Origin of the sequence: Achromobacter insolitus (genome assembly GCF_002209555.1) — a bacterium.
Lineage (GTDB): Bacteria > Pseudomonadota > Gammaproteobacteria > Burkholderiales > Burkholderiaceae_B > Achromobacter > Achromobacter insolitus.
Genome location: NZ_NJIF01000004.1, coordinates 450066 through 505217, shown reverse-complemented (window position 1 = coordinate 505217; position 55152 = coordinate 450066). Strand labels below are relative to the sequence as shown.

Genomic DNA, 55152 nt, shown 5'->3' with positions numbered 1-55152 from the left:
CTGTTCTCGCTGGCGACGCCGAAGTAGGCCTTGACCCTGGGGGCGAAGGTGAGCGTGCTGCCACCGTCGAAACGGTAATGGAAGCGCGGCTCGATGTAGCCGTCATTGAGCGAGCGCGAATCCGCGCCGTCCTTGCCGTTGGAGTTGTGTTCCACGCCGGTGTTCATGCCGAAGCGCCAGTTCTGGTTGGCGGACGTCCAGATATTGTCGGACAGCCAGAAGGCGCTGGGATTGAACGTGGTGTCGATGAAGGGCATGGAATCGCCCTGCAGGTCCCATAGCGAGGTCTGCGTATACGCCAGGTAGAAGTTCTCGTCCCAGGTCGCCGGGCGGTCGCCTGCGGGGCTGAAAAGGCGGTACTTGGCGCTGATCTGGAAACGGGCGGTCGTCTGCCCGCGGGTGCCGATGTCGAAGTACACCGGCTTGTATTCAGAGATCGAGCTGCGGAAGCGGTCGAACGCGGTCTGCTGCTGTACGGTTGGCACGGCGGAGGCCTCGGGCGAGGGGCCGCCTTCGGGCGAAGCGCCGACGGCGGCCACGGCGGCGGCTGGCACGGGCTGGCCGCTGGCGGCATCCACAACCGGGCCCTGCGCGGGCGTGCTGGCCAGCGTGCCGCTGTCGCGTCCGGTGGCGTCCAGCGCCATCATGGCAGGCTGCCCTTCGATGGACACAGCCTGGAGGCCCTTGGCCGTGGCGGGTACGACGGCGGTCCAGGCCATGCGCGCGAAGTTGTTGACCGGCACGCTGAAGCTGGCGGGGCCGCCACGCAACTTGGCCAGGCTGCGCACGATCTGGCCGTCCTGGCCGCGCCATTGCAGCACCAGTTCCGGCGGCGCTTCCCAATTGGAGCGGGCGGTGCCTTCATTGAAGTACACCGCTTCGATCGTGACGGTTTCGCCGGGGGCGGCCGAGGGGCGATCGAGCCGGTATGACACGCCCGCGGTGGCTGCGCCAGCCAGGCCCATGGCCAGGGCGGCGGCAAGGGTGCGCAAGAGGAGGGCGGAACGTGCAGGACGGCTTGTGGTCATCGGGTCTTAACAGGGTTTTGTGACCAGGAAATGTAGCATCGACCCCCGCAACAGTTTGTAAGGCTGGCTAATCGTATGTAGAAAGCGTAAGCCCCCGCGCGTGGCGGCGCACGCGCGGGGGCTTATCGAAGCCACGCGGCCGGAGCTTATTCGCCGAACTTGATGCCCTGGGCCAGGGGCAGTTGGCGCGAATAGTTGATCGTGTTGGTCGCGCGGCGCATGTAGTTGCGCCACGCATCGGAACCCGATTCGCGGCCGCCGCCGGTTTCCTTTTCGCCGCCGAAGGCTCCGCCGATCTCGGCGCCCGATGTGCCGATGTTGACGTTGGCAATGCCGCAGTCAGAACCCGCCGCGGACAGGAAGGTCTCGGCCTCGCGCAGGTCATTGGTGAAGATGGCCGACGACAGGCCCTGGGGCACGCCGTTCTGCAAGGCCAGTGCCTGGCTGAAATCGGTGTAGCGCATCACGTACAGAATGGGGGCGAAGGTTTCGTGGCAGACCACGTCGGTCTGGCCCGGCATCTCGGCGATGGCAGGGCGCACGTACCAGGCATCCGGATACTGCTCGGCCAGCACGCGTTCACCGCCGGTGACTTTGCCGCCCTGTTCGCGCGCGGCCGTAAGCGCGGCCTGCATGGCGTCAAAAGACACGCGGTCGATCAGCGGACCAACCAGCGTGGCGCTGTCCAGCGGATTGCCGATGGTGGCGCTGGCATAGGCCTTGTGCAGGCGTTGCACCAGGTCGTTTGCCACGCTCTCGTGCACGATGAGGCGGCGCGTGGTCGTGCAGCGCTGGCCGGCCGTGCCGATGGCGCCGAACACGATGCCGCGCGCGGCCATGTCCAGGTCGGCCGTGGGGCCGACGATGATGGCGTTGTTGCCGCCCAGCTCCAGCAGCACGCGGCCGAAGCGCTGCGCCACGCGCGGCCCCACCTGGCGGCCCATGCGGGTCGAACCCGTGGCCGACACCAGGGCCACGGCGTGCGAATCCACCAGGGCTTCGCCAATGTCGCGGCCGCCGATCAGCACTTCGGACAGCCCGGCGGGCGCGTCGCCGAAGCGTTGCGCGGCCTGGGTGAAGAGCGCCTGGCAGGCCAGCGCGGTCAAGGGGGTTTTTTCCGACGGCTTCCAGACCACGGCATTGCCGCAAACCAGCGCCAGCGCGGCATTCCAGGACCACACGGCCACGGGGAAGTTGAACGCGCTGATCACGCCGACCACGCCCAGGGGGTGCCAGGTTTCCATCATGCGGTGGCCGGGGCGCTCGGAGGCGATGGTCAGGCCGTACAGCTGGCGCGACAGGCCCACGGCGAAATCGCAGATGTCGATCATTTCCTGAACTTCGCCTTCGCCTTCGGCGACGATCTTGCCGGCTTCCAGGCTGACCAGGCGGCCCAGTTCGCGCTTGTGCTGGCGCAGCGTTTCGCCAAACAGGCGCAGCAGCTCGCCGCGGCGCGGAGCCGGCACATCGCGCCACGCCAAGCTGGCCTGACGCGCGCGGGTGATGGCGGAATGGGCCTGGGCGACCGTGTGCTCGTGGACCTGGGCCAGTTCGGCGCCATCGATCGGGCTGCGCGCGCGCAGCGTGCCGCCGGTGAGCGATTCCGGGTTCAGCCCGAGCGCGCGCAGGATGTCTTGGGGAGTGTCCATGCCGGTTCCTTGGGTTGCCTGCGAAGAGCCTGTCTTCGCTTAAGGGTTATGCCTAAGTGGCGATTCTGGAAAAAAATTTACTATACGAAACTCCAGCGTGAATTGCGAAACCTTTTTAACCAAGGCAGCACTCATCCGAAGGTGGATCCGTGGCGGAACCTCTGCTGGTCGTCCAGGCAGTCAGCAAGACCTATCAGCGCGACGGGCAGGCCCCGCATCTGGCGTTGGATGGCATCGACTGCCAGCTTGGGCGCGGCGAGGTCATGGTGGTGGTCGGACCGTCCGGTTCCGGCAAGAGCACCCTGTTGCGCACGCTGAACGGCCTGGAGAGCATCGACAGCGGCACCATCCGGGTGGATGGGGTGTCGCTCTCGGACCCGGCCACCGACGTCAACCTCTGGCGCACCGAAGTCGGCATGGTGTTCCAGCACTTCAACCTGTTCCAACACCGTACTGCGCTGGACAACGTCGCGCTACCCCAGCGCGTGGTGCGCGGCCGTACCCGCGCCGATGCCGAACGCTACGCCCGCGAACTGCTGGGGCGCGTTGGCATGGGCGACTACGGCGCGCGCTATCCCAGCCAGCTCTCCGGCGGCCAGCAGCAGCGCGTGGCGATTGCACGCGCGCTGGCCATGGACCCCAAGCTGATGTTGTTCGACGAGGCCACTTCGGCGCTCGACCCCGAAACCGTGGGAGGCATTCTTGAACTGATGCGCGCGCTGGCGCGCGACGGCATGACCATGGCCGTGGTGACCCACGAAATGGGTTTCGCCCGCGACGTGGGCGACCGCGCGCTCTTCATGGACGCCGGCCGCATCGTGGAAATGGGTACGCCCGAGCAGGTGTTCAGCCACCCGAGGGAAGCGCGCACCCGCGCCTTTCTCGAGAAGATTCTGTAGCAGCAAGGAAGCAACGGGCGGCCCGCGCGTGCGCGGCGTCCGGCGGTAACCAGGGCCGGTCCGGCTGATCCGGGCGCTGCCGGCGCGCTGTGCTTTGCCCGGAATGACATGAGTCCATTCATCACAAGGGGTAGTAAATGCTGAAAATCAAACAATGGCTGGGCGTGGCCGGCATCGCCCTGGCAGCCGCTTCCGTGGCCCTGCCCGCGCAGGCCGACGAACTGGGCGACATCCTCAAGCGCGGAGAGTTGCGGGTCGCGGTGCAGACCTCGGGGCCGCTGATGAGTTTCATGGACAAGAGCGGCAAGCGCACCGGCCTGGCCGTGGAAGTGGCCAAGCGCATGGCCGACGACCTGGGCGTGAAGCTGGTGCTTCAGGACTATGAATGGAAGGGATTGATCCCGGCGCTCCTGTCCGGCAAGGCCGACATGGTGGCCGCCGACATGACGCCCACCCCGCAGCGCGCGGCCCAGGTGCTGTTCTCCACGCCGATGTTCTATGCCGACACCGTGGCCGTGGTGCCCAAGGATTCGCCCTATAAGTCATATGAGGAACTCAATAAGGATGGCGTGACCGTGGGCGTGCTGGGTGCCAGCACCTATGCGGAAGTGGGCAAGAAGATGCTGCCCAAGGCGACCATGAAGGAGTTTTCGGGCGGCAGCGCGCCGGTGGGACAGGCCCTGTCCAGCGGCCGCCTGGATGCCGGGATCATGTCTCTGTCGACCGCCAACCAGTTCCTGGTGGACTTCGGCAATCTGCGCGTGCTGGACGGCATCATGGTGCGGGAGCCCCTGGCGTTCGCCGTCGGCCCCAACGCGTTCCGCCTGAAGTTCTGGCTCGACAACTGGCAGACGTTGAAGACGGCCGACAACACCTTGCCCGAGCAAGTGAAGTACTGGTATTCGACCGACTGGAAGAAAGACCACTGAGCCCATGGACTGGCTGATCGACTTCTATAACTGGCGCATCGTCAGCCAGTACACGGGCCAGTTCGCCACCGGCCTGGCCAACACCCTCATCGCGGCGGGCGCGAGCCTGGTGCTGTCGGTGCTGGCCGGCATCCCGCTGGCGCTTGCCCATATGTCGCCCCGCGCCGCCGTCTGGCGGCCGGTGGCGGCCTATGTGCAATTCATTCGTTCCACTCCCTTGCTGGTGCAGATCTACCTGGTCTATTACGCGGTGCCCATGCTGGTGCCCGGCGCCAAGGGATGGAGCGAGATGCTGTTGGGCATTATCGCCATGACGCTGCACCACGCGGCCTACATGAGCGAGATCATCCGGGTGGGCATAGAGTCCGTGCCGCGCGGCCAGATCGAAGGCGCCAAGGCCTGCGGCATGAACTACCGCCAGCGCTTGCGCTACGTCGTGCTGCCGCAGGCCTTTGCCAATACGCTGCCGCCGCTGCTGGGCCAGACCGCCGTGCTGATCAAGGACACCTCGTTGCTGTCATTGATCACGGTGTTCGAACTGGTCGCGGCCGGCGTGCAGATGAACAGCGACCGCATCGTGCCCAACGAGAGCTTCCTGACCATTGCGGCCGGCTATCTGCTGATCTATGCCTGCATGTTGCTGCTGTCGCGCGGCGTGAGCATCTGGCTGGCGGGTCCCGCCTGGAACGCGAGGTAAGCATGCTGGATTCCTATCTTTCCACCGCCGGCGTCGTGCTGCCCTTTCTGTTGAAGGGCTTCTGGGAAACCTTGAAAATCTCGTTCGTGGCGATCATCGCGGGGTCCTTGCTGGGCTTTGTGATCGGCGTCATCCGCAGCTACCGCATTCGCGGCCTGCATCAGCTGCTGGGGCTCTACATTCATATCCTGCGCGGTACGCCGTTCCTGGTGCAGCTCTATATCTTCTATTTCGTGCTGCCCAGTTCCGGCATCGAGCTGCTGCACTGGGATTCCGGCACGGCCGCCTTCGTGTCGCTGTCCGTCTATACGTCCTGCTATGTGGCCGAGATCGTCATGGGCGCCATCCAGGCCGTGCCCCGCGGACAGACCGAAGGCGCGATGACACTGGGCTTGAGGCCGTTCCAGATACTGCGACTGGTCATCCTGCCGCAAGCCATGCGCCTGATCGTGCAGCCCATGAGCGGCGTGTACGTCATGCTGATCAAAAGCACTGCGATCCTGTCGGTGGTGGGCATCACCGAACTGACGCGCCAGGGCGAGGTCTTCATCATCACCTTTCCGGCGAAGTCGCTGTTCATCTACGGCATGATCGCCGCCATCTATTTCATCTACTGCTACCCGCTGCTGCGTTTGGCCAACTGGCTGGAAAAGCGGCTGACGGGCGGCTTGCAGGGCGCGGGCCTGAACTGACGCCGACCACCATGGCTTCCGAGTACATCGATACCTACTACAAGCGCACGCTGGCCGACAGCGATACCCGCTATGCGCCCCTGTCGGGGGCGTCCAGCACCGATGTCTGCGTGGTCGGGGCCGGGCTGGCCGGACTGTCCGCCGCGTTGGAACTGGCCCGCCGTGGCCGCGACGTAACCTTGCTGGAGGGGCGGCGCGTGGCCTGGGGGGCCTCGGGCCGCAACGGCGGATCCGTATCGCCGGCATTCTCCGCGGGCGCCGACGCCATCAGGAAGCACGTCGACGAAGACCACTATCGCAAGCTCTACCGGCTATCCATGGAAGGCGTGGAGATCATCCGCGGCAACATCCGGGACCTGGACATCGCCGACGCCCGCAAGGTCGATGGCCGGCTTCGCGTGGTGCGTTACGAAGCGGCCGACGCCCTGCGGCAATGGTGCGACAGCCAGCAGCGCGACTTCGGCCGCGATGTGCGTCTGCTGAGCCGTGGCCAGGTCCGCGAGCGTCTGGTATCCGACGTGTACTTCCAGGGCGTGGAAGACCCGACTTCCTTTCATTTTCATCCGCTGAACTATGCCCGTGCATTGGCCCGCGAATGCGCGCGCCTGGGCGTGCGCATCCACGAGGACTCGCCCGTCACGCAGGCCGCGCTGGACGGCGCGGTCAAGCGGCTGAAGACCGGCCATGGCCAGGTCGACGCCCGCAGCGTCGTGCTGGCCACTGGCGGCTATACCGAGGGCGTCGTTCCGGCGCTGCGCCGCGCCATGCTGCCCATCGCGACCTACATCATGTTGACCGAACCCCTGGGCGACCGGGTCCGGGAGGCCATCCGGACCCCCGCCGCCATTGGCGACGACCGGCGGGCCGGCAACTATTACCGCGTGCTCGATGGCGGCCGCATCGGCTGGGGCAGTAGAATCACCACCCGTGTCGATGACCCGCCCGATCTGGCGGAGTCGCTGCGACGCGAATTGCTCTCCGTCTACCCCCAATTGCATGGGCTGCGCGTGGAGACGGCATGGTCCGGACGCATGGCCTACGCGCGGCATCTGATGCCGCAGATCGGCCAGCTGTCGCCAGACGTCTGGTATTGCACGGCGTTCGGCGGACACGGCATGAATACGGCGTCGATCGGCGGCCGGGTTGTCGCGGAAGGGATCGCGGGCGATACCCAGCGCTACAAGCTGTTCGCGCCGTTCGGGCTGGCATGGAACGGCGGCAGCCTCGGCACGGCGGCGGTGCAACTTACTTATTGGTCTTACCAGGCGCGCGACTGGTGGCGGGAGCGGCGGTCGCGGGCATGACAGGGTACATAGATGGAAGGCAACAAACAAAGCGTGTTGGCACAACGGCTGCGAGCCTTGCGCCAGGCGCGGGCGTGGACTTTGAAGCAGGCGGCCGCGGCCACCGGCGTGTCCGCGTCCACGTTGTCCAAGATCGAAAACAGCCTGCTGTCGCCCACCTATGACAACCTGATCAAGATCGCGGCGGGGCTGGAGCTGGACGTGGCCGAACTCTTCACCGCGTCCGACGCCCATATGGGCACTGGGCGCCGCAGCCTCAGCCGCCAGGGCGAAGGGCGCCAGTACGAAACCCCGTATTACGACCACCGCCTGCTTTGCACCGCGTTGTCGCATAAGCGCATGATGCCTTTCCACACCCGCGTCAAGGCGCGTTCGTTCGACGAGTTTCACGACTGGAGCCGCCATCGCGGCGAGGAATTCGTGTACGTCCTGGAAGGCGAGGTGGAGCTCTACACCGAATTCTACGAACCCGCCCGCCTGAAAGCCGGCGAAAGCTTCTATATAGACAGCCGCATGGGGCACCGGGTGATCAGCCTGAGCCCGGACGACGCCCTGGTGCTGTGGGTGTCCACCCATGCGGACATCGGCGAGGAATAGGGCTCGCGGAGCCCGCCATTCCGGCCAACCGCCCAAGGCGGCCGCAACAAGGTAAAATGCGGCGCCCGGATCCATTCCGGGCCATCACCACACCGCGCGGCAGTAGCTCAGCTGGATAGAGCACGGGCCTTCTAAGCCTGAGGTCGGGGGTTCGAGCCCCTCCTGCCGCGCCAATCTTCCCACTTTGTATGAGGCATACTGCGACGCAGTCTGGCGGACCCTGAAAGGGCGCTGCCATGGCAGCCACATAACATGGCCGCGCAGCGGTCAACCAAAGAGGAGAAGAGTATGACCATGCTATCCGGCGCCAAGCTGGGCAGGGCGGTATTGGGGGCAGCGCTTGCGGTGGCGGCGTTTGCCGGATCGGGTTCCAACGCGCACGCCGATGACTATCCTTCGCAGCCGATCAAGCTGATCGTGCCCTTTGCCGCCGGGGGCGGCAATGATGGGATCGCGCGTCTCCTGGGGCAGCTGTTGTCCGATGGCCTGAAGCAGCCCGTGGTGGTCGAAAATCGGCCAGGCGCGGGGGGCAAGCTGGGGGTGGAGCAGGGCCTGAAGTCGGCGCCCGATGGCTATACCCTGACCTTGATTTCCAATAGCTATTCAGTCAACCCCAGCTTGTACAAGCTGCCATTCGATCCGGTCGAGGACATGACGCCGATCGGCATGATCGCGCGCGCGCCGTTCTTTGTGTCGGTCAATCCCGGCGTGCCGGTGGACAGCCTGGGCGAGCTGGTGGCCTTGGCCAAGAAGAAGCCGGGTGGGCTGACCTATGCCTCATCCGGCACTGGCGGGATTTCGCATCTGGCGATGGAGGCCTTTTTGAAGACGGCCGGCATTTCCATGATCCACGTGCCCTACAAGGGGTCCGCGCCGGCCTTGACGGACACGGTCGCGGGCCAGGTCAACGCGATGCTGACCACGGCGGGCTCGACCTTGCCTTACCGCGAGGATAAGCGGCTGAAGGTGTTGGCGGTGACCTTGCCCCAACGTGTGTCTTCGGCGCCCGATATCCCGACGGTGCGCGAGGCCGGCGTGCCGTACGACGTGACGGTGTGGTACGGCATCATTGCGCCCAAGGGTGTGCCGCCGCAGGTGCAAGCGAAGCTCAATGCCGCGATCAATGCGGCCGTCGTGATGCCCGAGATGGCCGACCGCCTCAAGGCAACCGGGGAAGAGGCCGCGCCGGGCAGTCCGCAAGCCTTTCGCGATCAGATCGTCCAGGAGATCTCTCTGTGGGGCGAGGTGGTGCGCGAGGCCGGCGTGACCGTCAATTGATCATCGCTGCCGCCTCGGCCCGGGCGGCAGTCGTTGGGCTCTGAAGGGCTGCCGCGCCGGTCGTTGCGCGTAGCCCTGCGCGCTTCCGGGGTAATGGTCCGTAAATCCGTCCGGGCCAGTAAATTGTGCTGTTCAGGCGAGCGCCGCGCATTCAGCGAAGGCCTTGCCGGCACCGCCTTTTTGCTACGTTCCCTGGCTTTATCCGGCTATGTCCATCCGCTCAGCCCTACCCGCACTGACCTCAGCATTGCTGTTTGGCGCCAGCACGCCTTTCGCGAAGATGCTCGTTGACGACATCACGCCTTTGTTGCTGGCCGGCCTGCTCTATTTGGGCAGCGGCCTCGGTCTCTGTCTGCTATTGCTGCTGCGCCAGGCGAAGCGGGGCGGAGCCGGCGGGGGCGTCCAGGATCTGAAGATCCCCAAAAGCGACGTGCCCTGGCTGCTGGGGGCCATCATCTTCGGGGGCGTGCTGGGACCGGCGCTGCTCATGCTGGGCCTGACGCAGACGAGCGGGGCTTCCGCGTCGCTGCTGTTGAACGTAGAGGGCGTGCTTACGGCCGTGATCGCCTGGTGGGTCTTCAAAGAAAATGCGGATCGCCAGATCGTGTTGGGCATGCTGGTCATCGTCGCCGGAGGGCTTCTATTGTCCTGGGCGCCGGGCGCGGCGGCTTTTTCTCCCGGGGCCTTGCTGATTGTCGGGGCCTGTCTGTGTTGGGCAGTAGATAACAACCTGACTCGCAAGGTCTCCACGAACGACGCGATGCTGATTGCCGGATTGAAGGGGCTCCTGGCCGGGCTCACGAACACCATGCTTGCTTTGCTCGGAGGCGCGACCTTGCCGTCGATCACGGCCGTGAGCGTTACTTTGGCCGTGGGATTCCTGGGGTATGGGGTGAGCTTGACGCTGTTCGTGATGGCGTTGCGGACGCTGGGCACGGCCCGGACGGGCGCCTATTTTTCGGTCGCGCCGTTGTTCGGCGTGGTCATTTCGTTGATGTTGTGGCCCGAAATGCCCGGCCCGCTGTTCTGGGCGGCTGCGGCGCTGATGGCGATCGGCGTCTGGTTGCACCTGCGCGAACGCCATGAGCACGAGCACACGCATGAGCCGCTGCACCATAGCCACCGGCATGTGCACGACGCTCACCACCAGCATACCCATGACTTCCCATGGGACGGCAAGGAGCCGCACACGCATCCGCATCGCCATGCGGTACTCACTCATTCGCATCCCCACTATCCGGATATTCACCATCGGCATGGACATGGGTGAACGGGAGGCAAGGGGCATGCTACGGCCCTGCGTGCATGCCGTCTGTTGCGCCTGCCGGTTACCGCGGCGACGCCAGCTTGCGCGGCTTGGGGGGCGAGTCCATCAGCTGCGCGGTCGCCTGATCGCGTTCGCACACGCAGGGTTCCATCGCCAGATTCGCCAGCAGCTCGTCGTAGATATCGCCCATCAGGCCCGCTGGCCGCTTGAGGTCGCTGGACACCTGGTGCCAGCGTAGCAGGGCCGAGCGCAAGCGCTTGACCTCCCAGAGCAGGGAGACCACATCGGAGTTCCAGGGCTGGCGCTCCCGGATAGCGCGAAGCTCGGCGTGGGTAAGGGGGGCTTTGAACGGCATAGCGGAAAACACTGGTTATGCATCCAGTATAATTCGTACGAAATTGGGGCCGGTTAGCGGGTTTTCCCGTGGAGGCCGGTTTGTCTGCAGAAAGGGGGCCGCCATGGCTATCGAACTTGAACGCGGTGTGCGAGACGCCGCTATCGTTTCCATTCAACGCTACTTCGCCCAGAACATGGATGAACGCATCGGCAATGTGGCGGCCGGTGCGCTGCTGGGCTTCATCCTGGAAGAAATCGGGCCCACCATCTACAACAAGGCCGTGGCGGACGTGCAGGAACGGCTGCAAGCGCGCGTGTCCGAAGTGGACCTGGAGGTCCACGAAGAAGAGTTCGCATACTGGCGCAAGCAGGACAAGGATGCGCGGGGCCGCAAGAAGTAGCCGGGAACCAATGGCCGCAATCGCGTTCATACCTTTCCGGTCAGCCAGGCATGAAGCCGTTGGACTGATCGAGTCCTGATCCGGTTTTGGTTCTCCGCCTGAAGGTTGAATGCATGCGTGTTTTGGTCATTGGGGCAGGTATGGCCGGTTTGGCCTTGGCACAGAAGCTTCATTCTTCCGGAGTCGATGTCGCCGTGTTCGAGCGAGGCACTGCCGTCGCCGACGGCATGGCAGGGTATGGCATCCTGATCGACGGCAATGGACAGCGGGCCTTGAAACACTGCCTGCCTGCAAACATCTTCGAGGAGTTCGACCGCGCCGCGGGGCATGCGGGCGTGAGCGTGCACTTTCTGGACGAAAAGGCTCGCACGCTAACTGCCTTTGAGGGGTCGGCAAGTCCTGGCGGCCAGGCGCAGCGCCGTTCCATCGAGCGCCTCCAGTTGAGAAGCATTCTTCTCGGCGGCCTGGAGGGGCCTGGCAACCCGATACAGTGGGGGAAGGAATTCACCTCCTACGAGATTCTTGGCGAAGATGGACGCGTGCGGGCCCATTTTTCGGACGGTAGTCACGCTGACGGAGATGTGCTCGTCGGGGCCGATGCCAGTAACTCGCGCGTGAGAGCCCAATACCTGAACGGCCTGAAACGGCTTGATCTGGGAATCACCAACCTTGTCGGACGCACGCCATTGACGGCGGACCTGCTCAAGGGACTGCCGCGGAACTTCATCGATGGTTCGGTCAACAACGTGGTGCCGCCGGGTCCGGGCTGGATGTTCCTGTCCGCCTGGAGGGCCGCGGCGCGCAATGGCGCTGCGGACGAGACAGGGAATTATCTTGTCTGGGCTTACGCCGCCGCGCGCAAGGACTTTCCCGATAGCATCGAGAAATTGCAGGGCCACGTGGTCACGGATATCGTGCTGCGGCGCATGGAAAAGTGGTCTCCGACCTTACGGAATCTGGTATTGCACTCGGACATGGAGACGGTGAAAGCCGTGCCGATACGCAGCATGCCCGAGCTGCCGTATTGGAAGCCCAGCCAAATCACCCTCGTGGGCGACGCCATACACAACATGACGCCCATGGCGGGAATCGGGGCGAACACCGCTCTCAGGGATGCCGCGATCCTGGCGGACAGACTCATTGCCGCCGGGAAAGACAAGCGGGCAATGCTGGACGGCATCGGCGCGTATGAAAAGGCGATGCGGACATATGCCAATTCGGCGGTGGGTCTTTCGCGGCTCAACGCGGAGCGGGCCGCGCATGGCGGGGTGATATCACGCCGCTTTTTCCGGTCGTTCCTGCGAGTGGTCGATGCGGTGCCGCCGTTAAAGAGGAAGGTGTTCGAGGATCTGTCGAAGAAGTACGACAACTGAGGCCGCGCAGGAGGGCCCAGGCTGTCACACGCCATACCAGTATTCCCGCTGGCCTTCCTTGATTGTCGCGGCCGGCCTAGGCTGTCTGGATCTTTCATCCAACTACGGGAGATCCACATGGTGACGGCGAAGCGGTCAGGGGAGTCTTATTGCGTCGAGGTAAGCAATGGGCATAGCGTCCTGCTCTCGGACACGCAGAAGCACGGCAAGGGGGGAACGGCAGGAATGCGGCCGCACGAACTTCTCGAAAGCGCGCTTGCTGCCTGTGTTTGCATGTCCATGGACATGGCTGCGGAGCGGGCCGGCGTCACATTGCCCGAAGGATCGGTGGACGTCACGATCGAACGCCTGGACCAAGAAACCGGATTCGAGGTGAGCTTGCGCTTTGCCGCGGCGCTTACCGAGGCGCAGCAGGAGCTGGTTCGCAATGCGGTGCAGTCATCGCCCGTCGCGCGTACCCTGGGCAAGCCGGTGAGGGTCCGGCCTGGGGTGATTCTGGTTTCATAAGGGCTGCCCGGATGGGGCGCGGACGTCGCCAGCTGCGGGCAGAAACAGCTTCTGCCCGCGCATCACTTACTGACTGAATTCATACACATAGCTGTTCGCCGACCCCGCCTTGCGGGTGTACAGCGGGCACCAGCCGTTCTGCGGCGCGACCTCGCAATACCGGTTGCGGCCATATACCTGCGCGATTTTCCAGTTCTGCGTCTTGTCGGCGCGTTCCAGCAGGTACTGCATGCGCACGCCTCTTTCCTTGCGGTCGCGTTCGTCGTTGTCTACCGGGAAACCGGGTGTCGAGGGTGTCGTGTTGCGGATCTGCGCGACAACGAAGGCGCGCGTGTCGGACTGGACGTCGACATTGACGACGCTGCGCTCATAGGTTTGGACGCTGCATTTTTCATCGCCATTCTGCCGGGCCTGGAGTTCGGCCGTGGCGAGCGAGTCTTCGGCGGAGGTGAAAGGCTGGTACAGCTCGGCCAGTTCTTTGCAGGCGGTGGCCGTGTAGCGGTCGTGCGCGTCGCGAACTTGCCACCAGGATTTCACCGCCGCTTCCGGCGTGTTGGCGGTCAGCTGCAGCTGAGGCGTGGCGGCTTGGAGACGGGCCCAGGGAGTTTCTTCCTGCTTGGAGCAGCCCGTCAGGGCGATCGCCAGGACGAGCAATAGGGCGGGCTTTGTCACGGTACTGAATCGGGTAAGTCAATCGGGGGCACCATGATACCGCTTCCACCCTGTCGTTCACCCGCCGGCTAGTGTCCGTTTGTACGCTTCCAAAGTGCTGAACATCTTTCCCGCCAGCCTGAAGTTCGCTTCCGCGTACGCCCGGGCGTTCGCGATCATGGTTGCGGCATGCTTGGGCTGGCTGCGAATCCGCATGATGCCATCCGCATAGCCGGCCACATCCCCCGGCCGGGCCAGCCAGCCGGTCTGGCCCGGTGTGACAATTTCCGGCAGTCCGCCGACCTCGCTGGCAACGACGGGCCGGCGCGCCGCGTAAGCCTCGGGCACGATGCGCGACCAGGCTTCGGTGGCGGAAGGCACCAGGACCACGTCGGCGGCGCCGATCATGCTTGCCACATTGTTGCGGTGTCCGGCAAACACCACATGCCGGGCGATGCCCAGTTCCTGGGCCAGCCGGTGCAGCGTCTGCGCATAAGCCTGCGTGCTGGCGGTGGGCATGCCGACCACCAGCGCGGTGGCGGGCACCCCTTGGCCACGCAGCCGCTGCACTACGCGCAGGAGGTCGGCCTGGCCTTTTTCGGGACGCAGCATGCCTATGGTGGCGATGACGTAGGCGTCTTCTGGTGCGGCTATGTCCAGCGCGTGCCGGGTGGACAGGCGCCTTTGCGGGTCCTCGTCCTGCAGGAAGAACTCGTCCCCCGCCCATTCTCCAACGACGCTGATCCGTTCTTCGGCAATCAGCCCTGCGGCCAGCAGCTCCTGCTTGCCTTTGTCGCTGGTGGCGATGACGTGGTCGCAGCCAATTTTCCATTCGAGCCGGCGCCGTGGGGAGCTGCGCATGGCCTTGGCGAAATGGCGCGTCCTGACGACTGCGCACAGGTCGCGGCAGAGCGCGGCGGTCTTGCCGTCTGCCCTGCTGTGGCTGTCGATGAGGTCGATGCGCAGCGCCTTGACGGTGCGTCGCAGCTTCAGGACCGTGGACGGCGAATAGGCCGGGTTGAAGTCGAGATCCACTGCGCGCAATCCGCGCGCTCGGGCGGCGCGGTTGATTGCGCTGTCGGCGGGTGCCGCGATGGAGACTTCGTATCCATGATTGTGCAGCCAGCTGGATTGTTCGAGGACGCGGAACTCCAGGCCGCCCAGGCTGCGCTCAGCCAGCGTATGCAGGATGCGCATGGTGATCCAGGACTTTGCGGCAGGCGCCCAGCACTTCGTCGGGCGTGATGGAGTTGATTCCATCCCGGGGGTGTCGCGGAACGACCGCGGCGGAATAGGGGCGGTCCCAGAACCATTCGGGATTGGACTCATTGAAGACGCCGACATAGGGCACGCAGGCGCCTTGCGCAATATGCGAGGGACCGCAATCGTTGGCGACCACCAGGCGCGCGCGCAGCATGATGGCGCTGAGCTCGGCAATGGGGCGGCAGTAGGCAACCGAGAATTCCGGACGTCGCATGGCCTGGAGCTTGGCGCGTTCGGCCGCCTCCTGTTCCCCCAGCACGAACAGGAAGCGCGTGTCGGGGCCGAGCAGCAGTTTCAGTCTCTCGGCCAACCGCAAGTAGTTCAGCAGGCTCCAGCGCTTGAAGGCGCCAGACCCTCCGCCCGGAATCAGCACTACGTCCGCACTGTCCGCGCCGCGCAGGTGGGGGCGCGCCAGCGCCTGGAAGCAGCGGCGCGCCGCCAGTTCGGCGTCGAAACCGCGGTACGACGCCAGCAGGCGCAGATTGGCCAGGCCTATGTATTCGGCGATGTCCTTGCGATGGGCATGGGTCCATACCAGGTCGCTTACCCGTGCGTTACGAAAGCCGAATCGCATGGCTGGCCGGCGCAGCAGGTTGAGCAGGCCGAAGCGTTCACTGCTGTGGTGCAGGCTGACGCAGACCTCGGTGTCTTTCTTCAAGGCGCGCAGGTAGTCGCCGAATGTGGCGGCGCGGATGAACTCGTCAACCCAAGGCACCGAGCGGTAGAAGTCCCCCAGACGGTCGCGCGCGACCACGCGGATGCGCCGGGACGCCCACCAGGTCTTCAGTTGATAGAGCGCGGGCAGGGCGACGATCTGGTCGCCCAGCCGCGGCTGGCTTCTGACATAGACAACGACTTCCGACATGGGCAACCTCAGCTCGGTGGCGGGGATCTGTTTACGGTCCGGGGACCGCTGCCGCGCAATGTATCGGCCGAGACGCGCATATCTTTTCGGGGTTCTTGAAAGAATGTGAAAAACCGGCCGGGTGAGCTGCACAGAAGTACACAACTTCCCCCGTGGGTCGAGGGAGGCCCGGCCGGCAGCCGCCGTTTACTTCGAACCGCCGGTGTTCGGATAGCCGGGAGGCGGGGTTGCGCCGCTGCCTCGGGTGCTGGGTACGTTGTCGTTGGCTTCGCGGTTGTGTCCCGGCTTTTGGTCCTTGTGCCGGTCCGATTTCATCTGGTCCTGCTTGTTCAGGTTGGGCGGATTGGTCGGCGTATTGGGCGTTGCATTCGGCGCCGGCGGCACCTGTCCCGGAGGAACGGGCTGGTTGGGGGGCACGGCGGTGCTGTCATTCGGAGTGTTGGAAGGCGACGTGGGCATGGCGGATTGCGCGAAGGCAGCCGCCGAAGCCAATCCGGCCGACAGGGCCAGCGCGTAGGTAAGGGCTCGAATCTTCATGAGTACGCTCCTATATGGGATTGCGGGATACGATCCGCAAGCGCCATGCCCACCCTCATGTGTGACGGCGACATGGCGCGCACAGGGGAAAAAAGTACCGACAAGTGGAATATCTGCGCCCAGCGCCGAATCCGGCGCCGGGCAGGTAAGTCAATCGGACGCGGCGTCGTCTTCCAGCGTGGATGTGCCGTCAGCCGCCATGGGCGACGAAACCGGGTGCGTTGCGCGTATCACGCTGAACTCCCCGGTTGCCTCGAGGTACGCCCGCTCGACTTCCGCCAGGTTGGCGATCCCCTTGAGCCGCAGTTGTTCCATCAGTTCGCTGCGGGTGATGTGCTCCCGTTTGAGGCCGTGCACCAGCACTTTTCCGGATCTGACCAGACATACGCGCTGCGGCTCCAGCACGCGGCGCAATGGCGGGACGTAATAGCCAAGGCGGTCCAGCACATAACTCCAGCCGACGATGGTGGCCACGACGATGATGCCGTCGCCCATGGAATACGAATCGCCCGACATGGCGTTTCCCGCGGCATCCGCAACCAGGACCAGCACCAGCATGTCCGCCATGCCCAGGGAACCCAGATCGCGCCTGCCGGAAATTCGCAACAAGGCGTACAGCACCCAATACATGGTCGTGCCGCGAATGGTCATTTCGGCAAAGCCCGCTTGCAGTTCGAAGATCTGGGCGAATTTGTCCATGACGCTGCGGGAGCAAGCGGCGTGCCACGCGCAAGCGGGTGTCCCGACGCTTCGGGGAACGAAGCTTGCTGAGCTTGCGGCATGTTTCCCGAGGACTTCGCCATGAAACCCAAAGACAGCAAACCCAACCCCTCCAACGACGATACCGACCGCGAACTCCAGGCCAGCCATCGCGACGAGCAACACCGGACCAAGAAGGAAGGTCACGTGAGCCAGATCGGCACTGGCCAGGACCAGCAAAGCCGGCGCAACCGGGGCGCTGGCGCGCGCAGCAAGGGCTGAAGCGCGCGACCCAGGTCGCCCCGCAGAGCCCGCGGGAAAGGCGCGGCGCGTCAGTCGACCGGAGGCAATGTGTACAGGAAGGCTGCGATGTCCCGGGCTTCCTGTGCGCCCAGACCGAGGTCCGGCATGGCGGTGCCGGGTTTGAACGCGGCAGGGTCGCGCAACCAGCGTTCCATGCTGGCAGGCGTATTGGGTACGCCGCCAGCGATGTAAGGCCGTTGCGCGATGCCGGCCAGCGACGGGCCTACGTGATGGCGCGCGCCCGCAATTCCCGGGATGACGTGGCAGGTGGCGCAAAGGTGCTGCTGCAGCGCGGCGTGCCCCGCGATGGGATCGCCCGCGCGTGTTGCCGGCACGGGTGTCGCGGCCGCCAGGTCGGGTTGCGGTTCGTTCCCCTTGTCCCAATTGCGGTAGTCGGCGGGCGACAGGGTCGGCAGGACGCGCATGAACGCGACAATGTTCCAGATGTCGGCATCCGTCAGCCGGTACTGCCATGCCGGCATGCCGGTCATCTTTATTCCTTGCTGGATGATCCAGTAGATATCGGCCGCCGTGCGGTCCCGCGCCGTCGCCACCAAGGCGGCGGGCGCCGGGTTCAACCCCAGTGCGTAAGGTTCGGGCGCGATGCCGGGGGCGCCATGGCATTGCACGCAATGCTTTTGGAACAACCCATATCCCTCGCGCGCCTTGCGCGGTTCGTCCAGGTCAGGAACCTGGATGCCTGCCGCGCGGCGCTTTACTGAGCGGGTCTGCGCAACGTCCAGCACTTCATGCACCACGACGGTGTGCGAGCCGGTAGCGCTGACGTCATACCAACCGAAGACCACCATCGCCCCACCCAGCGCCGCGCCGGTTGCGGCGCAAGCCAGGATGGTTAGACCGGCTACTTTCCAGCTTTTCATGGCGGTGTCCGGAAGATCATGGGCGCCCGAGCAGAAATGCGGCGATGTCCCTGGCTTCTTCCGGTGTCAGACCCGTATCGGGCATGGCGGTAAGCGGGTTGATCGCCGACGGGTCGAGCAGCCAGCGCACCAGATTGTCCGGCGTGTTGGGCAGCCCCCCTCCCAGATAGGCTCGCCGGGGCACTTGGTCAAGCGCGGGGCCTACGTGCGATGCCGGGCCGCTCAGGCCGGGCACGGTGTGGCAGGCCAGGCATCCGCGTTCGGCGAGCAGTAACCGCCCGCGCGCGGAATCTGCTCCTGCCAATTGCTCAGGCAGGCCGAGAGGCGTCAGCGGCGGCCGGTCGTCTCCGCATGCGCCCAGCAGCATGAGGGCGACGGCGCCCAGAAGCGCCGGGGCAGGGCGAGTGATGTCGTGCAAAGCAGCGGCCTGTAGGAACCGAAAGAGAACCGAAAGAAGATCCAGGCTCAGCAACTGCCGTGCCGCGGCTCGGCCAGTGGGCATGGCGCATGCTGATGCAGGCCCGTCGCGGCCGTCTGGAGCCGTGCCAGTTCCCGAAAGCCGCACCCCTGGATATGCCCCCTGTTTCTCCGTTCGTCCTGGCCACGGCCTCGCCTGGCGCGTCATGGGCGGGTATGCACTCCGTGCTGCACCCGCGAGGGGAGGACGCGGCCCGCATCGCCGAGATCGGCTGGGTGCTATACGTGGGCGCGGGGCTGATTTTCCTGGCGGCTTCGATCATGTTGGGGCTGGCCATGTACGGCCCCGAAAAAGCCCGCGGCATGCTGCGCCGGCCCGCCCTGATCGTGCTGGCCGGCGTAGCGTTTCCGGTCGCTGTGCTGACGGCGCTGCTGGCTTACGCCCTGCAGTCGGCGGCAGCCAAGACGCGCGGCGCCGAGGCGGCCCTGCGCATCGAAGTGGCGGGCGAACTCTGGTGGTGGCGGGTCCGGTATCGCGATGAGGCGGGCGATCTGCTGTTTGAAACCGCGAATGATATACGCATCCCGGTGGGCGTCCCGGTAGAGATCCTGCTGACGTCCAGCAACGTCATCCACAGCTTCTGGGTCCCTTCGCTTGCCGGCAAGCTGGACATGGTGCACGGCCGGACGAACCGCTTGCGCATGCTCGCGCGCGAGCCGGGGGTGTTCAGCGGCCTGTGCGCGGAGTATTGCGGCGCCCAGCATGCCAAGATGCAATTCGATGTGCAGGCGCTGGATCCCGAGCAGTTCCGCGCGTGGCTGGCGGCTCAGCGTCTGCCCGCGAATGAAGCGGGAGCGGAATTGCGCGCGGGGGCCGGCGTCTTCCTGCGCGACTGTGCCCAATGCCACACCGTGCGGGGCACGGCGGCGGCAGGCACGCTGGGGCCGGATCTGACCCATGTCGCCAGCCGGCCCAGGCTGGCTGCCGGCGCGTTGCCCAACAACGCCGGGGCGCTGGCGGGCTGGGTCGCGGGCAGCCAGCACATCAAGCCGGGAAACCTCATGCCTGCCTTCGGGCATCTTTCGGGCGATGAACTGCGCGCCGTCACCGGCTATCTGGGGTCTTTGAAGTGACGGTGGATTCTCAGCCTGCCTCCGCGTCCGGCCCGCTGCCAAATTCGCTCCCGCGCCCGGACGGGGAACTCGAAGCGCTGCAGCGTGCATGGCGGCGTCCCCGGGGATGGCGCGCACTGACGGTCGTCAACAACACGTCCATAGGTCTGCTCTACATCGGCACGGCCTTGCTGTTTTTCCTGCTGGCGGGCCTGCTGGCGCTGATAATGCGCACCCAGCTGGCCGTGCCGGACAACCCGCTGATCGGGCACGCGCTGTACAACCAGCTATTCACCATGCACGGCACGGTGATGATGTTTCTGTTCGCGGTGCCGGCGGTCGAAGCGGTGGCCGTATTGCTGCTGCCGAATATGCTGGGCGCGCGCGACCTGCCATTTCCTCGTCTTTCGGCCTATGCATATTGGGCTTACGCCATTGGCGGCCTGGTATTTTTTTGCAGTATTTTCGTCGGCCTGGCCCCAGACGGGGGATGGTTCATGTATCCGCCGCTGACCAGTTCGGCATACTCGCCGGCGCTGAATGCGGATCTGTGGCTGCTGGGCATCGGCTTCATCGAAATCTCGGCGATCGCCGGTGCCATAGAACTGGCCGTGGGCATATTGCGCACGCGCGCGCCCGGCATGACCCTGGACAAAATGCCCGTCTACGCCTGGGTGATGCTGGTGTTTTGCGGCATGGTGATCGTGGCATTTCCGGCGGTCATCGTCGCCACCATGCTGCTGGAACTGGAACGCGCCTTCGACATGCCATTTTTCATCGTCGAGCGGGGCGGTGCGCCGCTATTGTGGCAGCACCTGTTCTGGTTCTTCGGCCACCCCGAGGTCTACATCATTTTCCTGCCGGCAGCGGGCATGGTGTCGATGATCATTCCGGCCATGACCGGAGCGCGCCTGGTGGGTTATCCCTTGGTGGTAGCGGCGGTCGTGGGCACGGGATTCCTCAGTTTCGGCCTTTGGGTGCACCACATGTACGCCACGGGCATACCAGAACTGTCCCTGAGTTTCGCCTCGGCCGCGAGCATGGCGGTATCGGTCCCGACGGCCATGCAGGTGTTCGCCTGGATCGCCACGATCGCCGCCGCGGTCCGCCTGCGGCCGCTGAAGACGCCCATGCTCTTCATTCTGGGCTTTTTCTTCACCTTTGTGCTTGGCGGCCTGACCGGCGTGATGGTGGCGGTCATTCCGTTCGATCTGCAGGTGCACGATACGTACTTCGTCGTCGCCCATCTCCACTATGTGCTGTTCGGGGGAATGGTGTTTCCGCTATTCGCCGCGTTCTACTACTGGATGCCCTTCATCAGTACGCGGCCTTTGTCCGAGCGCCTGGGGCGGTGGGCGTTCTGGATGATCCTCACGGGCTTTAACCTTGCCTTTTTCCCGATGCATTTCACCGGTCTGGCCGGCATGCCCCGGCGCGTGTACACCTATGCCGAGAGCCAGGGCTGGGCTGCGATGAATCTCCTTTCCACGGCGGGCGCCTATCTCATTGCCGCAGGTATCCTGGTGTTCCTGTTCGATCTATGCCGCCGCTTTCGCCCGACGTTGGGAGCGGGGGCAGGCAACGTGTGGGGCGCGGGCACCCTGGAATGGTTGCCCACCGATGCCTACGGTGTGCGCAGCGTTCCTTTCGTCACCAGCCGCGAGCCGCTATGGGACCAGCCGACGCTTGCCGCAGAGGTGGAGGCGGGCCGCCATTTCCTCCCGCATGCGCCGGGCGGGTTGCGTTCCACCCTGGTCACCAGCGCCGTGGACGCCCAACCGGATTATGTGTTGCCGCTGCCTGGCCCGGCCTGGTCGCCGTTGCTGGCCGCGCTTGGCACCGCGGGCTTTTTTCTGTTGCTGACGTTCAAGTTGCCCATGCTTGCCGGGGCTTTCGGATTGCTGGCGATGGTGTCGATCTGGCGTTGGCTCTGGGACGCGGATACGGGGCCCGACCGGATGGAAGTGGATATCGGGGCGGGCTTGCGCCTGCCCACGGCCTGCCCCGGCAGCGGTTCGCATTCCTGGTGGGCAATGGTCATGCTCGTGATGGTATGCGCGAGCATTTTCGGATCGCTGGTGTTTTCCTATCTGTTCCTGTGGACGTCCTCGCCACAAGGGTGGGTGCCCGCGGGCAAGGGGCAGGCGTCCGGGTGGCCCTGGCTGTCGGCGGCGCTGCTGGTTGGATCCGCGGCTCTCGTGGCCTGGGCCGGCCGCGGGCTGCGGCAGGACCGGCAGAGCCGCCTCAGATGGGGCGTGCCGCTGGCAATCATCCTGCTTGCGGCGTCCGTCGGCCTGGACGCACAGGCGCATTGGCGCGCGGGCCTGCGGCCGCAGGCATCCGCGTACGAAGCCTCGGTGTATGCGCTGGTGGGCGCCCAGGCCGCGTTCACGCTGTTTTCAACGTTGATGGGCGTTTTCTTGGTGGCGCGGTCCCTGGCCGGCAGGCTCACGTCCGCGCGGCGGGCCTGTTTCGACAGTACCGCCATGCTTTGGCATTACACGGTGTTGCAGGGGCTGCTGAGCTTGGGCCTGGTCCATGGCTTTCCGCGGTTGACGGGCTGATGCCATGAAGCGCCCGTCCTGGATCGAACTGCTGTACCTGGTGGCGGGGCCGGTTATTTGGCTGGCGCACTATCTGTTCATTTATCCCATCAATGCCATCGCATGCGCCCGCCACGTACTCACGGACCCCTGGTGGGGCTTGCCTGCTTCCTCATGGATCATCCTGGCCGCCAGCGTGTCGGCCCTTGCCGGCATGGCGGTGATCGCCCTGCATCAGCACAGGCGAGTGCGACGCCATGGACTGCCCCCATTCCATGGCGGGCTCACCGGCATGCTCTGTCTGTTGTCCGCGGCTGCGGTTGCATGGGAAACGTCGGCCGTCTTTATCGCGCCGCCGTGTGGCTGAAGCAGGGGGATTGGGCGACGGGAACGGCGCTTGCTGAAAGAGTCTTCTCGAACGGATCGCGAGGAGGACGAGATGCCAGGAGATGACAAGGAAATCGAGGCGTGCACGAGCCGTTGCCTGGACTGCTATCGGAGCTGTCTGCAGACAGCTTCTCAGCATTGCCTGGAAGCAGGCGGCGCTCATGTCGAGCCGGGGCATTTTCGCCTGATGCTCGCGTGCGCCGAGATTTGCCGCACGGCTGCCCACACGATGCTGGTCGGCATCGAGCAGCACGGCAGGATCTGCGCGGCCTGCGCGGAAATATGCCGGGCATGCGCGGAAAGCTGCGCGGGCCTGGACGGCATGAACGAGTGCGAGGAAGCCTGCAAGCGCTGCGCGCAGGCGTGCGAAAGAATGGCGTAGCGATATCGCCATACCCGTGGTTCAACGTGGGCATAGGCCCTGCAAAGGAGAAACGCATGGAGCATCAAACCAATATCGTCGGCGGCCCCAAGGATTCCGCGACCGGGCCCGGACCCGAGATCATGGCGGCGGACACCCTGGACGGCAATGACGTCGTCAACGCCGCGGGGGAAAGCCTCGGTTCCATCAAGGACATCATGATCGATGTGCCGAGAGGACGCGTGGCTTACGCCGTGCTTTCGCGCGGCGGCATTCTGGGCATGGGGGACAAGCTCTTCGCCATCCCATGGTCGGCGCTGACGCTGGACACGGACCGCAAGTGCTTCATCCTGAATGTCGACAAAGAGGCGCTGAAAAACGCCCCGGGCTTCGACAAGGACAACTGGCCCCGGATGGCCGATGAAACCTGGGCGCTGAGCGTGCACAAGTACTACAACCAGGATCCGTACTGGTAGAGAGCGGACCACGGAGGGCGGCCGCAAGCCGCCCTCTTGCTGTTTTCCCTTTCTCTTCCCATGCCGGTCGGCCGGCCTTTCCTATGCACACTCCCCTTACGTATGGCGCCGGCTTTCCCGGGCGTCCGGCCAAACTCGTGGAAAAGCGCCTGGCCAGGCGTACGCCCGTTCGTCTCGGCCGCCACGCGGCGCCGCTCAACGGCTTCACCTTCCATGCGCCCGCCAGCCTGGCGGCGCGGGTGCAGCGCCGGATCGATCAGGCCGAAAGCGAGGCCTGGATGGCGCGCCTGTGGAGACGCGATGCGACGCTGTGGACGGGCAACGACGAAGGCCGTTGGCTCGGCTGGCTGCATCCGGGCGCGGCACCCCGAGAGCTTGGCCGCATGGCGGCAATCTGCCGCAAGTTGTGCGTCGCCGGATTTTCGGACGCGGTATTGCTGGGCATGGGGGGCGCGAGCCTTGGCGCCGAGGCGCTGGCCCATACGCTGGGCATGGGCGGCGGAGGCCTGCGCCTGCACGTCCTGGATTCCACTGATGCGGCGCAGGTGCGCGCGGTGCAATCCGCGGTGGACCTGACGCGCTGCCTATTTGTCGTGTCGAGCAAATCCGGCTCCACGCTGGAATCGCGCATGCTTGCCGCCTACTTCCATGAACAGGTGGCCAGGCGGCTTGGACGACAGGAGGCGGGAACACGGTTCGTCGCGATCACGGATCCCGGCTCCGCGATGCTCGCCCAGGCGCGGGACGAAGGTTACGCCGCCGTGTTCGAGGGCGAACCCTCCATAGGCGGGCGCAACTCGGTGCTATCGCCGTTCGGATTGGTTGCGCTGACCTTGCTGGGCCATGACCCGGCAGCATTCCTGCGCGACACCCGCCCTATGTTGCGCGCCTGCGGGGCAGAGGCGCCGGCGCGCGCCAATCCTGGCCTTATCCTTGGCGCGTTGCTGGGCGAAGCGGCGCTGGATGGCCGGGACAAGCTCACCCTTCTGGCTGCCCCAGGGCTTGAACACCTGGGATGCTGGCTGGAGCAGCTATTGGCGGAATCCACCGGCAAGAACGGGACGGGCATCGTGCCCGTCGATCACGAGCCGCCGGGAGACCCCGAGGATTATGGCCGCGATCGGATGTTCGTCCACTTGGCGAAAAGCGATGCGCCCTGTGTCGAGATGGACTTGCGCATGCGACGGCTGGCGGAGGCGGGATTTCCCGTGTTGCGGTGCGAGCTGCCATCCGCCCGTCTGCTGGGCCAGGAATTCTTCCGGTGGGAGGTGGCCACCGCCGTAGCGGCCGCCGTGCTGCACGTCAATCCTTTCGATCAGCCCGATGTGGAGGCCAGCAAGGTGCGCACGCGAGCCCTCGCGTTGCGCCATGAAGCCGGCACAGGCTTGGCCGAGGGCGTGCCCCTGCTGGTCGAGGGAGCGCTTGCTTTCCATGGCACGGAGGGTGGCGCGACGGCGATCGACCTGCTGGCATCGCATATTTCAGGCCTGGACGAGACCGGCTACGTGTCGTTGCTGGCTTATATTGCCCGCAATGAGGCCAACGAGGCCTGGCTCGCCGCCATGCGATGCCGGTTGCGGCAGGCGACCGGCGCAGCGACCATGGGAGGGTTCGGCCCGCGCTATCTGCATTCCATAGGCCAGCTGCATAAGGGCGGGCCCCCGGGAGGCAGATTCCTGTTCATTACCGCGGACGTCGCGGTGGACCTGGAAGCCCCCGGACACGCCTTGGGTTTTGCCGCGACGCAGCGCGCGCAAGCGCTGGGCGACATGGAGGAGTTGGTGTCGCGCGGCCGGCCTTGCCTGCGGGTGCACATCGCCGGGCCCATCGAGGCCGGCCTTGCCCAGTTGGCCGGCCTGCTGGACCAGGCGATGCAAGGCGCAGCCGTGCGCTAGCCGGTCTGATCGCCGCTCAGGCCGTGGTACTTGCGGCCGATCTCCATGGTCGCTTGATAGAAGCCCGCCTTGCTGCCGCAGTCGTAGCGGATGCCTTCGTATTCATATCCGAAGACTTTCTTCTCGCGCAGCAGGGCGGCGATGCCGTCGGTCAACTGGATCTCGCCGCCCACGCCAGGCTGCGTCTGGCGCAGGCAGTCGAAGATGCGCGCATCAAGGATGTAGCGTCCCACCACGGCCATATCCGATGGCGCGTCGGCCGGGGCCGGCTTTTCGACCATGCCGTTTAACCGCAGCACGCCGCGAGCCTGGGCTGACCCCGACACTATCCCGTATTGCGCGCTGTTGGCGCGCGGAATCTTTTGCAGCGCGAGCACGCTGCCGTCGAACTCCCGCGCTACCTTGGCCATTTCCCCGATCACCGGCGCCGGCGCATCGATCATGTCGTCGGCCAATAGCACCGCAAAGGGTTCCGAGCCGACGATGGGCGCCGCGCACAGCACCGCGTGGCCCAGGCCGAGCGCGGCAGGCTGACGCGTATAGAAGCAGTTGACGTGAGCGGGGAGCACATTGCGGACGCAGTCCAGCAGAGCCACCTTGTTCTTGGATTCCAGGTCCAGCTCCAGTTCCGGAACCCGATCGAAATGGTCTTCGATGGCGCGCTTGTTCCTGCCCGTGACGAACACCAGTTCAGTAAAGCCTGCGGCGACGGCCTCTTCCACCGCGTACTGGATGAGAGGCTTATCGACGACGGGCAGCATTTCCTTGGGCATGGCTTTGGTGGCGGGAAGAAAGCGGGTGCCCAACCCGGCCACGGGAAAAACGGCGATACGGATGCGCTTCATTAGAGCCCCTTGTTTGTGCGGTAGCGGGGTAGCGCAAGCCCCGTGCCCAAGGGCGGTTCAGCTATCGTCCGGCTCTGGTGCTACGGACGCGGACAGGTGCACAATGCGCTCGGGCAGGGCAAGCGAAATGCCTGCCGCGTCCAGTTCGCGCATGATGCCCAGATTGATATCCTGCTGGATATCCATGTAGCGGTTGTAGTCGGCGGTCATGACGTAGTAGACGGCTTCATATTCGAGCGCGCTGTCACCCAGGCGAGCCAGATGGGCCCGGTCGAAGCGGGTATCGGCCTGGCTTTCGATCCGGGCTCGAATCAACCCAGGCACCGTTGCGGCAAGCTCCACGCCTGTCATGTAGGTGACGCGGACGGTGAAAACTATGCGCCGTTGTTGCATGCGTTTGTAATTCTGGATCGTCTGCTTGAGCAGTTCGGTGTTGGAGCAGACGATCTGCTCGCCGCCCAGGCTGCGAATGCGCGTCGTCTTCAAGCCAACGTGCTCGATACTGCCGGCCACCTGTCCAAAGACGATGAAGTCGCCCGCCTCGAAGGGCTTGTCCAGCCCGATCGAGATGGAGGCGAACAGATCGCTCAGGATGGTCTGCACGGCCAGCGCGACGGCGATGCCGCCTATGCCCAGGCTGGCGACCAGCGCCGTGATGTTCACGCCCAGGTTGTCCAGCATGGCCAGCAGGGCGATCACCGACACCAGCGTGCGCAGCAGGAATCGGAACAGGGTAGCGGTGACGGTGCTTGCCTGCCCGCGCGAGGCCAGGGCATGGTCGAGCCCCACGTCGACCGCGCGATCCAGCCAAAGCGCAAGCTGTAGCGTCAGTAGAACGAACCAGAGGTGTTGGGCGCTGCTTCCGCTCCAGGGCAGCGGCGCACCCGTGATTTCGGCGCCAATCAGAATCGACAGGATCAACAGGACCGCGCTGTTCGTGCGCCGCAAGACTTCCGAGAGCGAGCGGGCCAGGGGGTGGCCGGGCGCATCGGCCCGTTCCCGCAGTCTTGATCGCACGATCCGCAAAGCGGCGCTTATCGCGAAGAACAGGGCCGCGCCCACCGCGAGCGCCAGGGCCCAAAGCATCAGAGGATGGTCCGAAAATTCCCGGAAGCCTGGAAGCCAGGTTGAGAGCATGCCGTCTCCTGGGTTGAAAATGGCGTGGCAGCAACTGCCGTGCCGCTCGTGCGCGGCCATGGGCACGTTGCTTGCTGGTATGGGCGAAGCTGCACCCCATCAGCCTTCCGGAGTAGCGTCATGGATAAGTTCGAACGTAATGCGGCGGCGTCCGCCGAGGTGTTGAGCGAAGGTGAACTGAGGGCGAGGCGCACGCTTGAAGCGGCGCGGCGTCTGCTCGATCCGGAAGCGGAACCCATAGCGCCCATTTCGTCGGTCGAGGCCGAGCTCAAGCGCTACGTCAAGGAGGCGTATCGCAGGCGTTCATACAGCTGAGCGTCACGGCTGCTGCTCGTCCCAGACCGACATGTGCCGGTACTGTTCGGCCCGCGCCAGCGTGCGGTAGAAATCCGCTCCGACGCGTATCAGCCTTTCCATTTCTTCTTGCCGTAGCCTGGGCTGCAGCGCAGCCAGGCATTCGGCATAGTTGGCCAGTACCTCGGGCCACTCATGGAAGTCCCGATCTGTCGCCGGCGTGGCGATCATTTGTGCCAATAGTTCCTCGCGATCCATATATATGTCCCGCAGCAAGCCTGCTGGTTGTAAACACGTCCGCAGTTTGCGCGTCGCTCCCTCCCGGAGGGCGAGCCCTCCGGGACGGCCTGCGTGCTACTTCTTGGCCGCATCGATGCGCTGTTGCATTGCAGTCGCCATTTCCAGGTGCTGTTGAAGTACCGGCAGGGTTTCGATGGCGAACTGTTTGACGTCCGGGTCCTTGACGTCGTTCGAAGCTCTCTCAAAGAGCTTCACCGCATCCTGGTGCGCGGATACGCCAATCTCGTCGACATACGCCTTGTCGAAACTGTCGTCGCGCAAGCCCAGCGCCTTGAGCTTGGCCTGCTGGACCAGTGAAGGCTCGGTCGGCGCCTGATAACCCTTGCTTTGCGCCAGCGAGGCCAGCTTCTGCCCGGCCTTGCCATGGTCATCGATCATCTTCTGGGCAAAGGCCTTCACGTCGGCGTCACGGGCTTTTTCCAGGGCGAGCTTGCTGCCGGCGACCTCCAGATTGCCGGCTTGCGCGGCGTTTTCGAGGAAGTCGCGGTCGGCGCTGTCCAGTTTCGATTCCGCTGCGGCCGGTGGCGTGGCAGGCGCCGTCTGCGTCTGCGCCTGGACCGCCGGGGCGGCAGCCAGCGTCATCGTGGCGAGGAGGGTGGCGGTCAGGTAACGGGTTTTCATGGAAACCTCCAGAATAGGGCGCGTGGCGCCGTTGATATCGGGCTGTTCCCCCTTTGCCAGCAATCGCTGTTCCTGCGGGCCTGCCGCGTCTTAGCGCGGCTTGGGGTTGCACCAGAGCTCGGCGTGGTAGTCGGCCAGGCGCTGCAGGGCGTACCGGGCGCTGGCCAGCCGCATGGCGTTCCGACTGCCCGAGAAACGCCGGGTTTCGGAATAGACCGCCGGCGCGGCATCGGCATGGCCTGTCTTGAAGACCCAGGCGAAGCATTGCGTGCCCGCGGGAATGTCGTCGTCGATGTCGTCGGTGACTCCCGTGTTCGATATGGCGATGAGCGCGGGGCTTTTCCGCGAAGCGCCCAGCGCCATTTCCCTGGCCACCGGTTCGCTTGTCAGGTTGTGCCGCGCCAGCGTGGCGGACGAGACTCCGAGGCAGCGCATTTTTGCCTCCGGGGAATAGACCACGAAGGCGCAGTCCAGCAATGAACCGGCGCCCGGCACATCCGCCAGCGTCGCGGCAATCAGGCCGGCCGTGCAGGATTCCGCCGTGACCAATGTCAACGCGTGTTCATGCATGTAGCCGGCAATCCGTTCGATGGCGTCCATGGGGGCTGCGGGCTCCCTGTATCAGTGTGCAATGGGCTCTGCGTCCGGGCTCAGCCTCCGTTGCGCACTGGGTCGGGGGGCTTGCGCGATACGCCGGCATGTCGCGCGTCGGTCACGTGGTCCGCGCCGATGTCGGCTCCCTCATGGTCGCGGTCTCGCGGATTGGCACTTTCCCGGTCGCCCGTCCCCTGGGCGTCGCTGTCGGTATGGACCAGATCCCGCGGCAAGTCGCTGGCGGAGTCGGACGAATCGCTGGGGCCGACGTCCGGCCGGGGAGAGTCGCCGGTTCCCGGGTCGGGAAAGGAAGTTATGGGCATGTTTGGCATGATGGTTCTCCGGTGGGCGCCATAGGAGCCCTTTGCCGGTTTGCGCAGCAAGCGGCATGCCTGACGCCGCGGCTCCCTACCAGCCCGCCGCGTAGGCCGGCCGGCGCGGGTCCGCGCCGCCCCAGCGGACGCCAGTGTCCAGGTCGTGCCTGACCATGCACACTGCTCCGGCGCGCCAGCTGTGCCCAGGCCACCATTTGACCGTGTGCCCCAGCGCGGCCAGCTGGTCGCCGGCGTCGCGCGCGATCAGGTCCTCGATCATCAACCGTCCAGGCATGGCGTTGTGCGGTTCGAACGACGACGGAAAGCTGAAGGTCGCGAAGCGCGGCGCTTCGACCGCTTGCTGCACATCCATGCCGAATACTTCCATGTTCAGGAAGGTCTGCAGCATGGCCTGGCATTGCACGTCGCCGCCCGGCGTGCCGAATGGCATGACGTACGTCCCCGGCTTGATCGCCAGCGACGGATTTGGCGTCAGCCGCGGACGGCGGCCTGGCCCGATGGCGCAGGGATGTCCGGCTTCCGCCCAGGATTGACTGCCTCGCCCGGAAGCGCAGATGCCGGTGCCGGGAATGACGGGAACGTTGTAGGAGCCGTCGCTGGGCGTGGCGGAAAAGGCGTTGCCCTCCTTGTCTACGACCGCGACGTAGGAGGTGTCCAGGCGCGGATCCGTGCGCGCCATATCGTCGGGACCCGCCGCGCGCAGGTCGATATCGCGCGCCAAGGGGAGGCGACCCGCTGGCGGCATCTCCGGCCCTGCGCGATCGGGCCTGATCAGGGCCAGGCGCGAACGCGCATATTCCTTGGACAGCAGGGCTGCTTGCGGCACGCGGGCGTGGCGAGGATCGGCGTAATGGACTTCGCGGTCAGCGAATGCCAGTTTGATGGCTTCGGTCAGCAGATGCACGTAGGGGGCGGAGTTATGGCCCAGGGCGCGCAGTTCGCACGGCTCGAGAATATTCAGCATCTGCAGCAGCGAGGGGCCCTGGCACCAGAAGCCGCAACTGTGCACGCGCGTGCCGTGAAACTCGGTGGATAGCGCCGGTTCCACCTCGACGGAGAAGCCGCGCAGGTCCTCGTGGGTGATCAGCCCGCCTTCTTCCCGGTGATACTTGACGATCGCGGCGGCGATATCCCCTTCGTAGAATGCGCGGCGAGCCGCCGCCAGGCCTGCCAGCCGGCCGGCATCCCGGTGCGCGCGCTCTTCGTCGGCCATGTATTGGATGCTGCGCGCCAGATCCGTCTGGCGGAAGACCTCTCCCGCCGCGGGCGGCTTGCCGCCCGGCAGGTAGATGGCGGCGCTGGAAGCCCAGCGGGCGTAGTTCTTCTCGTTTTCGGCCAGCACTTCCGCCATCAGCGGGTACATGACGAAGCCTTCTCGCGCCAGCTGGATGGCGCTGGCTGCAACCTCGCCAAAGCTCATGGTGCCGAAGCGCTCCAGCGCGGTGATCCAGGCGTCGGGGGCGGCCGGTATGACGGTGCGCAGCACGCCGGCCGGAATCGTGCCCGCGTGCTTGCCCAGGAATGTTTCCAGGCGCGCGGCTTCGGGCCAGTACCCCAGGCCGGAGATGCTCCACACCTGGCGGGTCCGGGCCTGATAGACCAGGATGGGCGCCACGCCGCCGAAGTTGACGATGTCGCTTTGCACCACGCCCAACGCGATGCCCGCGGCAACGCCTGCGTCGACAGCGTTGCCGCCCGCCTGGAGGACGTCCATGCCGGCCTGCGTGGCCAGGTAATGGCCCGCCGAGACCATGTGGTTCAGGCCGGTGAGCGCGGGGCGCATCGAAGTGGGCGCGCTGCCGGCGGTCAGGTCCGGGGCGTAAGAGGAATTGGCCATCGAAATCTCCGGTCGCAAGCGGTTCCCGCTTGCCTGTGCGGGTTCAAAGAATCACTGCGGTTTGATGCCCAATTTCTGCGTCACATCCTGCCAGCGCTTGAACTCGGCCTGCAGATAGCTCTTGAATTCAGCGGGGGAGCTGCCTTCCACCATGACGTCCCGCGCTTCCAGGGCATTGCGCACGTCAGCGCTGGACAAGGCCGACTTCGTGGACCGGTACAGGGCGTCCACGATTTCCGGGGGCGTACCCTTGGGCAGCAGCAGGCCGTACCAGGAACCGCCGACCAGGTTTGGATAACCGCCTTCCTTGGCGGTGGGGATCTCGGGGGCCCGGGCGAGGCGTTTCTCGCTGAAGACGGCCAGCGCCTTCAGCTTGCCATTCCGGATGAAGGGCAGCGTGGTGCCCGGCGTATCGAGCGTGTACTGGACCTGACCCGCCATGACGTCGTTGAGCAGCGCCGCGCTGCCTCTGTAGGGCACGTTCGTGGTCTTGATGCCCGCGTCCATGTTCAATTGTTCGGAGAAGAAGAAATTGGCGGTCATGATCCCCGGTGAGGCGTAGTTGACCTCGCCGGGGCGATTGCGGGCGTAAGCCACCAGTTCGGGCAGCGTGTTGGGCGGGAAAGCCGGGTTGGCGACCAGGATGAAGGGGCCGCCGCCGATGAAGGTGACCGGGATCAGGTCGTTCATGGGATCGTAGGGCAGATCCTTTACCGTGAGCGGCGCGCCAGTCAGTGGCGAGGCCGTCGCGAAAAGCACGGTGTAGCCATCGGGTTCGGAGCGGACCACCTGCTGGGTCGCTATGGTGCCGCTTGCGCCCGCGCGATTCTCGACGACGACCGGCTGCTTGAGTTCCTGGCCCAGTTGTTGCGCGACCATGCGCGCCACGGTATCCGTGCCGCCGCCCGGCGGGTATCCGACTATCAGGCGTATCGGCTTGGCAGGCCAGGTCTCGGCCTGCGCCGCTGCAGGGTGGGTAGCGGCCAGCACGCCAGCGAGGCCGCACAGGGCAAGCAGCGTGCGGCGGCGTAAACGAGAAAGGGCAGGTGCGCGAATAATCATGGATATCTCCTGGACTCTTCTTGCGGGCCGATACCGTGGCGGATGTCGGCTGTTGTCGGTTCCAGCGCGGCCGCAGGCCGGGGTGGTCCCGGCCGCGGCGGCGCCGTCGGACCCTGCCGGACTATTTGTTCGCGGCCAGTCCCAGTTTGCGGACAATCTCCGCTTCCAATGCGTACTGCTGGGCGGCATAGGCCGCGTAGTCCTTGCCGTCCATGTAGACCAGTTCCTGCCCGTACTGAGTCAGGATCTGTTTGAAGGCGTCCGATTCCGCCACATGCTTGAAGACGGCATGCAGCTTGGAGACGACGGCTGGCGGCATGCCTTGGGGACCAGCGATCCCGAAAGGCGCGTTGGCCGGCGGCGTGCCGTCAAGCTCGTGCAAGGTGGGCGTGTCGGGATATTGGGCGCTGCGTTGTTCGCCCCAGGTCACCAGCATCCGCATCTTGCCCGACTGCACCAGCGGCTGCACGGTGGTCGATCCGGCATACGCCGTCACCTGGCCTCCCATCACCGCGGTCAGCACTTCGGATTCTCCCTTGTAGGGGATATGGCGCCACGTTACGCCGTTGCGCCCGGCGATCTCTTCCATCATCACGTTGGAGGCGCTGCCGACGCTGGCCGTGCCGTAGGTCACTTCATTGGGGTGCTGCTTGGCATAGCCGATGAACTCGGCCCAGGTCTTGTGCGGGGAGCTCGCAGGCACAGCCACGCCGAGCGTATAGCCGCTGAGCATCATGACGTAGGTGAAGTCGCGCGTCGGGTCGTAGCCCATGTCCTGGATGTGGGGCATCCGGTAGACCGGACTGGGCAGCACGGCCAGGGTGTAGCCGTCGGGACGCGCGGTCTTGATCGCTCGCGCGCCCATGGTTGCGCCAGCTCCGCCGCGGTTTTCAATGACAATGGGCTGGCCCAGTTCGGGGGCGGCGAGCTCCGCGAATTTGCGGATCACGATGTCGGTGGACCCTCCTGCCTGGTAAGGCACGATGATGTGGACCGCATGGGCAGGATAGGCGGGGGCGGCAGCCGCGGACATCGGCGCGGCGATGGCCGCGCCGGCAAGGGCGAGGGCGGCGGTGAAGTAGCCGTGAATACGCATGTTCATGGTGATTTCCTATGGATTCAGGCGGCGGCCCAGGCTTGCGCGAGCGCGCGCTGGAAGTTCCCGCCCAGCACACCCAGGATCTGGCTGTCCGTCAGTCCGGCCGCGTGCAGCGCGTGGGTGAAGGCGGGGAATTGCGCCGGCGTCGGGGTTTCGACGGGATAGCGCGCTTCCATCACGTCGCCAAAGGCGTCGGAGAAGTCGCCGCCCGATTTGGCGTATTTGGTCCGCGACATCACCATCACGTGGCGCACCGCCTCGTAGGTGTCCACCGACGGAAAGTCCGTGCCGATGCCCACGTGCTCATAGCCCACCAGTTCGCCGATGTACTTAACGTTGGCGACGAAATCCGACAGCAGGGGTTGCTGGCGCGGGTCGCCCCGCCAGCTCAGATATGCATGGATGCTGCAACCCACCACCCCGCCGGTCGCGGCGACCGCCTTGATGACCTCGTCCGATTTGTTGCGGGGCCGCTTGATCACCGCGTTGGCATTGGCATGGGTCAGCAGTACCGGCTTACTGCTGTGATGGGCGGCGTCCAGGCAGGTTTGGGGCGCGCAGTGGCTGAGGTCGATGGCGATGCCGACGCGGTTCATTTCCTCGACCATTTTCAGGCCGAGGTCGCTCAAGCCGGCGTTGCGCTTTTCCAGGCAACCGTCACCCAGCAGATTGGCTTCGTTGTAGGTCAGCTGGATGACGCGCATGCCCAGTTCATGAAACAGGACGACGCGATCGATCTGGTCGCCCAGCGGCTTGCCGTTCTGCCAGCCCATGATGACCCCGAGCTTGCCCGTCTGCTTGGCGCGGACGATATCCTCTGGCGTTTCCACGAGCAGCCAGGAAGAGTCCGGCGCGGCGCAGCGCTGGCGCCAGGCCATGCAGTCGCGAAGCGCTTGCTCGAAGTCCGCGCCCATGTCGCTGACGGTGACGTTGATTGCACTGACGCCGCCGGCCAGCATGTCGCGGGTGCTGCCGTCGCTGAAGAAGACCAGGCCGTCGATGACGGTGGCGCGGCGATGCAGATCGGCGCTGTGGCTGTCCATGAAAGAATTCCCCTGTGGTTGGATGAGTTGTTGGAGGCTGGCGCACGGCAGGACGGCGGCGGCCGTCATGTGCCGTAGCGGCCGTAGCGGAATGGGTGCAGATCGACTGCCGGCGTTTGGCCCTGGATCAATCGCGCCATGGCTTCGCCGGCCGCGGGGCCGATGCCGAAGCCGTGGCCCGAAAAGCCGGAGGCCAGGTACAGGCCGGGCAGGCCGGGCACCGCGTCCATGACGGGCATCGCGTCCGGCGTGACGTCGATGTATCCCGCCCAGGACTGCGCGATGCGCGCTTCGCGGAACGCGGGAAACGCCTGGACCAGCCTGCGCCAGGCTTGCTCGACACCGCGCCGGGATGGCTGCGGATCCAGCACGCGATGCCGCTCGAAAGGCGACACGCGGTCGGCCGGAAAGCGGCGCGGGATCTTCAGCTCCTCGAAGAAGCGTTTGCCAAAGCGCAAGCGCACGAAACCGCTGTTGGCTCGCCACGTGCTGAAGAAATGAGGCATCAGCCGGAAGGTGTCGGGCACCACGTCGGCCATCGACGCGCCGAACTGCGATACCGAGTAGCCGCCGTCGGCCCGCTTGCGGCAGGTGAAATTCTTGCCATTGATCGCGGCCAGCGGTCCGGTGTCGAGAGGCGTTGTTCTCAGCACCGACCCGCGGACCTTCAATTGCGGGAAATCCGCGCCCAGGTTGCCGCAGAAAAGCCGCGACCAGGCGCCCGCCGCGACCAGTACGGCCTGGGTTTCCACGCGGCCGTGTTCGGTCAGCAGGGCGGATACGCGGCCCGCGCTGCGTTCGACGCCGCGCACGGCGCAGCCTTCGAAAACCTGCGCGCCCGCGGCGCGGGCCAGCGTCGCGATGGCTCGCGTCGCGAGTTGCGGTTCGGCCACCCCGTCCGTGGGGCTGTACATGGCGCCGGTCCAGGAGCGCCCGGTCGCAGGCAGCATTTTTCGCAACTTGCGGTTATCCAGCAGGCGGGCGTCCACGCCATATTGGCGCGCGCCGTCGATCCAGGCCTGATGGCCCGCCGCGTCCGAGTCGTTTTCCTGAAGGTAGAACATGCCGTTGCGGCGAAATCCGACGTCTATTTTGTCCTGGATCTCGCCCCAGAGCTGGTTCGCCCGTTGCGCCAGGGGAACTTCCGGCAGGTCGCGCCCCAGGGTGCGCACCCAGCCCCAGTTGCGCGACGATTGCTCGCAGGCCAGCGTGCCTTTTTCGAACACGGCGACCCGAAGCCCGGCGCATGCAAGGGAGTAGGCGGTACTGATGCCGATGATGCCGCCGCCGACGATGGCGACGTCGACGGCAGCCGGCAGCGCTACCCGGTTCGAGGCCGACGTTGCGGGATTACCGGTGGCGGATGCCGGATCTTGAGAGGAAGACGCTTGCATGGCAGCCCAATTTGTTGGATTATCGCTATTCGATAACAATATACGTATATCGATAAGTTTTGGTTTTTATACTGCTCGCGGGACGGGGCGGCAACGTAGGGTTTCCCTGGGCCCTTGTCGCTTTCGGGTTTTTTGCGGACAAAATCCGCTCCTGCCACACACACGGAATCTGCATGTCTGAACCTTCCGCCTTGATGATCCAGTCGCTGGAAAAAGGCCTGGCCGTACTGGAATCCTTCCGCGGCCACGCCTCTTTGAGCTTGCAGGAGATGGCCCGCGAAAACGGCATTACCATCGGCTCGGCGCAGCGCGTGGCATACACCTTGGAGAAAACCGGCTATCTGTCCAAGGATCCGCGCAGCAAGCGCTACAGCATGACGGTCAAGGCCGTCGGGCTGGGCTACAGCTATCTGTACCGGCAGCCCTTGTTCCAGCACGCGCACGCAGTGCTGCACCAGGTCAACCAGGAATGCGGAGAGATCGTCAACCTGGCGGTGCCCGAGGGCGACAATATGGTGTTCGTGATGCGCGTCGCGCCGGCCCGGCATATTCCCGAGTACATGCCCGTGGGCACGCAGATACCATGCATTGCGAGCGCGTCGGGGCGCGCGTTATGGGCGCTGTTGCCGCCCGATGAACTCGATCTGAAGCTGCGCAGCATTACCTGCGTCAAGCACACGCCGCGCACCACCACCGACCTCGCCACGTTGCGCGCACTGATCGACGAAGCCAGGCGCGACCAGTACGCCTATGCCGACGAAGAGTTCTACGCCGGAGACCTGAACGTGGCAGCCGTCATCCATGGCGACAACGGCGATCCGCTAGGCGCGCTGAACATCTCCGTGCCCAAGCCGCGCTGGTCGCTGGAGCGCGCGCGCGCGGAACTGGGGCCGCTGGCGATCCGGGCGGCAAGAGCGATCAGCAAGCGCAATTGATGCGCGCCGGCCAGCCCGCATCAGGCTGCCTGGGCGGCCGCGTCCCAGCGGCTGACCGAGAACTTCTCGGCCATCATCAAGCCGCCGCGTCCGGTCGCCATCTCGGCGATGACCTCGCCCACCGCCGGGGCAATCTGAAAGCCGCCGCCGGAAAAGCCGAAGGCATGCAGCAGGCGCGGCACCCTGGGGCTGAAGCCGATGACGGGGTTCTTGTCGCTGAAGTAGCCTTCGATGCCCGACCAGCAGCGGATGACGCTGGCGCAGGCCAGGGCGGGCAGGATCGCCGGAGCTGTCCGCCCAAGTTCCGCCAACGCGGCGCGGCCCGGGCGGCTGCGGTCGCCGGGCAGGGCGACGCCATAGCCGCCGCCCATGACGACGTTGCCGCGCGTCACCTGGCGGGCATAGAACCCGCCGCCTTCCACGCCGAGCGACACGCCGATCTGCGGCGCAAGCGGTTCGGTGACCAGCATGGTCGGATACTTCACTTGCAAGGGCAGATCATCACCGAAGCCGCGCGCGACCGCCGCACCCCAGGCGCCTGCCGCGTTGATGACCGTGGCGGCGCGGATGCGGCGTCCGTCGGCCGCCGTCAGCAGAAAATCTTCTCCCTGAGTATCTGACTGCGTAATGGCGCAATGTTCCAGCAGGTGGGCGCCAGCCCGGGCGGCTGCATGCGCAAAGGCGGGCGCAACCAGGCGCGGATTGGCTTGGCCGTCCTGCGGGCACAGCGACCCGCCTGCCAAGCCGGGACCCAGCGCCGGGAAGCGGCGGCGCAGTTCGGCGGCGTCGATGATTTCCAGGCCCAGGTCGAAGTCGCTTACCTTGTCGCGGTAGGCGCGGAGTTTGTCCAGATCGGATTCCGTGCGCGCCAATTTCAGGTGCCCGCTGCGCACGTATTCCGCATCGGTGCCGATGAGTTCGGGCAGGCGCGACCAGATGCCGTGCGCGCGTTGCGCCAGGTAGAGCTGTTCGATGGAGCGTCCTTGCCGGCGCACGCCGCCGAAGTTGACGCCGCTGGCGCGCGCGCCGCTCGCGCCGCTGTCGATCAGTGCCGTGGCTACGCCCATGCGGCGTAGCGCCAGGGCGGCGCTGGCGCCTACAAGACCGGCGCCAATGATGGCGACCTCGGTTTTCAGCGGGTTCATGGTTCCACCCCGCCGAGCATGGCCAGGTTCAAGGGTTTGACCGGCGCCTGGCCGCGCAGGCGGCCGATGTCCGCCAACGCCAGTCCGCGGCAGCCGGCCAGCAGTTCGGCCGCGCCAGCCTGGCACATGCGGCCCTGGCACAGGCCCATGCCTATGCGCGTCAGCGCTTTCAGCCGGTTCAGGTCATTGATGGCGTATTGTTCGGCCGCGGCGCGCAGCGTGCCCGCGCGCACCTCCTCGCAGCGGCAGACCATGACCGAGTCGTCGCACCGTGCGGCGGGCAGGGGAAAGGCCTGATCCAGGCCACGCCGGAACCGCGCCCACCTTGCCTGCCGGCGGGCCAGCGCCCGGACCCGGGCGACGCTGACGGCGATACCGCTGTCGGCCAGCATGGCCAGGGCCGCGCGTTCACCAGCGAGTTCGGCCATGACGGCGCCGCCTATGCCCGCGCCGTCTCCGGCCAGGTAGACACTGGCCGCCGAGCTGCGCCCGTCGGGGTCGCGGCGCGGAAGCCAGGCGCGTTGGCGGGCGTCGAAATCGAAAGCGCAATCCAGCAGGTCGGCCAATTGGGTTTCCGCGCGCAGTCCGTGGCCGATCGCCAGGGCGTCGCAAGCGAAGGCGCAGGACTGGCCTCCGATGGTGGCCCGCACGGTCTCGACCCGGCTATCGCCCTGCGCGGCGTCCAGCTGCGCATTGTGGTGCACGGATACGCCGTGCGCGCGCAACCACCCCAGGTAGTACAGGCCCTTGGCCAGCATGCCGGGCTGGCTCAGCAGCGCGGGCGTGGCGCGGACCTGCGCACCCAAGGACGCTTGATCCAGCACGGCCAGCACCTGGGCACCAGCGCGCGCATACTGGTAGGCAACCAGATACAACAGAGGTCCGGTGCCGGCAAACACAATGCGCGGCCCGAACACGCAGCCCTGGCTTTTCAGCGCGATCTGCGCGCCGCCCAGCGAGTAGACGCCGGGCAGTGTCCAGCCCGGGAAGGGCAGCACGCGGTCGGTGGCGCCAGTAGCGAGCAGCAGGCGCGAGTAAGGCAGCGTTTCCAGTTCGCCGTCGCGGATCAGGTCCAGGCTGCCTGGCGCGGCGTTCCACACCGCGGTTGCGGCGCGGTAGTCGGCCCGGGCTGCCAGGTCCGCGCCCGCCGCGTGGATGGCTTGCGCGCGCTTCCATTCGAAGCCGTAGCGCTGGCGCGCACTGCCGCGCGGGGCTGCGCCCTGGCGATAGATCTGGCCGCCGGGCAGGGCGGCTTCGTCCACGATCACCGGACGCACCCCGTGGCGCAGCAGCGTTTGCGCTGCGCGCACGCCTGCGGGGCCGGCTCCCACCACTACCATGGGCGGCGCGCCCAGATCGTCAGGCCGATTCATCTGCATGCAAGTTCTCCGGGCTGGGCGCTGACCAGATCCATGCCGTCTTCCGCCTGAGTGGAACAGGCGCGCAGGCGCTTGCCGTCCGCTGTCTGCACCCAGCAATCCTGGCAGGCTCCCATCAGGCAGAAGCCGGCGCGAGGCGCGCCTTCTCCCAAGGTCACGCGCAGGTGTTGCGCGGCCAGCAGCAGCGCCGTCAGTACGGTGTCACCTTCGTGGGCCTGCAGCGGTTGGCCATTCCAGGTCAGCCGCAGCGCGGGCGAGACGGGCGCCGACACGCGGCGCAGGAGCGGCGTCATGCCGCGTTCTCCACCCCGCGCAGTTGCGACAGTGTGCGGTCGGGCAGGATGATGTCGGCGTCGTAGCGCAGTTCCACGACGGCCGGCATACGGTGTTCTTGCGCGTAAGCCAGCGCGGCGTCATAGGCAGGCGCGAAATCCTCCGTGCGCTCGACCGCCGCGCCGAAGCCGCCATAGCTTTGCGCCAGCAGCGCAAAATCCGGATTGACCAGTTCCGTGGCCAGCGCGCGGCCGGGATACGCGCGCTCCTGGTGCAATCGGATGGTGCCGAAAAGCCCATTGTTGAAGACCAGCACGACGATGCCCAGGCGGTACTGGGCCGCGGTGGCCAGTTCCTGCATGGTCATCTGGAAACAGCCATCCCCGGCAAAACAGATCACCGTCGCGTTCCGATCGCGCAGCTTGGCGGCGATGGCTGCGGGCAGGCCGTAGCCCATGGCGCCGACCGCGGGCGCCAACTGGCTGCCGGGCCCTTTGAAGGCAATGTGCCGGTGCGCGTAGAGTGCATAGTTGCCTGCGCCCACGGTGACGCACGAGTGTGGCGGCAGGGTGGCAGCGACATGGCGCGCTGCTGCGTTCAGGTCCAGCGGGCCGGGCGTGGGGGGCAGCGGGGCTGCGGTGGCCACGGCGTCTGCGCCGCGGCGGCGCGGATGCCAGCCGGGTGTCGGCGCCAGTTCGGCCGCGGCCTGGGCAAAGCCTTCCACGCTGGCCACCATGCCCAGCGCCGGCGTGCACAGCCGTCCGATCTCATTGGCGTCGGGATGGATGTGCACCAGGGTCTGGCGCGGGGTGGGGGAAGCCAGCCATTCGTAGTTGATGGTCGTGGGTTCGCACAGGCGAGTGCCAAGCGCGATGACCAGATCACTGTCCATGACGGCGCGCTTCTGGTGGGCGGGCATGCTCGCGCTGACCTGGCCTACGAAGTTCGGGTGGTCGTTGTCGAAGAGTTCCAGGCGGCGCCAGGCGGTCGCCACCGGCAGGTCGAAGCGCAGCGCGAAATCGCGCACGGCCTGGCGCGCGGCGGCGGGCCAACGCGACCCTCCCAGCAGCAACAGTGGCCGGTCGGCCGCTTCTAGCAACGTGCGCAGGCGCGTCATGTCGTTGTCGGCCGGACGCGCGCAGGGTGTCGGGGGCGGCGCGGCCAGCGCGGTGCCGGCGAGACTGGACAGCATGTCCTCGGGCAGCGCAAGCACCACGGGTCCGGGCCGCCCGCCCGTGGCGATCGCCCAGGCGCGCGCCAGGTATTCAGGGATACGGTCGGCCCGTTCGATCTGCGCGACCCATTTGGCCAGCGGCGTGTACATGGCGCGGTAGTCCACTTCCTGGAAGCACTGGCGGTCGACGGTGTCGCTGCCGACCTGGCCAATGAACAGGATCATGGGCGTGGAGTCTTCCCTGGCGGTGTGCACGCCGATCGCCGCGTTGGTGGCGCCAGGTCCGCGAGAGACAAAGCAGATGCCCGGCTGGCCGGTCAGCTTGCCATGCGCCTCCGCCATGTAGGCGGCGCCGCCCTCCTGGCGGCAGACCACGGCTTCAATCGCATCGCGCCGCGCGTAGAGCGCGTCGATGCAGGGCAGGAAGCTCTCGCCCGGCACCATGAACACGCGCTCGACGCCAAACGCCTGCAACTGCGCGACCAGCAGTTCGCCGCCACTACGCATGCCCGATAGGGGGCCAGTCATGCCGCGTCTCCTTGCAGCGCGAGTGCCACGCGTTCGGTGCCGTAGTCGCGTTCGGCCGCGGCCCGGCTGACCTTGCCGCCCAGCACGTCGTTGCGGATGGCTGCGGCGCTGCGCTCGGCAGGTATTCCGTAGCCGCCGCCTCCGGGTGTCTCCAGCCGCACTGATTGGCCGTTGGCCAAGGGGTGGCCGGCGATCTTGTTGGCCAGGCGCTGTTCATCCGGTCGGCCCGGGTTCTGCACGACGCGCGAGGTGCCGCCGGCCAGTCCGCCGTTCAGGCCGGCGGCGCCGAACAGCGCGGCATCGCAGCGTATGGTGCAGATCAACTGGTCGTGCAGCGACCGGATCTGGCGGGCGATGCCCATGCCGCCCCGGTGGCGGCCGGCGCCGCCGCTGTCGTTGACCAGCGCGTATTCCTCGACCAGCAAGGGGTACTCGATCTCCAGCGCTTCGGCGGGCAGGTTCGAGGTGTTGGTCACGTGCACCTGGATGCCGTCCATGCCGTCGCCCTGCGCGCGGCCGCCCGCGCCGCCGCCCAGGGTTTCCAGATAGACGAAGGTGCCTTTGCCGTCCTGCATCGGCACCGAGAACAGCATGGAGGGCATGACGTCATTGCACGACGCCATGGCGCGGTCGGGAGGAAGCAGTTGGCCCAGCGCGCCAATTACGGTGCCCGCCACGCGTTGCGCGGTGGTGACGCGCGCGCCCACCGCCGCCGGAAAGCGCGGATTGGTGATGGTGCCTTCCGGAGCCGTGATGGTAATCGGCTGGAACAAGCCGTTGTTGGGCATGAGCTCGGGGTCGAGCATGGCTTTCACCGCGAAATACACGCTGGCGTTCAAGGCGCTGGCAGGCAGGTTGAAGGCGCCGCGCGCCTGCTTGCCGGTACCCGTGAAATCCACGTAAAGCTGGCCATCGCGCGCGTGCACGTTGGCCTGGATGGTGACCGGATCGCCGCCCATGCCGTCATCGTCCATGCGCTCGGTGAAGGTGTAGGTGCCGGCGGGCAGCTGGGCGATGCGGTTGCGCAGGCGCCGTTCCGTGTACACCATGATGCTGTCGATGGCGGACAGCACGCTCTGCAGGCCGGACTGTTGCACCAGTTCCAGCATCAGCTTGGCGCCCTTGTCATTGGTGGCGATCTGGGCGCGGATGTCGTGCATCCGGTTGTCCGGCTCGCGGGTGTTGTGCGCAATCATTTCCAGCAGGTCCATGTCCAGTTCGCCTTCGCGCACGATGCGCATGGCCGGCAGCCGGATCCCTTCCTCCCAGACCGTCTTCAGATGGTGCGAGGTAGAGCCGGGGACCGCGCCGCCCACGTCGGTATGGTGGCCGATGTTGGCGGCGAAGAAGCGCAGTACGCCTTCGTGGAAGATGGGCGTGATGACGGTGATGTCCGGCGCATGCGTGCCGCCGGCCAGATAGGCGTCGTTGCACAGGAAGGCGTCGCCGGGGCGCACGCCGGCCGCGCCGTAGCGCCGCAGCACGGCGTCGATCCCGCCGGACAGCGATCCCAGGTGCACGGGTACGTGGGCGGCCTGCGCCACCAGCCGGCCGGCGGCGTCGAACAGCGCCACGGAGCAGTCCTTGCGTTCCTTGATGTTGGTCGAGAACGAGGAGCGGATCAGCGTGTTGCCCATTTCCTCGGTGATGGACAGCAGGCGGTTGCTGAACACCTCCATTTCAATGGGGTCGAAAGTGTCGGTGCCGGGAGCCGAGGTCGAAGGAGTGGTCATGGCGTTCGCCTTAGATATTGAGGTTGACGACGAGGTTGCCGTATTCGTCGGCGCGGGCCTGCTGGCCCGGCAGCACGACGGTGGTCGAGCTCATTTCCTCGATGACGGCCGGCCCGTGCACCGGCGTGTCCACCGGCAGCAGGGCGCGGCGCAGGATGGGGGTGTCCACCCAGCCCGAACCCTCGAAGTACACCTTGCGACGCTCTTTGATGGCGCCGTCCACGCTGGCGCCGCCCTCGACCTTGGCCAGCGGCGCTCGCGGCACCAGGCCGGTGGCGCGGACCCGGCAGTTGACGATCTCGACCGGACGGCCGGCGGCGTCGTAGCCGTATTCGCGCACGTGCGCCGCGCTGAACGCGGCGACGAACGCTTCCAGCGGCATCAGTTGCATGCCGTCCAGCGGCACGGCGATCTCGAAGTTCTGGCCCTGGTAGCGCGCGTCGATGACGGCGGACAGGCGCTGGTCCGAGTCATTGACGCCCTCGCTGGACAGCCAGGCGCGCGCCTTGCCGGCCAGGATTTCCAGCGCCTGCTGCACCGTCGTCCAGCCGTTGGCGGTGGCGTGGGCCATCAGCGTTTGCACGAAGTCCATGGAAATATCTGACAGCAGGATGCCGCGCGCGCACATGGTGCCCGGCTCCTGAGGAATCAGCAGCGTGCCGATGCCGCAATCACGCGCCAGTTCGGCGGCATGCAGGCCGCCCGCGCCGCCGAAGGCGCACAGCGCGAACTTGCGGATGTCATGCCCCCGTTCCGTAGAGACCGCGCGTACCGCGCGCGCCATGTTGGAGTTGGCGATGCGCAGGATGCCGTAGGCGGCTTCCTCCACGCTCAGGCCCAACGGACGGGCGATCTGCGCCTCCAGGGCCTCGCGCGCCTGGCGCGCATGGACTGCCATCCGGCCTTCCAGCAGCGCGACCGGATTCAGGCGGCCCAGGACGACGTGGGCGTCGGTGATGGTCACCACCTGGCCACCGCGGTTGTAGGCAATGGGGCCGGGCACCGCGCCCGCGCTCTGCGGGCCGACTTTCAGCGCGCCCGCGTCGTCGATGCGGGCGATGCTGCCGCCGCCCGCGCCGATGACATGCACATCCACCATCTGGGTTTTGACCGGATAGTCGGCCACCAGCCGGCTGGAGGTGAAGAGCGGCCGCAGCTCGGCCACGAGCGACACGTCCGTGCTGGTGCCGCCCACGTCGAACGTAATCAGATTGGGCAGGCCAGCCACGCGGCCCAGTTCGGTGGCGCCGATCACGCCGGCAGCAGGGCCCGACACGCAGGTGCGCACGGGCGCCGTCAGCACCGACTCCACGGACATCAGGCCGCCGTTGGAATGCACCGTGGTGGGCTCTGCCGCCACGCCCATGCCGCGCACGGAGCTCACCAGGTTGCGCATATAGCCGGCCATGCGCGGACCGACATAGGCGTTGAGCGCGGTGGTGGACATGCGCTCGTACTCGCGGAACTCCGGCAGGATCTCGCTGGACACACTGAGGTAGACGCCCGGCAGGTGCTCGGCCAGGATGTCGCGGGTGCGGCGCTCGTGCGCGTCGTTGCGGTAGCTGTGCATGAAGCAGATGGCCACGGATTCGACGCGGGCGGCGGCCAGCTCGCGCGCTACCGCCACGACCTCGTCCTCGTCCAGCGCTTGCAGCACGGACCCGTCGGCGCCTATGCGCTCGGTCACTTCGAAACGCCACTCGCGCGGCGCCAGCGGCCGCGGCTTGATGACGTTGTAGTCATACAGGTGGGGGCGCGTCTGCCGGCCGATTTCCAGCACGTCGCGAAAGCCGCGGGTCGTCACCAGGGCGCAACGCGAGCCCCTGCGCTCGATCACCATATTGGTGGCCACTGTGGTGCCGTGGCCCACGTGCGCCAATTCGGAACCGGCAATCTCATGTTCGCGGATCAGATGGGCCAGGCCTGTCTGGATCGCCTCGGACGGGTCATGCGGTGTCGAAGGCACCTTGAAGTAATGCAATTCGCCGGTGTGCTCGGCAAGCAAGGTGAAGTCGGTGAATGTGCCGCCTACGTCGAAGCCGACGCGAAAACGGCGGGCGCCCGGGGCGGATGCGGTCTGGGTCACTCTGGTCTCCAGGATGCTGGCGCGGAAGGCGCCGGGAGTGGGATGACCAGAATGCTATTGACGCCCCATCATTCGGTCCAATCAAAGATTGGTATCAGGGATTATCATTATCGTGAATGATTTGTCAGTAGGGATGAGATTCGGCCGGTTGCGCCTGATCGAACACCATGCCCTGGGCCTGGCAGACCTTGAGGATCTCTTCGCGCAGCCAGCGATGCGCGGGGATATTGTCCGAGCGCTCGTGCCAGATCAGATTGACGGTGCGCGGCGCGAACGGAAAGGGCGCCTCGACCGCCTCCAGCAGATGGCTGTAGGGGCTGTTGCGCACCGTGTTCAGTGGCACCACGCAGATCAGATCCGTCTCGGCCAGGAGGCGCGGGGCCAGCGCGAACTGGTTGATGGTTAGCACGACGTTGCGCTTGTAGCCATGGGGCGCGAGTTCGTGGTCGATCAGGGTGGGCGTGCCCAGCAGGCTGACCATCAAATGGCGGGCGCGCAGGAAACTGTCCAGGGTGAAGCGCGGCTGCGCCAGCAGCGGGTGGCCTTTGCGCATGGCGCAGACGTAGGTCAGGGTCTCCAGGGGCAGGGTGCGCAACGATGAACCGAAATTCGAATACACGCCGGCCGCCATGTCGACTTCGCCTTTCTCCAGCAACACGCCGGCGTTGTCCAGCGAGTAGGGATGCAGGTGTATGCGCACATTGGGCGCCACGCTCTGCTGCTCCACGAATAGCGGCCGGATGACCTGATCGGCCACGTAGTCGGACATGGCCATGCGGAACACGGCCTCGGAACGCGCCGGATCGAAATCGTTGCGTTCCAGGGTGTCCGCAATGCGGGCCAGCGCATCTCGAATGGGCGGCCACAGCAGTTCGGCGCGCTGGGTGGGCAGCACCCCGCCCTGGATCTTCACGAACAGCGGATCTTTCAGGGTCAGCCTCAGCCGGTTGATGGCATTGCTGACTGCAGGCTGCGTCATGTGCAGGGCGGAAGCCGCCCGCGTCACGTTGCGCTCGGTCATGACCGCGTCGAAGATGCGCAGTAGATTCAGGTCCATCGAGGTCAGCATCGCAGTCCCAGGTGATTATCAACGTTGGTGATAGAGATCTATTTTAATTGTTGATTAGCCATATAACGTGGGACCGCTTAATCTTCCCCGGGTGCAAGCGCAGTTGTTACACAACGAGGGGAAATCATTGATGGTCAAGCATCTGAAAACTCTGGCCGCTGCCTGTCTGGCGGCCTTGATCACCGCGCCCGCCTTGGCCGCGGATAACTATCCCAGCAAGCCGATCACGATTGTTCTGCCATACGCGACCGGGGGATCGGCCGACATGCTGGCTCGCTTTGCGGCGCAGGCTTTGCAGACCGAACTGGGCAAGCCCGCCATCGTCGAGGCCAAGCCCGGCGCTGGCGGCGTGCTGGGCACGGAGTTCGTCTCGCGCGCCGAGCCGGACGGCTACACCCTGGCGCTTACCGCCAGCGGCACGATGGCGGTGAATCCCTACGTCTACAAGCTGCGCTACAAGCCGCTGGAAGACTTCAAGCAGATCACGGTGCTGGTGGACCTGCCTTTCGTGGTGGTCACGAACAACGAATTCCCCGCGAAGAATCTGCAGGAATTCATCGACTATGGCCGTAAGAATCCCAACAAGATCACGTTCGGCAACGCCGGCCTGGGCACCCAGCAGCATCTGACGCAGCTCATGTTCGCCCGCGCGGCCGGCATGCAGGTCAACATCGTGCCCTACAAGGGCAGCAGCCCCGCCATGAACGATCTGCTTGGTGGCCATATTGATGCGGTGCTCGACAACACCGGCGTGCAGACGCCCTTTATCAAGGCGGGCAAGGTGCGTCCCTTGTTCGTCACCAACCCGGAGCGCGTGGCAGCCCTGCCTGACGTGCCCACCGCGCCCGAAGCCGGCCTGCAGGGATTTTCGGCGGTTGCATGGTTTGGCCTGGCCGCGCCCAAGGGCACGCCTGACGAGATCATCGAGAAGATCCAGCAAGCCCTGGCGCGTGAATTCGCCAAGCCCGAAATGAAGCAGCGCCTGCTGGATCTGGCGATGATCCCGCGCGTATCGACGCCGGCCGAAACCACGGCCCGAGTGAAGAGCGATCTGGAAACCTTCGGCAAGATCGCCAAAGAGGTCGATCTGAAGCCGATGTGACGGGCGGGTGCGCGCAGGCGGCCCGCTCCGAGCCTGCGTTAACGCCTGCCGTTCTCGATATCCAGCTGTTGTTGGTATTCGGCCCCCGTGCGCATCCGCACGTATTCAGCATAGCGTTGGCGGTACTTCAGGCTGAACACGTCAGGCGTCTGAGATCCGCGGTAAAGGTCCTCCATGCCCGCGCGCTTCCAAAGGACGAGGTCGGCGCGCACTTCCGCGCGCGTCCTGGAGGTGGCGCGCGGCTGGGGAGGCGGGTAATCCTGCTCCCCGTAGGTGACCAAGCCGGCGGCCTTGGCGCGTTGCAGCTCGTCGGCCACCTGGGCACGGGTCTTGCCGGGCCGGACCGGTGCAATGGCAGGCGGATAGTCTTGTTCGCCGTAAGTCACCAGTCCGGCGTTCTTCGCCTGCTCGAGTTCGAGCCTCACCTGTTCGCGGGTTTTCGGTTCGGCCTGGACTGCCGGGGCCGCGGCGGCAACGGAAACGGCGAGGATCAACAGGGTCAGACGGTTCATGATTTCTCCAAGGAACGTAATCCGGCAGACTCAAAAATCGTGGGGAGACGGATGGCCTCCCTGAGGCCGGTGTCCTTGAAAGCCGCTGTGGCAGCCGGTCTTCGAAGGACATGGAGAAATTCTAGGGAGCGGGCGGGGACAGAATCCGGACAGGCGGATTAGCTTTCTGTAATGTCCGGCGCCGCAATGCCGAAGCCTATCGTGGTGGTCCGCCCGGCCGATCTGGCGTAGCTGCGGCCGCCGTGCATGCGGGCAATGGCTGCGACGATCGCCAGCCCCAGCCCATGATGGTTGGCGTCGAACTCGCGCGAGGTGTCGCTGCGGTAGAAACGATAGAAAAGGCGCGGCAAATGCTCTTGCGGTATGGGGTCGCCAATGTTGCGCACCGATATCAGGATTTCGCCGGGCTCTTTACGCGAGATCTCAACCTCGATCGCGCTGCCCGGCGTGGCATAACGCACCGCATTTGAGATCAGGTTCGATACGGCACGCTGGAACAGTGCGCGGTCGACCTGCGCCGGGGCATCGCCCGCGACCGCGAGTTCGACGCCGGCATCCAGGGCCTCGGCCTCGTGGTACTGCATCACCTCCTTGACGATGGCTGCCAGGCTGGGCTGCCAGGCGCCTCTTGCCTGCGCGCCGCGGTCGGCCTGCGACAGGAACAGCATGTCATTGACGATGCCGGAGAGGCGTTGCAGTTCCTCCAGGTTGGAACCCAGCGTCTCTCTCAGTGCCTGCGGCGACGGACGCGTGCTCAGCGCCAGCTCGGTCTCTCCGATCAGTGTCGCCAAGGGCGTGCGCATCTCGTGGGCGACGTCGGCGTTGAAACCTTCCATCTGCACATAGGCACGCTCCAGCCGCTGCAGCACCGCGTTGAATTGGCGGACCAGGGGCCTGATTTCGCAAGGCTGGCCGCTCTCGTCCAGCCGTTCGCCGATTCGGTCCGGAGACAGCATCGCGGCCTGTTTGCCCAGCGCGTCCAGAGGTTCCAGCCCTTTGCGCACCAGCAGGGTTCCCACCGCGGCCACGACGATGGCGCCGGCCAGGGCGCAGGCGAACAGCGTCCAGGCGAGAGCCCTGCGCAGGCGGATATCGCTGGAGATGTCCAGCACCAACTCCGCGTTCATCGCATCGCCCGGCGCGCCCGGAAATGGCAAGGTAAACGTGATGCGCCGCTCGTGATGGAAGTCGTTGTCACCGGCTATCGGACTGCCGTAGTAGACCTTTTCGCCATCTATTTCCAGCACCAGCGAGAAATCCGGACGTCCGTAGAAGAAGTCGCTGAGCTTGTGCCGCAGGCGGGTCGAATCCCGGCTGGCGGCATTTTCCTCTACCAGATGGCGAACGACTTCCACCTTCTGCTGAAGCAGGGCCTCCTGCCGGCTCGCCAGGTTCAGGTTGGTGGCGTAGTAGACCGCGGCGCACACCAGGCCGAGGGCGATGAAAGTCTGGATCGCCAGCCAGCGCGACAACCACCGGTGCAGCGATTTGGGGCGCTGCCCGGGCATCAGTCGCTCCGCGGTTCCAGCACGTACCCCATGCCGCGCACGGTATGCAGCAGCTTCTTGTCGAAGGGTTCATCGACCTTGCCGCGCAGGCGGCGGATCGCGACTTCGACCACGTTGGTGTTGCTATTGAAGTTGATGTCCCATACCTGTTCGGCCAGTTCCAGCCGTGACAGGACTTCTCCCTGCTTGCGCATCAGCAGTGCCAGCAAGGTGAATTCCTTGGCGGTCAGGTCCAGCCGCACGCCGTCGCGGCTGGCGCGCCGGCGCAGCAGGTCCAGTTCCAGCCCGTCGATGCGCAGCACATTCTGGCCGATGGTCTCGGTCTGGCCGTGGCCGCTGCGCCGACCCAGGGCCAATACGCGGGCCAGCAGTTCGGACAGGGCAAACGGTTTGGCCAGGTAGTCGTCAGCGCCGTCGCGCAGGCCCTTGACCCGGTCTTCCAGTTTGTCGCGCGCCGTCAGCATCAGGACTGGCACGCGGCTGGTCTTGCGGATCTCGGCAAGCACGGAAAAGCCGTCCATGGCGGGCAGCATCACGTCCAGCAGGACGAGGTCGTATTGGCTTTCACGCACCAGATGCAGACCCGTGACACCGTCCTGCGCCACATCGACCACGTAGTTGTGTTCGGTCAGCGCTCGCCGCAAGTACTCGGCGAGTTTCTTTTCGTCTTCGATTACGAGTACTTTCATGTCGGGGGAATAAAGAGAGTGCGCGGAAGTCCTCGGATCCTGAGTCGTATTCTAGGCGGAATCGTTGCGATGGAATAAACGCTGCGCAGGGCGGCTGGACCGCCCTGCGCAGCGCCCGCGGGCACGCAGGATACGTCCGCCACGAGCCGGGTGCTCAGCCCGGCGTGTAGATCTCTGCCAAGCGGGCACGCTCGGCCGGCGTCATGGCTTCAATTTCGGCCATGGCATCCGCCCGCGTGCGGGAGGTGCCCTGTTTGGCCCAGCCGGGCTTGGCCGCGTTCAGGTTGGTCAGAAACCACTGCTTGGGGTCGGACTTGGCAACGGCCAGCTCAGTCTTCACTTCTTCGCGGGATTTTGCGCTCATGGCGTGATCCGGAGCGATGGCGTAGCCGATTTCCGTATCGGTCTGGTGCCAGGTGCTGGACGCGCTGGCGGCAAAAGGAAAGGTCAACGCGGAACCCAGGGCGAGGGCGGCTGCAAGGGCTTGGATCTTCATGGATATCTCCTTGGTTGGGCGCTGCGCCGGCGGCGGTGTCCCGTCCGGCGCATACACGCTATTTGTGTAGCGACGGTGACACTCTACGGACCCGGATCCGTCAATTCACGGACACCCTGATTACGTTTTCGTAAGGCCCGCGCACCTTACGGAAATGTCATTTTTCTGTCGGTGGATTGACGAGCCCGTCTGGATACATTGCCGGCTCGCCCCATTCCTCGGTTGAACCATGCATTTATCCGCTTTGCCGCTGACCCTGGCGGCCTTGATGATTGCCGCGCCCGCCTCCGCACGGGACGCGGGCGCGGCCCGGCCCTCCGTACCCATGGAGCAGAGCCAGGCCGGCGCCACGCTGACGCTGGAGGGGGCACTGGCCAGGGCACTCGACCGCAATCCCGGGTTCGCTGCCGTAAAGAACGAGGCCGCTGCAAGCGCGGGCGTGCTGACGCAAGCGGGCGTGCTGCCCAATCCGACCATCGACCTCAGCGTGGACGACACGAAATCAGCCACGCGCACCACCACCGCCATGCTGAATGTGCCGTTGGAGACGGGCGGCAAGCGAGCCGCCCGGGTGAAAGCCGCAGGGCTGTCCAGCGACATGGCGCGCCAGGACGTGGCGGATGCGCGGGCCGGCTTGCGGGCTGCGGTCATTGCGGCGTTCTTCGACGTGGCCGTGGCGCAGGAGTCCGTGCGCGTGACGCGGGGCACCGTGGATATCGCCAGCGACGCCTTGCGGCTGGCCGAGAGGCGCGTGGCTGCGGGCAAGGCGCCGCCGCTGGAGGCCAGCAAGGCGCAAGTTGCGCTGGCCAACGCGCGCATCGAAGCGCGCGCGGCCGACGCGGCGCTGCTGGACGCGCGTCGCAAGCTTGGCCTGCTCTGGGGCGAAGCGGAACCCGGATTCGCCCGCGTCGGCGCGGACCTGAGCGCCTTGCCGCGGCGCACCTCGATCGACGAACTGCGTTCGGCCTTGGCGGCTTCTCCCAGGATGCGGGGCGGCAAGCTTGCCGTCGACCTGGGGCAGGCGCAGCTGGAGGTCGAGAAGAGCAAACGCTATCCGGACATTACGCTGAGCGCGGGCGTGGCCCGCGATAACGAGGCAGGCCGCAACAAGGCCCAGCTTGGCATTTCGATCCCGTTGCCCATCTTCGACCGCAACCAGGGCAATGTCTACGCAGCCACCATGCAGGCCTACAAGGCGCAGGACCAGTATCGGGAATTGGAGTCCGGCCTGATGGGGGAGCTGCTGCAGGCGGTCACCCGCTTCGACCTGGCGGTGGCGGCTGCGCGCGAGTACCGGGACGCGGTGCTGCCCGGCGCCACCCAGGCCTATGACGCCGCGCGCAAGGGCTTCGAAGCGGGGAAGTTCGGTTTCCTGGAAATCCTGGACGCGCAACGCACCCTATCCGAAGGAAACATCGCCTACCTGACGGTGTTGGCTTCCCTGTATCAGGCATCCGCGGATATCGATCGCATTCTCGGACGTTGAAACGAGCAAAAGAAATGGCGAAACCCAAAAACATGCAACACCCCAAGATGCGCGCCGCGGTGGCGGCGAGCCTGTGCGCGGCGCTGCTGCTGGCGCCCGCGCTTTCGGCCAAAGCCGCCGGAGAGGACGGTCACGGCCATGCGGAGACCGAGCAAGGCGGGGAGAACGATCAAGAGAAGATCGTGCTGACGCCCGAACAGATTGCCGTGGCCGGCATCAAGCTGGAAGCCGCCGCGCCCGCGACACTTGCGACGTCCGTGCAGTTCCCGGGCGAGATCAAGTTCAATGCGGACCGAACCGCGCACGTGGTGCCGCGCATGGCCGGCGTGGTGCAGAGCGTGTCTGCCGATCTGGGCCAGCAGGTCAGGAAGGGCGAGCTGCTGGCCACCTTATCCAGTTCGGCGCTGTCCGAGCTGCGCAGCGAATGGCTGGCGGCGGCCAAGCGGCGCGATCTCGCCGTCCAGACCCACCGGCGCGAGCGGCGCCTGTGGCAGGAAAAGGTGTCCGCCGAACAGGACTACCTGGCAGCCCGCACCGCGCTGCAGGAAGCGGAAATCGCGGTCCAGAACGCGGAGCAGAAGCTGCGGACCGTGGGCGCCGAGCCGCGGTCCAGGGATCTGGGGAGTTTGGAGATCCGCGCGCCCTTTGACGGCGTGGTGGTGGAAAAGCACATCGCCTTGGGCGAGGCCTTGCCCGACAACGCCAGCATCTTCACCTTGTCGGATCTGCGCACGGTATGGGCCGAGTTTGTAATTGCCCCCAAGGACTTGCAGGATGTGCGCGTAGGTGAAGCCGCAAGCGTCACGTCCGCCGCCTTTGCAGGCAAGGCGGAAGGAACCGTCTCCTATATCGGCTCGCTGCTGGGGCAGCAGACACGAACGGCCACGGCGCGGGTGACGCTGGAAAATCCTGACACGGCCTGGCGTCCCGGGCTGTTCGTCTCCGTCGACGTGGTGATCCGCCAGTCCGATGCCGCAGTGACCGTGGCGGCCGACGCGGTCCAGACCGTCGACAACGAGCCCGCGGTGTTCGTGGAGGTCCCCGGAGGCTTCGCAGTGCAGCCGGTGAAACTGGGAAAGGCCTCGGACGACAGGGTCGAAGTCTTGTCCGGTCTTGCGCCCGGCACGCGCTACGCGGTTGAAAACTCCTTCGTCCTCAAGTCGGAGCTGGGCAAGGCCGGCGCCGAGCATGCACATTGAGGCGGGAGCGGAACATGTTTGAACGCTTGATCCGTTTTGCCATCGAACAGCGCTGGCTGGTGCTGTTCGTCACCCTGGGCATGGCCGCCATCGGCGTCTACAACTATTCCCGGCTTGCCATCGATGCGGTGCCCGACATCACCAACGTCCAGGTCCAGATCAATGCCGGCGCGCCAGGGTATTCACCGCTGGAGACCGAGCAGCGCGTTACCTATCCGATAGAAACGGTGATGGCCGGCCTGCCGGGGCTGCAGCAGACGCGTTCGATGTCGCGCTACGGCCTTTCCCAGGTAACTGTCATCTTCAAGGACGGCACCGATATCTACTTCGCTCGCCAACTGGTGAACCAGCGCCTGCAGGAAGCGAAGGAAAACCTGCCCGAGGGCGTGACGCCCATGATGGGGCCGATATCCTCGGGCCTGGGCGAGATCTATCTGTGGACGGTAGAAGCCCGCGACGACGCCCGCAAGCCGGACGGCTCGCGCTATACGCCCATGGACCTGCGCGAGATCCAGGACTGGATCATCAAGCCGCAGTTGCGGAACATTCCTGGCGTGACCGAAATCAATGCCATCGGCGGCTATGCCAAGGAGTACCAGGTGGCGCCCAGCACCGAGAAGCTGGCCTCCTACGGGTTGGCGCTGACCGACGTCATGGCTGCGCTGGAGCGCAACAACGCCAATACCGGCGCAGGCTACATCGAGCGCAAGGGGGAGCAATACCTGATCCGGGCGCCCGGCCAGGTCAAGTCCATGGACGATATCCGGGACGTGGTGTTGGCGACCGTGCAAGGCCAGGCGATCCGCATACGCGATGTGGCCGAGGTCTCCATCGGGCGCGAGTTGCGCACGGGCGCGGCGACCAGCAACGGCGAGGAAGTGGTGCTGGGCACCGTTTTCATGCTGATAGGCGAGAACAGCCGGGCGGTGTCGCAGGCAGTGTCCGTCAAGCTGGAGGCCATCAATAAATCATTGCCAGCGGGTGTGCTGGCCGTGACGGTGTACGACCGCACCCACCTGATCGACAAGGCCATCGCCACGGTCAAAAAGAACCTGCTGGAGGGCGCGGCGCTCGTCATCGTCATCTTGTTCGTGTTCCTGGGCAACATCCGCGCGGCCTTGATCACGGCGATGATCATCCCCTTGTCCATGCTGTTCACCTTCACCGGCATGGTGACCTACAAGGTCAGCGCCAACCTGATGAGCCTGGGCGCGCTGGACTTCGGCATCATCGTGGACGGCGCGGTGGTCATCGTCGAGAACTGCGTGCGGCGCCTGAGCCACGCGCGGGCGCATCATGGCAGGGCGCTTACGCGTGGCGAGCGCTTCCACGAAGTCTTCGCGGCGGCGCGCGAGGCGCGCAGGCCGCTGCTGTTCGGGCAATTGATCATCATGGTCGTGTACTTGCCGATCTTCGCGCTCAGCGGCGTGGAAGGCCGCATGTTCCATCCCATGGCGCTGACGGTGGTGCTCGCGTTGCTGGGAGCCATGATCTTGTCGGTGACTTTCGTGCCTGCCGCCGTGGCGCTGTTCATGGGCAACAACGTTTCCGAAAAGGAGAATCGCCTGATGGCATGGGCCAGGCGCCGCTACGAGCCCTTGCTGGACGTGGCGCTGCGGCGCACGCCGCTGATCCTGGCCGGGGCAACCGTCTTCGTGGTTCTGTGCGGGCTATTGGCGTCGCGCATGGGCAGCGAATTCATACCCAGTTTGAACGAAGGCGACATGGCGATCCAGGCGCTGAGGATTCCGGGAACCAGCCTGACGCAGTCCGTCGACATGCAGAAGCAGCTGGAGAAGCGTCTGAAAGAGAAGTTTCCGGAGATCGAGCGCGTGTTCGCCCGCACGGGCACGGCGGAGATCGCTTCCGACGCCATGCCGCCCAGCATTTCCGACGGCTACATCATGCTCAAGCCCGTCGACCAATGGC

Annotated in this window: 56 protein-coding genes and 1 tRNA gene (2 of these 57 running past the window's edge); 25 read left to right on the top strand and 32 right to left on the bottom strand. The window is 65.7% G+C overall.

The genetic code is table 11. The features are described from left to right. Together CEY08_RS17470 and amaB are read right to left on the bottom strand one after the other, a co-directional pair. Positions 1 to 1028 carry the 5' portion of a phospholipase A gene (locus CEY08_RS17470; protein WP_063640958.1) on the bottom strand. Its footprint begins 265 nt before the window's first position, so 1028 of the gene's 1293 nt are visible here — the first part of the coding sequence; its start codon is at positions 1026 to 1028; its stop codon lies off the left edge, out of view. Between the two features lie 146 nt (positions 1029 to 1174). Beyond that, positions 1175 to 2677, bottom strand: coding sequence for an L-piperidine-6-carboxylate dehydrogenase (gene amaB, locus CEY08_RS17465; protein WP_042794591.1), 1503 nt, complete (start codon positions 2675 to 2677; stop codon positions 1175 to 1177). Positions 2678 to 2826: 149 nt separating this feature from the next. Between amaB and CEY08_RS17460 the strand changes: the two genes are divergently transcribed. The 9 genes from CEY08_RS17460 to CEY08_RS17420 all read left to right on the top strand — a co-directional run bounded on the left by CEY08_RS17460 (position 2827) and on the right by CEY08_RS17420 (position 10343). Next, on the top strand, positions 2827 to 3576 hold the full coding sequence (locus tag CEY08_RS17460) for an amino acid ABC transporter ATP-binding protein (RefSeq protein ID WP_076814888.1): 750 nt from the start codon (positions 2827 to 2829) through the stop codon (positions 3574 to 3576). 137 nt (positions 3577 to 3713) lie between these two features. After that, complete coding sequence (locus CEY08_RS17455; RefSeq protein ID WP_063640959.1) at positions 3714 to 4505, top strand: ABC transporter substrate-binding protein; 792 nt, start codon at positions 3714 to 3716, stop codon at positions 4503 to 4505. Between the two features lie 4 nt (positions 4506 to 4509). After that, the gene (locus tag CEY08_RS17450; protein ID WP_042794589.1) at positions 4510 to 5202 is read left to right on the top strand and encodes an amino acid ABC transporter permease; all 693 of its coding nucleotides are present in this window, start codon (positions 4510 to 4512) and stop codon (positions 5200 to 5202) included. 2 nt (positions 5203 to 5204) lie between these two features. Then, positions 5205 to 5894, top strand: a complete 690-nt coding sequence (locus CEY08_RS17445) for an amino acid ABC transporter permease (protein WP_076814886.1) — start codon at positions 5205 to 5207, stop codon at positions 5892 to 5894. Between the two features lie 11 nt (positions 5895 to 5905). Then, on the top strand, positions 5906 to 7198 hold the full coding sequence (locus tag CEY08_RS17440; protein ID WP_063640960.1) for an NAD(P)/FAD-dependent oxidoreductase: 1293 nt from the start codon (positions 5906 to 5908) through the stop codon (positions 7196 to 7198). Positions 7199 to 7210: 12 nt separating this feature from the next. After that, positions 7211 to 7795, top strand: coding sequence for a helix-turn-helix domain-containing protein (locus tag CEY08_RS17435; protein WP_042794587.1), 585 nt, complete (start codon positions 7211 to 7213; stop codon positions 7793 to 7795). A gap of 96 nt (positions 7796 to 7891) precedes the next feature. Beyond that, a tRNA-Arg gene (locus CEY08_RS17430) sits at positions 7892 to 7968 on the top strand. Between the two features lie 115 nt (positions 7969 to 8083). Beyond that, a complete protein-coding gene (locus CEY08_RS17425) occupies positions 8084 to 9073 on the top strand; it encodes a tripartite tricarboxylate transporter substrate binding protein (RefSeq protein ID WP_076814884.1) in 990 nt (329 codons plus the stop codon). 208 nt (positions 9074 to 9281) lie between these two features. Further along, positions 9282 to 10343, top strand: coding sequence for a DMT family transporter (locus tag CEY08_RS17420; RefSeq protein WP_076814883.1), 1062 nt, complete (start codon positions 9282 to 9284; stop codon positions 10341 to 10343). 58 nt (positions 10344 to 10401) lie between these two features. On the opposite strand, the gene CEY08_RS17415 is transcribed toward CEY08_RS17420, so the two are convergent. Next, positions 10402 to 10695, bottom strand: coding sequence for a hypothetical protein (locus tag CEY08_RS17415; RefSeq protein WP_063640965.1), 294 nt, complete (start codon positions 10693 to 10695; stop codon positions 10402 to 10404). 103 nt (positions 10696 to 10798) lie between these two features. Between CEY08_RS17415 and CEY08_RS17410 the strand changes: the two genes are divergently transcribed. The 3 genes from CEY08_RS17410 to CEY08_RS17400 all read left to right on the top strand — a co-directional run bounded on the left by CEY08_RS17410 (position 10799) and on the right by CEY08_RS17400 (position 12957). Then, complete coding sequence (locus CEY08_RS17410) at positions 10799 to 11077, top strand: DUF2164 domain-containing protein (protein WP_076814881.1); 279 nt, start codon at positions 10799 to 10801, stop codon at positions 11075 to 11077. 113 nt (positions 11078 to 11190) lie between these two features. Further along, positions 11191 to 12450, top strand: coding sequence for an FAD-dependent oxidoreductase (locus CEY08_RS17405; RefSeq protein ID WP_076814879.1), 1260 nt, complete (start codon positions 11191 to 11193; stop codon positions 12448 to 12450). Positions 12451 to 12567: 117 nt separating this feature from the next. Then, entirely contained in the window at positions 12568 to 12957 is a 390-nt protein-coding gene (locus CEY08_RS17400; RefSeq protein ID WP_076814877.1) for an OsmC family protein, read from the top strand. A 66-nt stretch (positions 12958 to 13023) separates the two neighbouring features. On the opposite strand, the gene CEY08_RS17395 is transcribed toward CEY08_RS17400, so the two are convergent. The 5 genes from CEY08_RS17395 to CEY08_RS17375 all read right to left on the bottom strand — a co-directional run bounded on the left by CEY08_RS17395 (position 13024) and on the right by CEY08_RS17375 (position 16972). Continuing rightward, positions 13024 to 13629 (bottom strand): hypothetical protein, encoded by a 606-nt coding sequence (locus CEY08_RS17395; protein WP_063640968.1) that lies wholly within the window; start codon positions 13627 to 13629, stop codon positions 13024 to 13026. A gap of 57 nt (positions 13630 to 13686) precedes the next feature. Next, complete coding sequence (locus CEY08_RS17390) at positions 13687 to 14805, bottom strand: glycosyltransferase family 4 protein (protein ID WP_076814875.1); 1119 nt, start codon at positions 14803 to 14805, stop codon at positions 13687 to 13689. After that, complete coding sequence (locus CEY08_RS17385) at positions 14780 to 15736, bottom strand: glycosyltransferase family 9 protein (protein ID WP_076814873.1); 957 nt, start codon at positions 15734 to 15736, stop codon at positions 14780 to 14782. The genes CEY08_RS17390 and CEY08_RS17385 overlap by 26 nt, the downstream gene beginning before the upstream one ends. Before the next feature lie 186 nt (positions 15737 to 15922). Then, on the bottom strand, positions 15923 to 16273 hold the full coding sequence (locus CEY08_RS17380) for a hypothetical protein (RefSeq protein WP_076814871.1): 351 nt from the start codon (positions 16271 to 16273) through the stop codon (positions 15923 to 15925). Positions 16274 to 16423: 150 nt separating this feature from the next. After that, positions 16424 to 16972, bottom strand: a complete 549-nt coding sequence (locus CEY08_RS17375) for a DUF421 domain-containing protein (RefSeq protein WP_076814869.1) — start codon at positions 16970 to 16972, stop codon at positions 16424 to 16426. A gap of 102 nt (positions 16973 to 17074) precedes the next feature. Here CEY08_RS17375 and CEY08_RS17370 point away from each other — a divergent pair, with 102 nt between their 5' ends. Further along, positions 17075 to 17254: a hypothetical protein gene (locus CEY08_RS17370; protein ID WP_063641276.1), complete on the top strand. Its 180-nt coding sequence runs from the start codon at positions 17075 to 17077 to the stop codon at positions 17252 to 17254. A 50-nt stretch (positions 17255 to 17304) separates the two neighbouring features. Here CEY08_RS17370 and CEY08_RS17365 read toward each other — a convergent pair whose 3' ends face one another. Both CEY08_RS17365 and CEY08_RS17360 read right to left on the bottom strand, forming a co-directional pair. Beyond that, complete coding sequence (locus CEY08_RS17365) at positions 17305 to 18156, bottom strand: c-type cytochrome (RefSeq protein WP_076814868.1); 852 nt, start codon at positions 18154 to 18156, stop codon at positions 17305 to 17307. Positions 18157 to 18172: 16 nt separating this feature from the next. Further along, a complete protein-coding gene (locus tag CEY08_RS17360) occupies positions 18173 to 18628 on the bottom strand; it encodes a c-type cytochrome (protein ID WP_232033811.1) in 456 nt (151 codons plus the stop codon). 101 nt (positions 18629 to 18729) lie between these two features. Here CEY08_RS17360 and CEY08_RS17355 point away from each other — a divergent pair, with 101 nt between their 5' ends. The 6 genes from CEY08_RS17355 to CEY08_RS17330 all read left to right on the top strand — a co-directional run bounded on the left by CEY08_RS17355 (position 18730) and on the right by CEY08_RS17330 (position 25348). Then, entirely contained in the window at positions 18730 to 19707 is a 978-nt protein-coding gene (locus CEY08_RS17355) for a cytochrome c oxidase subunit II (RefSeq protein ID WP_076814866.1), read from the top strand. Further along, a complete protein-coding gene (locus CEY08_RS17350; protein ID WP_232033812.1) occupies positions 19704 to 22250 on the top strand; it encodes a cbb3-type cytochrome c oxidase subunit I in 2547 nt (848 codons plus the stop codon). The genes CEY08_RS17355 and CEY08_RS17350 overlap by 4 nt, the downstream gene beginning before the upstream one ends. A gap of 4 nt (positions 22251 to 22254) precedes the next feature. Continuing rightward, entirely contained in the window at positions 22255 to 22596 is a 342-nt protein-coding gene (locus CEY08_RS17345; RefSeq protein ID WP_076814864.1) for a hypothetical protein, read from the top strand. 30 nt (positions 22597 to 22626) lie between these two features. Further along, on the top strand, positions 22627 to 22998 hold the full coding sequence (locus CEY08_RS17340; RefSeq protein ID WP_232033813.1) for a four-helix bundle copper-binding protein: 372 nt from the start codon (positions 22627 to 22629) through the stop codon (positions 22996 to 22998). A gap of 56 nt (positions 22999 to 23054) precedes the next feature. After that, positions 23055 to 23453: a PRC-barrel domain-containing protein gene (locus CEY08_RS17335; RefSeq protein WP_063641010.1), complete on the top strand. Its 399-nt coding sequence runs from the start codon at positions 23055 to 23057 to the stop codon at positions 23451 to 23453. An 83-nt stretch (positions 23454 to 23536) separates the two neighbouring features. Beyond that, entirely contained in the window at positions 23537 to 25348 is a 1812-nt protein-coding gene (locus tag CEY08_RS17330) for a hypothetical protein (protein ID WP_076814860.1), read from the top strand. On the opposite strand, the gene galU is transcribed toward CEY08_RS17330, so the two are convergent. Together galU and CEY08_RS17320 are read right to left on the bottom strand one after the other, a co-directional pair. Continuing rightward, positions 25345 to 26193 (bottom strand): UTP--glucose-1-phosphate uridylyltransferase GalU, encoded by an 849-nt coding sequence (gene galU / locus CEY08_RS17325; RefSeq protein WP_076814857.1) that lies wholly within the window; start codon positions 26191 to 26193, stop codon positions 25345 to 25347. The genes CEY08_RS17330 and galU overlap by 4 nt on opposite strands. A 57-nt stretch (positions 26194 to 26250) precedes the next feature. Next, positions 26251 to 27330: a mechanosensitive ion channel family protein gene (locus tag CEY08_RS17320; RefSeq protein ID WP_063960733.1), complete on the bottom strand. Its 1080-nt coding sequence runs from the start codon at positions 27328 to 27330 to the stop codon at positions 26251 to 26253. A 120-nt stretch (positions 27331 to 27450) separates the two neighbouring features. Here CEY08_RS17320 and CEY08_RS17315 point away from each other — a divergent pair, with 120 nt between their 5' ends. Beyond that, a complete protein-coding gene (locus CEY08_RS17315) occupies positions 27451 to 27645 on the top strand; it encodes a hypothetical protein (RefSeq protein WP_042794573.1) in 195 nt (64 codons plus the stop codon). Between the two features lie 3 nt (positions 27646 to 27648). Here the strand turns inward: CEY08_RS17315 and CEY08_RS17310 are convergent, their stop codons facing one another. The 9 genes from CEY08_RS17310 to CEY08_RS17270 form a co-directional block, all read right to left on the bottom strand. After that, a complete protein-coding gene (locus CEY08_RS17310) occupies positions 27649 to 27882 on the bottom strand; it encodes a hypothetical protein (RefSeq protein ID WP_042797239.1) in 234 nt (77 codons plus the stop codon). A 96-nt stretch (positions 27883 to 27978) separates the two neighbouring features. Further along, on the bottom strand, positions 27979 to 28545 hold the full coding sequence (locus tag CEY08_RS17305) for a DUF4142 domain-containing protein (protein WP_076817833.1): 567 nt from the start codon (positions 28543 to 28545) through the stop codon (positions 27979 to 27981). A gap of 90 nt (positions 28546 to 28635) precedes the next feature. Next, the gene (locus CEY08_RS17300) at positions 28636 to 29145 is read right to left on the bottom strand and encodes a CinA family protein (RefSeq protein ID WP_076814855.1); all 510 of its coding nucleotides are present in this window, start codon (positions 29143 to 29145) and stop codon (positions 28636 to 28638) included. A 50-nt stretch (positions 29146 to 29195) separates the two neighbouring features. Next, entirely contained in the window at positions 29196 to 29471 is a 276-nt protein-coding gene (locus CEY08_RS17295) for a hypothetical protein (protein WP_088607737.1), read from the bottom strand. A 76-nt stretch (positions 29472 to 29547) separates the two neighbouring features. Then, complete coding sequence (locus CEY08_RS17290; RefSeq protein ID WP_076814853.1) at positions 29548 to 31311, bottom strand: gamma-glutamyltransferase family protein; 1764 nt, start codon at positions 31309 to 31311, stop codon at positions 29548 to 29550. 51 nt (positions 31312 to 31362) lie between these two features. Beyond that, the gene (locus CEY08_RS17285) at positions 31363 to 32373 is read right to left on the bottom strand and encodes a Bug family tripartite tricarboxylate transporter substrate binding protein (RefSeq protein WP_076814852.1); all 1011 of its coding nucleotides are present in this window, start codon (positions 32371 to 32373) and stop codon (positions 31363 to 31365) included. Between the two features lie 121 nt (positions 32374 to 32494). After that, complete coding sequence (locus tag CEY08_RS17280; protein WP_223306519.1) at positions 32495 to 33475, bottom strand: tripartite tricarboxylate transporter substrate binding protein; 981 nt, start codon at positions 33473 to 33475, stop codon at positions 32495 to 32497. 17 nt (positions 33476 to 33492) lie between these two features. Continuing rightward, positions 33493 to 34515 carry a dipeptidase gene (locus CEY08_RS17275; RefSeq protein ID WP_076814850.1) on the bottom strand — a complete coding sequence of 341 codons (1023 nt, stop codon included), beginning with the start codon at positions 34513 to 34515 and terminating at the stop codon, positions 33493 to 33495. 65 nt (positions 34516 to 34580) lie between these two features. Next, positions 34581 to 35909: an NAD(P)/FAD-dependent oxidoreductase gene (locus tag CEY08_RS17270; RefSeq protein ID WP_063641025.1), complete on the bottom strand. Its 1329-nt coding sequence runs from the start codon at positions 35907 to 35909 to the stop codon at positions 34581 to 34583. Between the two features lie 173 nt (positions 35910 to 36082). Here CEY08_RS17270 and CEY08_RS17265 point away from each other — a divergent pair, with 173 nt between their 5' ends. Further along, positions 36083 to 36844: an IclR family transcriptional regulator gene (locus CEY08_RS17265; protein ID WP_076814848.1), complete on the top strand. Its 762-nt coding sequence runs from the start codon at positions 36083 to 36085 to the stop codon at positions 36842 to 36844. Between the two features lie 20 nt (positions 36845 to 36864). Here CEY08_RS17265 and CEY08_RS17260 read toward each other — a convergent pair whose 3' ends face one another. The 7 genes from CEY08_RS17260 to CEY08_RS17230 all read right to left on the bottom strand — a co-directional run bounded on the left by CEY08_RS17260 (position 36865) and on the right by CEY08_RS17230 (position 46219). Continuing rightward, a complete protein-coding gene (locus CEY08_RS17260; protein ID WP_076814847.1) occupies positions 36865 to 37989 on the bottom strand; it encodes an NAD(P)/FAD-dependent oxidoreductase in 1125 nt (374 codons plus the stop codon). Next, the gene (locus tag CEY08_RS17255; protein ID WP_084738583.1) at positions 37986 to 39368 is read right to left on the bottom strand and encodes an FAD/NAD(P)-dependent oxidoreductase; all 1383 of its coding nucleotides are present in this window, start codon (positions 39366 to 39368) and stop codon (positions 37986 to 37988) included. Before CEY08_RS17255 ends, CEY08_RS17260 begins: the two co-directional genes overlap by 4 nt. Then, positions 39359 to 39661 (bottom strand): (2Fe-2S)-binding protein, encoded by a 303-nt coding sequence (locus CEY08_RS17250; RefSeq protein ID WP_063960726.1) that lies wholly within the window; start codon positions 39659 to 39661, stop codon positions 39359 to 39361. The genes CEY08_RS17255 and CEY08_RS17250 overlap by 10 nt, the downstream gene beginning before the upstream one ends. Continuing rightward, positions 39658 to 41343 (bottom strand): thiamine pyrophosphate-dependent enzyme, encoded by a 1686-nt coding sequence (locus CEY08_RS17245; protein WP_076814845.1) that lies wholly within the window; start codon positions 41341 to 41343, stop codon positions 39658 to 39660. Before CEY08_RS17245 ends, CEY08_RS17250 begins: the two co-directional genes overlap by 4 nt. Next, positions 41340 to 43076, bottom strand: a complete 1737-nt coding sequence (locus CEY08_RS17240) for a hydantoinase B/oxoprolinase family protein (RefSeq protein ID WP_063960724.1) — start codon at positions 43074 to 43076, stop codon at positions 41340 to 41342. The genes CEY08_RS17245 and CEY08_RS17240 overlap by 4 nt, the downstream gene beginning before the upstream one ends. A gap of 10 nt (positions 43077 to 43086) precedes the next feature. Then, complete coding sequence (locus tag CEY08_RS17235; RefSeq protein ID WP_076814844.1) at positions 43087 to 45162, bottom strand: hydantoinase/oxoprolinase family protein; 2076 nt, start codon at positions 45160 to 45162, stop codon at positions 43087 to 43089. 124 nt (positions 45163 to 45286) lie between these two features. Beyond that, on the bottom strand, positions 45287 to 46219 hold the full coding sequence (locus tag CEY08_RS17230) for a LysR family transcriptional regulator (protein WP_223306517.1): 933 nt from the start codon (positions 46217 to 46219) through the stop codon (positions 45287 to 45289). A 142-nt stretch (positions 46220 to 46361) separates the two neighbouring features. Between CEY08_RS17230 and CEY08_RS17225 the strand changes: the two genes are divergently transcribed. Continuing rightward, complete coding sequence (locus CEY08_RS17225) at positions 46362 to 47333, top strand: Bug family tripartite tricarboxylate transporter substrate binding protein (RefSeq protein ID WP_042794564.1); 972 nt, start codon at positions 46362 to 46364, stop codon at positions 47331 to 47333. Between the two features lie 38 nt (positions 47334 to 47371). Here the strand turns inward: CEY08_RS17225 and CEY08_RS17220 are convergent, their stop codons facing one another. The 4 genes from CEY08_RS17220 to CEY08_RS17205 all read right to left on the bottom strand — a co-directional run bounded on the left by CEY08_RS17220 (position 47372) and on the right by CEY08_RS17205 (position 50538). Then, a complete protein-coding gene (locus CEY08_RS17220; protein ID WP_042794563.1) occupies positions 47372 to 47845 on the bottom strand; it encodes a DUF4148 domain-containing protein in 474 nt (157 codons plus the stop codon). A gap of 158 nt (positions 47846 to 48003) precedes the next feature. After that, positions 48004 to 49353: a heavy metal sensor histidine kinase gene (locus tag CEY08_RS17215; protein ID WP_076814842.1), complete on the bottom strand. Its 1350-nt coding sequence runs from the start codon at positions 49351 to 49353 to the stop codon at positions 48004 to 48006. Continuing rightward, entirely contained in the window at positions 49353 to 50042 is a 690-nt protein-coding gene (locus CEY08_RS17210) for a heavy metal response regulator transcription factor (RefSeq protein WP_042794560.1), read from the bottom strand. The genes CEY08_RS17215 and CEY08_RS17210 overlap by 1 nt, the downstream gene beginning before the upstream one ends. Positions 50043 to 50196: 154 nt before the next feature. Then, positions 50197 to 50538: a DUF4148 domain-containing protein gene (locus CEY08_RS17205; protein ID WP_076814840.1), complete on the bottom strand. Its 342-nt coding sequence runs from the start codon at positions 50536 to 50538 to the stop codon at positions 50197 to 50199. Positions 50539 to 50767: 229 nt separating this feature from the next. On the opposite strand from CEY08_RS17205, the gene CEY08_RS17200 reads away from it, so the two are divergent. The 3 genes in view from CEY08_RS17200 to CEY08_RS17190 are tightly spaced (at most 14 nt apart) and all read left to right on the top strand, a layout consistent with a single transcriptional unit that may run on beyond the window. Next, positions 50768 to 52024 (top strand): TolC family protein, encoded by a 1257-nt coding sequence (locus CEY08_RS17200; protein ID WP_076814838.1) that lies wholly within the window; start codon positions 50768 to 50770, stop codon positions 52022 to 52024. A gap of 14 nt (positions 52025 to 52038) precedes the next feature. Continuing rightward, positions 52039 to 53223 carry an efflux RND transporter periplasmic adaptor subunit gene (locus CEY08_RS17195; RefSeq protein ID WP_076814836.1) on the top strand — a complete coding sequence of 395 codons (1185 nt, stop codon included), beginning with the start codon at positions 52039 to 52041 and terminating at the stop codon, positions 53221 to 53223. Positions 53224 to 53237: 14 nt separating this feature from the next. Further along, on the top strand, positions 53238 to 55152 hold the 5' portion of the coding sequence (locus CEY08_RS17190; protein WP_076814834.1) for a CusA/CzcA family heavy metal efflux RND transporter. The gene runs 1253 nt beyond the window's last position; 1915 of the gene's 3168 nt are visible here — the first part of the coding sequence; the start codon lies at positions 53238 to 53240; its stop codon lies off the right edge, out of view.

Coding starts and splice junctions, on each gene's coding strand:
- CEY08_RS17425 (WP_076814884.1), top strand. CDS start 8,084: ATGACCATGCTATCCGGCGCCAAGCTGGGCAGGGCGGTATTGGGGGCA.
- CEY08_RS17245 (WP_076814845.1), bottom strand. CDS start 41,343: ATGACTGGCCCCCTATCGGGCATGCGTAGTGGCGGCGAACTGCTGGTC.
- CEY08_RS17355 (WP_076814866.1), top strand. CDS start 18,730: ATGCCCCCTGTTTCTCCGTTCGTCCTGGCCACGGCCTCGCCTGGCGCG.
- CEY08_RS17275 (WP_076814850.1), bottom strand. CDS start 34,515: ATGGACAGCCACAGCGCCGATCTGCATCGCCGCGCCACCGTCATCGAC.
- CEY08_RS17390 (WP_076814875.1), bottom strand. CDS start 14,805: ATGCGCATCCTGCATACGCTGGCTGAGCGCAGCCTGGGCGGCCTGGAG.
- CEY08_RS17445 (WP_076814886.1), top strand. CDS start 5,205: ATGCTGGATTCCTATCTTTCCACCGCCGGCGTCGTGCTGCCCTTTCTG.
- CEY08_RS17415 (WP_063640965.1), bottom strand. CDS start 10,695: ATGCCGTTCAAAGCCCCCCTTACCCACGCCGAGCTTCGCGCTATCCGG.
- CEY08_RS17455 (WP_063640959.1), top strand. CDS start 3,714: ATGCTGAAAATCAAACAATGGCTGGGCGTGGCCGGCATCGCCCTGGCA.
- CEY08_RS17310 (WP_042797239.1), bottom strand. CDS start 27,882: ATGGATCGCGAGGAACTATTGGCACAAATGATCGCCACGCCGGCGACA.
- CEY08_RS17220 (WP_042794563.1), bottom strand. CDS start 47,845: ATGAACCGTCTGACCCTGTTGATCCTCGCCGTTTCCGTTGCCGCCGCG.
- galU (WP_076814857.1), bottom strand. CDS start 26,193: ATGAAGCGCATCCGTATCGCCGTTTTTCCCGTGGCCGGGTTGGGCACC.
- CEY08_RS17365 (WP_076814868.1), bottom strand. CDS start 18,156: ATGAAAAGCTGGAAAGTAGCCGGTCTAACCATCCTGGCTTGCGCCGCA.
- amaB (WP_042794591.1), bottom strand. CDS start 2,677: ATGGACACTCCCCAAGACATCCTGCGCGCGCTCGGGCTGAACCCGGAA.
- CEY08_RS17420 (WP_076814883.1), top strand. CDS start 9,282: ATGTCCATCCGCTCAGCCCTACCCGCACTGACCTCAGCATTGCTGTTT.
- CEY08_RS17440 (WP_063640960.1), top strand. CDS start 5,906: ATGGCTTCCGAGTACATCGATACCTACTACAAGCGCACGCTGGCCGAC.
- CEY08_RS17405 (WP_076814879.1), top strand. CDS start 11,191: ATGCGTGTTTTGGTCATTGGGGCAGGTATGGCCGGTTTGGCCTTGGCA.
- CEY08_RS17410 (WP_076814881.1), top strand. CDS start 10,799: ATGGCTATCGAACTTGAACGCGGTGTGCGAGACGCCGCTATCGTTTCC.
- CEY08_RS17315 (WP_042794573.1), top strand. CDS start 27,451: ATGGATAAGTTCGAACGTAATGCGGCGGCGTCCGCCGAGGTGTTGAGC.
- CEY08_RS17195 (WP_076814836.1), top strand. CDS start 52,039: ATGGCGAAACCCAAAAACATGCAACACCCCAAGATGCGCGCCGCGGTG.
- CEY08_RS17435 (WP_042794587.1), top strand. CDS start 7,211: ATGGAAGGCAACAAACAAAGCGTGTTGGCACAACGGCTGCGAGCCTTG.
- CEY08_RS17230 (WP_223306517.1), bottom strand. CDS start 46,219: ATGGACCTGAATCTACTGCGCATCTTCGACGCGGTCATGACCGAGCGC.
- CEY08_RS17300 (WP_076814855.1), bottom strand. CDS start 29,145: ATGGACGCCATCGAACGGATTGCCGGCTACATGCATGAACACGCGTTG.
- CEY08_RS17255 (WP_084738583.1), bottom strand. CDS start 39,368: ATGCAGATGAATCGGCCTGACGATCTGGGCGCGCCGCCCATGGTAGTG.
- CEY08_RS17205 (WP_076814840.1), bottom strand. CDS start 50,538: ATGAAGATCCAAGCCCTTGCAGCCGCCCTCGCCCTGGGTTCCGCGTTG.
- CEY08_RS17335 (WP_063641010.1), top strand. CDS start 23,055: ATGGAGCATCAAACCAATATCGTCGGCGGCCCCAAGGATTCCGCGACC.
- CEY08_RS17260 (WP_076814847.1), bottom strand. CDS start 37,989: ATGAACCCGCTGAAAACCGAGGTCGCCATCATTGGCGCCGGTCTTGTA.
- CEY08_RS17345 (WP_076814864.1), top strand. CDS start 22,255: ATGAAGCGCCCGTCCTGGATCGAACTGCTGTACCTGGTGGCGGGGCCG.
- CEY08_RS17450 (WP_042794589.1), top strand. CDS start 4,510: ATGGACTGGCTGATCGACTTCTATAACTGGCGCATCGTCAGCCAGTAC.
- CEY08_RS17330 (WP_076814860.1), top strand. CDS start 23,537: ATGCACACTCCCCTTACGTATGGCGCCGGCTTTCCCGGGCGTCCGGCC.
- CEY08_RS17265 (WP_076814848.1), top strand. CDS start 36,083: ATGTCTGAACCTTCCGCCTTGATGATCCAGTCGCTGGAAAAAGGCCTG.
- CEY08_RS17380 (WP_076814871.1), bottom strand. CDS start 16,273: ATGAAGATTCGAGCCCTTACCTACGCGCTGGCCCTGTCGGCCGGATTG.
- CEY08_RS17385 (WP_076814873.1), bottom strand. CDS start 15,736: ATGTCGGAAGTCGTTGTCTATGTCAGAAGCCAGCCGCGGCTGGGCGAC.
- CEY08_RS17215 (WP_076814842.1), bottom strand. CDS start 49,353: ATGCCCGGGCAGCGCCCCAAATCGCTGCACCGGTGGTTGTCGCGCTGG.
- CEY08_RS17370 (WP_063641276.1), top strand. CDS start 17,075: ATGAAACCCAAAGACAGCAAACCCAACCCCTCCAACGACGATACCGAC.
- CEY08_RS17375 (WP_076814869.1), bottom strand. CDS start 16,972: ATGGACAAATTCGCCCAGATCTTCGAACTGCAAGCGGGCTTTGCCGAA.
- CEY08_RS17225 (WP_042794564.1), top strand. CDS start 46,362: ATGGTCAAGCATCTGAAAACTCTGGCCGCTGCCTGTCTGGCGGCCTTG.
- CEY08_RS17295 (WP_088607737.1), bottom strand. CDS start 29,471: ATGCCAAACATGCCCATAACTTCCTTTCCCGACCCGGGAACCGGCGAC.
- CEY08_RS17200 (WP_076814838.1), top strand. CDS start 50,768: ATGCATTTATCCGCTTTGCCGCTGACCCTGGCGGCCTTGATGATTGCC.
- CEY08_RS17210 (WP_042794560.1), bottom strand. CDS start 50,042: ATGAAAGTACTCGTAATCGAAGACGAAAAGAAACTCGCCGAGTACTTG.
- CEY08_RS17270 (WP_063641025.1), bottom strand. CDS start 35,909: ATGCAAGCGTCTTCCTCTCAAGATCCGGCATCCGCCACCGGTAATCCC.
- CEY08_RS17290 (WP_076814853.1), bottom strand. CDS start 31,311: ATGGCCAATTCCTCTTACGCCCCGGACCTGACCGCCGGCAGCGCGCCC.
- CEY08_RS17280 (WP_223306519.1), bottom strand. CDS start 33,475: ATGAACATGCGTATTCACGGCTACTTCACCGCCGCCCTCGCCCTTGCC.
- CEY08_RS17285 (WP_076814852.1), bottom strand. CDS start 32,373: ATGATTATTCGCGCACCTGCCCTTTCTCGTTTACGCCGCCGCACGCTG.
- CEY08_RS17320 (WP_063960733.1), bottom strand. CDS start 27,330: ATGCTCTCAACCTGGCTTCCAGGCTTCCGGGAATTTTCGGACCATCCT.
- CEY08_RS17250 (WP_063960726.1), bottom strand. CDS start 39,661: ATGACGCCGCTCCTGCGCCGCGTGTCGGCGCCCGTCTCGCCCGCGCTG.
- CEY08_RS17305 (WP_076817833.1), bottom strand. CDS start 28,545: ATGAAAACCCGTTACCTGACCGCCACCCTCCTCGCCACGATGACGCTG.
- CEY08_RS17400 (WP_076814877.1), top strand. CDS start 12,568: ATGGTGACGGCGAAGCGGTCAGGGGAGTCTTATTGCGTCGAGGTAAGC.
- CEY08_RS17240 (WP_063960724.1), bottom strand. CDS start 43,076: ATGACCACTCCTTCGACCTCGGCTCCCGGCACCGACACTTTCGACCCC.